At 66.6% G+C, this 57671-nt stretch carries 47 protein-coding genes and 1 pseudogene (2 of these 48 cut by a window edge); 25 read left to right on the top strand and 23 right to left on the bottom strand.

Translation table 11 applies throughout. The features are described from left to right. The 3 genes from IPG63_01485 to IPG63_01475 all read right to left on the bottom strand — a co-directional run. On the bottom strand, positions 1-848 hold the 5' portion of the coding sequence (locus tag IPG63_01485; GenBank protein MBK6725925.1) for a hypothetical protein. The gene continues 2281 nt to the left of window position 1, outside the view; only the first 848 of its 3129 coding nucleotides appear in the window; its start codon is at positions 846-848; its stop codon lies off the left edge, out of view. A gap of 87 nt (positions 849-935) precedes the next feature. Further along, positions 936-3986: a hypothetical protein gene (locus IPG63_01480; GenBank protein MBK6725924.1), complete on the bottom strand. Its 3051-nt coding sequence runs from the start codon at positions 3984-3986 to the stop codon at positions 936-938. A 61-nt stretch (positions 3987-4047) separates the two neighbouring features. After that, positions 4048-7020: a hypothetical protein gene (locus IPG63_01475; GenBank protein MBK6725923.1), complete on the bottom strand. Its 2973-nt coding sequence runs from the start codon at positions 7018-7020 to the stop codon at positions 4048-4050. Between the two features lie 164 nt (positions 7021-7184). Between IPG63_01475 and IPG63_01470 the strand changes: the two genes are divergently transcribed. Further along, positions 7185-11378, top strand: a complete 4194-nt coding sequence (locus IPG63_01470) for a proprotein convertase P-domain-containing protein (GenBank protein MBK6725922.1) — start codon at positions 7185-7187, stop codon at positions 11376-11378. Positions 11379-11418: 40 nt separating this feature from the next. On the opposite strand, the gene IPG63_01465 is transcribed toward IPG63_01470, so the two are convergent. After that, positions 11419-13017: an electron transfer flavoprotein-ubiquinone oxidoreductase gene (locus IPG63_01465; protein MBK6725921.1), complete on the bottom strand. Its 1599-nt coding sequence runs from the start codon at positions 13015-13017 to the stop codon at positions 11419-11421. A gap of 80 nt (positions 13018-13097) precedes the next feature. Between IPG63_01465 and IPG63_01460 the strand changes: the two genes are divergently transcribed. The 3 genes from IPG63_01460 to IPG63_01450 all read left to right on the top strand — a co-directional run bounded on the left by IPG63_01460 (position 13098) and on the right by IPG63_01450 (position 17208). Next, on the top strand, positions 13098-14903 hold the full coding sequence (locus tag IPG63_01460) for a hypothetical protein (protein ID MBK6725920.1): 1806 nt from the start codon (positions 13098-13100) through the stop codon (positions 14901-14903). A gap of 157 nt (positions 14904-15060) precedes the next feature. After that, a complete protein-coding gene (locus tag IPG63_01455) occupies positions 15061-15936 on the top strand; it encodes a hypothetical protein (protein ID MBK6725919.1) in 876 nt (291 codons plus the stop codon). A 39-nt stretch (positions 15937-15975) separates the two neighbouring features. Next, positions 15976-17208, top strand: a complete 1233-nt coding sequence (locus tag IPG63_01450; GenBank protein ID MBK6725918.1) for a threonine/serine exporter family protein — start codon at positions 15976-15978, stop codon at positions 17206-17208. A gap of 61 nt (positions 17209-17269) precedes the next feature. Here IPG63_01450 and IPG63_01445 read toward each other — a convergent pair whose 3' ends face one another. Continuing rightward, complete coding sequence (locus IPG63_01445; protein ID MBK6725917.1) at positions 17270-17596, bottom strand: H-NS histone family protein; 327 nt, start codon at positions 17594-17596, stop codon at positions 17270-17272. A gap of 221 nt (positions 17597-17817) precedes the next feature. Between IPG63_01445 and IPG63_01440 the strand changes: the two genes are divergently transcribed. Beyond that, positions 17818-18756 (top strand): hypothetical protein, encoded by a 939-nt coding sequence (locus IPG63_01440; GenBank protein MBK6725916.1) that lies wholly within the window; start codon positions 17818-17820, stop codon positions 18754-18756. Between the two features lie 16 nt (positions 18757-18772). On the opposite strand, the gene rimI is transcribed toward IPG63_01440, so the two are convergent. The 4 genes from rimI to IPG63_01420 are packed head-to-tail and all read right to left on the bottom strand — an operon-like array spanning position 18773 to position 21342. Then, a complete protein-coding gene (gene rimI / locus IPG63_01435) occupies positions 18773-19255 on the bottom strand; it encodes a ribosomal protein S18-alanine N-acetyltransferase (GenBank protein ID MBK6725915.1) in 483 nt (160 codons plus the stop codon). 1 nt (position 19256) lies between these two features. After that, entirely contained in the window at positions 19257-19799 is a 543-nt protein-coding gene (locus IPG63_01430) for a hypothetical protein (protein MBK6725914.1), read from the bottom strand. Next, positions 19796-20398: a membrane integrity-associated transporter subunit PqiC gene (locus tag IPG63_01425; GenBank protein MBK6725913.1), complete on the bottom strand. Its 603-nt coding sequence runs from the start codon at positions 20396-20398 to the stop codon at positions 19796-19798. Before IPG63_01425 ends, IPG63_01430 begins: the two co-directional genes overlap by 4 nt. After that, on the bottom strand, positions 20395-21342 hold the full coding sequence (locus tag IPG63_01420) for an MCE family protein (protein ID MBK6725912.1): 948 nt from the start codon (positions 21340-21342) through the stop codon (positions 20395-20397). The genes IPG63_01425 and IPG63_01420 overlap by 4 nt, the downstream gene beginning before the upstream one ends. Before the next feature lie 202 nt (positions 21343-21544). Between IPG63_01420 and IPG63_01415 the strand changes: the two genes are divergently transcribed. Continuing rightward, positions 21545-22204 (top strand): protein-L-isoaspartate O-methyltransferase, encoded by a 660-nt coding sequence (locus IPG63_01415; GenBank protein MBK6725911.1) that lies wholly within the window; start codon positions 21545-21547, stop codon positions 22202-22204. Positions 22205-22234: 30 nt separating this feature from the next. Beyond that, positions 22235-23572, top strand: a complete 1338-nt coding sequence (locus IPG63_01410) for a TolC family outer membrane protein (protein ID MBK6725910.1) — start codon at positions 22235-22237, stop codon at positions 23570-23572. A 103-nt stretch (positions 23573-23675) separates the two neighbouring features. Here the strand turns inward: IPG63_01410 and IPG63_01405 are convergent, their stop codons facing one another. After that, positions 23676-26327, bottom strand: a complete 2652-nt coding sequence (locus tag IPG63_01405; GenBank protein MBK6725909.1) for a M1 family metallopeptidase — start codon at positions 26325-26327, stop codon at positions 23676-23678. Between the two features lie 102 nt (positions 26328-26429). Next, on the bottom strand, positions 26430-27404 hold the full coding sequence (locus tag IPG63_01400) for a hydrolase (protein ID MBK6725908.1): 975 nt from the start codon (positions 27402-27404) through the stop codon (positions 26430-26432). Between the two features lie 228 nt (positions 27405-27632). On the opposite strand from IPG63_01400, the gene IPG63_01395 reads away from it, so the two are divergent. From IPG63_01395 to IPG63_01355, 9 genes are all read left to right on the top strand, one after another. Beyond that, a complete protein-coding gene (locus tag IPG63_01395) occupies positions 27633-28778 on the top strand; it encodes a glycosyltransferase family 1 protein (GenBank protein MBK6725907.1) in 1146 nt (381 codons plus the stop codon). Next, entirely contained in the window at positions 28778-29314 is a 537-nt protein-coding gene (locus IPG63_01390; GenBank protein MBK6725906.1) for a phosphatase PAP2 family protein, read from the top strand. The genes IPG63_01395 and IPG63_01390 overlap by 1 nt, the downstream gene beginning before the upstream one ends. Before the next feature lie 69 nt (positions 29315-29383). Next, a complete protein-coding gene (locus tag IPG63_01385; GenBank protein MBK6725905.1) occupies positions 29384-30217 on the top strand; it encodes a 23S rRNA (adenine(2030)-N(6))-methyltransferase RlmJ in 834 nt (277 codons plus the stop codon). Further along, the gene (locus tag IPG63_01380; protein ID MBK6725904.1) at positions 30199-30678 is read left to right on the top strand and encodes a Slp family lipoprotein; all 480 of its coding nucleotides are present in this window, start codon (positions 30199-30201) and stop codon (positions 30676-30678) included. Before IPG63_01385 ends, IPG63_01380 begins: the two co-directional genes overlap by 19 nt. Positions 30679-30688: 10 nt before the next feature. After that, complete coding sequence (locus IPG63_01375) at positions 30689-31153, top strand: SET domain-containing protein-lysine N-methyltransferase (GenBank protein ID MBK6725903.1); 465 nt, start codon at positions 30689-30691, stop codon at positions 31151-31153. 303 nt (positions 31154-31456) lie between these two features. After that, positions 31457-31852, top strand: coding sequence for a hypothetical protein (locus IPG63_01370; protein MBK6725902.1), 396 nt, complete (start codon positions 31457-31459; stop codon positions 31850-31852). Positions 31853-32135: 283 nt separating this feature from the next. Beyond that, positions 32136-32432 carry an AAA family ATPase gene (locus IPG63_01365; protein MBK6725901.1) on the top strand — a complete coding sequence of 99 codons (297 nt, stop codon included), beginning with the start codon at positions 32136-32138 and terminating at the stop codon, positions 32430-32432. Positions 32433-32537: 105 nt separating this feature from the next. Further along, positions 32538-33182, top strand: coding sequence for a hypothetical protein (locus IPG63_01360; GenBank protein MBK6725900.1), 645 nt, complete (start codon positions 32538-32540; stop codon positions 33180-33182). Next, positions 33179-34636 carry a hypothetical protein gene (locus tag IPG63_01355; protein MBK6725899.1) on the top strand — a complete coding sequence of 486 codons (1458 nt, stop codon included), beginning with the start codon at positions 33179-33181 and terminating at the stop codon, positions 34634-34636. The genes IPG63_01360 and IPG63_01355 overlap by 4 nt, the downstream gene beginning before the upstream one ends. Positions 34637-34729: 93 nt before the next feature. On the opposite strand, the gene IPG63_01350 is transcribed toward IPG63_01355, so the two are convergent. Continuing rightward, positions 34730-35638 (bottom strand): cation transporter, encoded by a 909-nt coding sequence (locus IPG63_01350; protein ID MBK6725898.1) that lies wholly within the window; start codon positions 35636-35638, stop codon positions 34730-34732. Between the two features lie 97 nt (positions 35639-35735). Here IPG63_01350 and IPG63_01345 point away from each other — a divergent pair, with 97 nt between their 5' ends. Then, entirely contained in the window at positions 35736-36320 is a 585-nt protein-coding gene (locus tag IPG63_01345; protein ID MBK6725897.1) for a GNAT family N-acetyltransferase, read from the top strand. Here the strand turns inward: IPG63_01345 and IPG63_01340 are convergent. Next, positions 36300-36665 carry an MmcQ/YjbR family DNA-binding protein gene (locus IPG63_01340; GenBank protein ID MBK6725896.1) on the bottom strand — a complete coding sequence of 122 codons (366 nt, stop codon included), beginning with the start codon at positions 36663-36665 and terminating at the stop codon, positions 36300-36302. The genes IPG63_01345 and IPG63_01340 overlap by 21 nt on opposite strands. A 69-nt stretch (positions 36666-36734) precedes the next feature. On the opposite strand from IPG63_01340, the gene IPG63_01335 reads away from it, so the two are divergent. Next, the gene (locus IPG63_01335; protein ID MBK6725895.1) at positions 36735-37424 is read left to right on the top strand and encodes a DUF1275 domain-containing protein; all 690 of its coding nucleotides are present in this window, start codon (positions 36735-36737) and stop codon (positions 37422-37424) included. A gap of 4 nt (positions 37425-37428) precedes the next feature. Here the strand turns inward: IPG63_01335 and IPG63_01330 are convergent, their stop codons facing one another. Next, complete coding sequence (locus tag IPG63_01330; GenBank protein ID MBK6725894.1) at positions 37429-37830, bottom strand: type II toxin-antitoxin system RelE/ParE family toxin; 402 nt, start codon at positions 37828-37830, stop codon at positions 37429-37431. Between the two features lie 252 nt (positions 37831-38082). Then, positions 38083-38847 carry a murein L,D-transpeptidase gene (locus IPG63_01325; protein MBK6725893.1) on the bottom strand — a complete coding sequence of 255 codons (765 nt, stop codon included), beginning with the start codon at positions 38845-38847 and terminating at the stop codon, positions 38083-38085. Positions 38848-39041: 194 nt separating this feature from the next. Between IPG63_01325 and IPG63_01320 the strand changes: the two genes are divergently transcribed. Beyond that, entirely contained in the window at positions 39042-40466 is a 1425-nt protein-coding gene (locus tag IPG63_01320; protein MBK6725892.1) for an ATP-binding protein, read from the top strand. Between the two features lie 5 nt (positions 40467-40471). Continuing rightward, positions 40472-43957, top strand: coding sequence for a transcription-repair coupling factor (gene mfd, locus IPG63_01315; GenBank protein MBK6725891.1), 3486 nt, complete (start codon positions 40472-40474; stop codon positions 43955-43957). Here the strand turns inward: mfd and IPG63_01310 are convergent. Genes IPG63_01310 through IPG63_01300 form a run of 3 tightly spaced genes read right to left on the bottom strand, consistent with a single transcriptional unit; the run spans position 43911 to position 45659 of the window. After that, positions 43911-44495 (bottom strand): YceI family protein, encoded by a 585-nt coding sequence (locus tag IPG63_01310; protein MBK6725890.1) that lies wholly within the window; start codon positions 44493-44495, stop codon positions 43911-43913. The two genes, mfd and IPG63_01310, sit on opposite strands and share 47 nt — an antisense overlap. Continuing rightward, complete coding sequence (locus IPG63_01305) at positions 44492-45085, bottom strand: cytochrome b (protein ID MBK6725889.1); 594 nt, start codon at positions 45083-45085, stop codon at positions 44492-44494. Before IPG63_01305 ends, IPG63_01310 begins: the two co-directional genes overlap by 4 nt. Continuing rightward, complete coding sequence (locus IPG63_01300) at positions 45069-45659, bottom strand: polyisoprenoid-binding protein (protein MBK6725888.1); 591 nt, start codon at positions 45657-45659, stop codon at positions 45069-45071. The genes IPG63_01305 and IPG63_01300 overlap by 17 nt, the downstream gene beginning before the upstream one ends. Positions 45660-45751: 92 nt before the next feature. Between IPG63_01300 and IPG63_01295 the strand changes: the two genes are divergently transcribed. The 5 genes from IPG63_01295 to IPG63_01275 all read left to right on the top strand — a co-directional run bounded on the left by IPG63_01295 (position 45752) and on the right by IPG63_01275 (position 54139). Further along, positions 45752-49342, top strand: a complete 3591-nt coding sequence (locus tag IPG63_01295) for a response regulator (protein ID MBK6725887.1) — start codon at positions 45752-45754, stop codon at positions 49340-49342. Between the two features lie 230 nt (positions 49343-49572). Then, a complete protein-coding gene (locus IPG63_01290; protein MBK6725886.1) occupies positions 49573-49827 on the top strand; it encodes a type II toxin-antitoxin system prevent-host-death family antitoxin in 255 nt (84 codons plus the stop codon). A 182-nt stretch (positions 49828-50009) separates the two neighbouring features. Further along, on the top strand, positions 50010-51716 hold the full coding sequence (locus IPG63_01285; protein MBK6725885.1) for a CPBP family intramembrane metalloprotease: 1707 nt from the start codon (positions 50010-50012) through the stop codon (positions 51714-51716). Positions 51717-51880: 164 nt separating this feature from the next. Continuing rightward, positions 51881-52396: a GNAT family N-acetyltransferase gene (locus IPG63_01280; protein MBK6725884.1), complete on the top strand. Its 516-nt coding sequence runs from the start codon at positions 51881-51883 to the stop codon at positions 52394-52396. Positions 52397-52540: 144 nt separating this feature from the next. After that, on the top strand, positions 52541-54139 hold the full coding sequence (locus IPG63_01275) for a diguanylate cyclase (GenBank protein ID MBK6725883.1): 1599 nt from the start codon (positions 52541-52543) through the stop codon (positions 54137-54139). A gap of 22 nt (positions 54140-54161) precedes the next feature. Here IPG63_01275 and IPG63_01270 read toward each other — a convergent pair whose 3' ends face one another. The 5 genes and pseudogenes from IPG63_01270 to IPG63_01250 form a co-directional block, all read right to left on the bottom strand. Beyond that, complete coding sequence (locus IPG63_01270) at positions 54162-55082, bottom strand: histone deacetylase family protein (protein ID MBK6725882.1); 921 nt, start codon at positions 55080-55082, stop codon at positions 54162-54164. A 6-nt stretch (positions 55083-55088) separates the two neighbouring features. Next, complete coding sequence (locus tag IPG63_01265; GenBank protein ID MBK6725881.1) at positions 55089-55646, bottom strand: cob(I)yrinic acid a,c-diamide adenosyltransferase; 558 nt, start codon at positions 55644-55646, stop codon at positions 55089-55091. Positions 55647-55650: 4 nt separating this feature from the next. Beyond that, the gene (locus tag IPG63_01260; protein ID MBK6725880.1) at positions 55651-56184 is read right to left on the bottom strand and encodes a hypothetical protein; all 534 of its coding nucleotides are present in this window, start codon (positions 56182-56184) and stop codon (positions 55651-55653) included. Between the two features lie 81 nt (positions 56185-56265). Further along, on the bottom strand, positions 56266-57228 hold the full coding sequence (locus IPG63_01255; protein ID MBK6725879.1) for a sensor domain-containing diguanylate cyclase: 963 nt from the start codon (positions 57226-57228) through the stop codon (positions 56266-56268). A gap of 154 nt (positions 57229-57382) precedes the next feature. Continuing rightward, positions 57383-57671, bottom strand: a pseudogene (locus IPG63_01250) (putative toxin-antitoxin system toxin component, PIN family) (it continues 71 nt past the right edge of the window).

Raw genomic sequence — 57671 nt, 5'->3', positions numbered from 1 at the left:
ACGGTGTCGGCGAGCGTCGGATGCGCCAATACCTGTTCAGTGCTGAACGGACTCCCGGGATTGGTTTCCGCCCAGGTGGCGCCGTTGTCGTCCGAGCGGTTCAGGAATCCGTCGATCGACGCATAGACGCGCCGGGTCGCACCACTGCCGGCGCCGAACGAAATTCCGAGGGCATAACTCGCGGCAGGCCCGGCCGGATTCCATGTGGCCCCGCCATCGATGCTGCGATACAAGCCGCTCGTCGCCACCGAGTTCCACTCGACGCTGGCGATGAGGTGGCTGGCGTTTCCGGGTTCAAACTCGATATCGAAGAACGCCAGGTTCGGGAGGCCCGTGCCCGGCACCGCGAAGCTGGCCCCGCCATCGCTGGTGCGCAACAACAGCGGACTGGCTGGCGCACCACTGCTCGCGGCGCCTAGGGTGACGTAGAAGCGTCCGACACTGCCGGGCTCGTCGGTCGCCATCCATGGGTACTGTCCGGAGGGCACGACGAAGCCGGTGGGTGTCCAGCTCAGGCCATAGTCATCGCTGTGGTAGAGGCGATTGCCGAAGTCGAAGACGTAGAGATGGCCGGGAGCCTCGGCATCGACGATCAAGGGGGTGTTGGTGACGTCGATGATGCCGTCGTTCGATCGACTCCAGGTCAATCCGCCGTCGTCGGAGCGGAAGAAGCCGCCGCCAGTGGTCGCATACATCAGGCCGGCGACATTGGGGTCGAAGCGGACCTCGTAGACCATTCCGCCGTCGGGGCCATTGCTGGTCCAGCGGCCGTTCCCGGCCGTCGCGGTGGTTGGCGCGACAAGTACAAGAATGCTCGCTGCAGCACAGAAAACCGTACGCGTGTCCATGTCTCCCTCCTGCGGCCGCGAGTGTAGTCCCGCAGCCACTTCATACGTGGCTGCGTGGACAATCTTTCGCCGCAGGGGGACGCGTCGTCAGTGGTCGCAGCTGGGCGGACCGGTATCGGGGTCGGTTTCCATGTTGTTGCGGAAGATGCGGTCGTCGTAGCAGGCCGGGCCGCCGACGAACATCACGTTGTCGCCAACCGGGCGATAGCTGCCGAACTGGTTGGCGTCCAAGGTCAGGCGCCACTTGGTCGGGGATCCGGCCACGCGTGCCGCGCGCGCAGAGATGTCGTGCCAGCCGATGCTGCCATCGGCTCCCGGCGTCGCCGGTCCGCGGAAGCGGAAGCTCCAGCCATACTCGGTGTTGAACGCGGCGTTGTGGAAAGCCACGTCGACCACGGCGCGGCTGCAGTCGAGTACCTCGAAGCGCACCAAGTCGCGCGGGTACTTGTAGTAGCGGCCGCCGGGCAGATAGTCGCGGCCGTGCTGGACCGCGTACACCGCCTGTACGTCCACAGCCTGCTTGCAGCCTTGTGCAGTGGTCGGTGTGGAGAGCTCGGTGATGACATCGCTGGTGAAGAAGCCGCCGGTGCCCGCGGGCCCGCGGAAGATGATCACGGTCGAGCCGACGTCGCGCTGTGCGGCATCGGGCAGGCCGTCACCATTGCCGTCGCCGCCTCCGGGTGCGTTGTTTTCGGTTGCATCCGAAATGCCGTCGACATCCGCATCCGGCAGTTGGGTGAGCGACCAGACACCGGTGTTGGTGCCGGCGTGCAGCAACGCCGGTACGAACGGATCGAGAGTCAGCGCAAGCGCCGAGTCGGCCGGCAGACCGACGCTGATGGAGTGCCAGTTGGCACCGCCGTCGTCGCTCTTGTAGACGGAGCCGGGGTTCGAAGGTGTGCCCGCGCCGGCGGCGTAGAGGATGTTCGGGTCGCCCGGATCGACCATCAGGTCGCGGATGTCGATGTGTGCCGCGATGCCCGCGGCCGATTCGAACCAGGAGACGCCGCCGTTGGTGGTCTTGTAGATCGATGCCGAGTTGGGTGTATCGAAGTCGATCACCGTGGCCCACAGGACGTCGTGGTTGGTCGGATGCATCTCCAGCGCCAGCACGTCGTAGACGCTATTGGTGAAACCGGCGATCCGCGGCAAGCCGGTGTTGACCGGCAGCCAGTTGACGCCACCGTTGATGGTCTTGAACACGCCGGTGTGGATGTCGGCGAAGGTGATCGCGTCGCTGGGGTCGTAGTCGGTGAATCCCTTGTAGGTGCCGACGTACATCACCTCAGGGTCGCTTGGACTGATCAGGACGTTCACCGGCGTCAGCAGCTGTCCGAGGACGCCCAGGGTATTGGTGCTTGGAGTCAGGTCGCCGCTGATGTCGGTCCAGGTCACGTCCAGGGTGCCGCGCAGCGGGTGGATTGCCGTGGTGTCGACGTTGTCTGAGCGGATGATGCGGTGGGTGAAAGTCACCACGCCACCGATCGCCGCAGACTGGTTGCCGTTGGTGGTCGCCACCATGCGCTTGAGGGTGCCGCTGGTGCAAGCGACGGGTGCGAGCGGAATCGTGCAGGAGCGCGGGTCGAGGCGGATGTCGCGCACGGTGCCGAGCTGGATGTAGTCGTTCGGCGGCGTGCCGCGGCGCGGTAGGTCGCCATCGATCTTGGCCCAGCTCAGGCCGCCGGTGATGGAGCGGTAGATGCTGCCGTTGCGTGCACGCCAGGTGGCCAGGCTGGAACGGCCGCTGGCGTACAGATAGCTTGAGGCCACTTGCACGGCGGAAGTTCCGGCACGCAGCGGGTCGATGGCCATGGCGCGGATGGTTGCCGCCTCGAGCCCATTGTTGGCGGTCGTCCAGTTGCTGCCTCCGCTGCTCGACCCGAAGATGCCCGAGGTCGAGTAGAACGCATCGCTGAAGCCTGCATACATGCGCTGGCCAGTGCCGCCCCCGCCGATCGTGGCCGGGTTGGTATGCACCAACACGGCGCGGACATTGACCGCTGCGAGGCCTTCGTTGATGCCGCTGCTGGACCAGTTCGCACCCAGATCAAGGCTGCGAAAGAGTCCGCCGCCATCGCTCGCGACCCACAGGCTCGATCCCGGTGCGGGAAAGCCGGGTGAGGCGGCCAAGCCGTTCACGTACGCTGGCAGCGGCGCCGCGGTGCCCGGATCGAGATAGCTTGGATTTGGGCTCAGGCCAGTGTTGCGCGGGGTCCAGGTCAGGCCGCCGTCGATCGACACCTGCACGCCGGTACCGCTGGCATAGACCTCGTCGGCGAAGGAGGGGTTCGCGAGCAGCCGGCTGGCATTGCCTGTCGCGGTGTTCCAGCTGCTGCCGTCGCTGTCGCTGCGCAACACGCCGACGGCGTAATCCGAGCTGCCGACATAGACGCGGCTGCCGGCGCCGAATGCGATCGTCTGCACCGCCGGGATGTAGCCAGGGTTAACTCCCGGAGCGAATGCCGGCGCGAAGTTGAGCCCGCCATCGCTGCTGCGGAACAGCACATCGGGCGACACCGCGGGTGCCGGAGTCGGGTACAGGTAATCGGTTCCGGCCAGCACGATCGACGGATTTGCCGGATCGAAGGCGATGCTGGCGAAGCCCCGGCCATTCGGGATGCCGGCAACTGCGACAAAGGTCGCCCCGGAGTCAGTGCTGCGGCGGACCATGACGTCGGCGCTTGGGAACGTTTCCTGATCGTAGGACGACAGCGCGATCATGACCTGCCCACTGACACCGGGTACGTCTTCGATGCGGCTCGGGATCAAGTTGGTCGGTACGCTGTAGCCGGTGGGCGCCCAGTTGTCGCCACTGTCGCTGCTGCGGTAGAGAATGCCGATCTGGTCGAAGGCATACAATGTGCCGGGCGCGTCGGGATCCAGCGTGAAGGGCATGCCGATGGCGGAATTGGCGATGCCGTTTTCAATGCGCGTCCAGCTGGCGCCGCCGTCGAGCGTGCGGAACAGTCCGCCGCGGGTCGATGCGTAGATGGTGAAAGCGCTGGCCGGATCAAAGCGGACCTCGTAGATCACACCGCCAAACGGGCCGTTGCTGGTCCAGTAGCCGGGGCCGGCGAGGGCCGCGCCCGAGGCGATTGCGGCGCCGAGGATGTGGAGGAGGAATCGCAGAGCTTTCATGGGCGGGTCTCGTGGGCTCGGGCGGATGCGTGCAGGGTACGTGCAAGCGCGGAAGATGTTATCAAGGCGCGCACCAGGCGACGACGGTGGGCGCATCCTCGAAGCCGTCGGTGAACAGGCGGCCATCGGTACAGGCAGGGCCGCCGACGAAACGGATGGCATCGGGTTCTGGGCGATAGCTGCCCGGGCCCTGCGCGGTCAGCGGCAAGCGCCAGGTGGAAGTCCCGATCCGCTGCGCGCCGAGCGGCTCGAACCAGCCCACTTGTTCCAGGTCCCCCGGGTCCTCCGGCCCGAACAGACGGAAGCTCCAGCCGGGCAGCTGGAAATTGGCGCCGTGGTAGGTGATGTCCACGACCGCGGTGGCGCAGTCGGTGATGTCGAACTGTCGCGCCGGCAGCGGGTGGTCGATGGTCTGGCCGGTCAGTGGATCGATGTCGATGGTGAGTTCGTCGGGCGCAATCGCGCTGACATCGACCGCTTGGCTGCAGGGGTTCGTGCCCGGGCCGGTGCCGGAGACGATGCTGCTGGTGATCGACCATGGCGTGCCTGGGCCGCGGATGATGATCACCGACGAGCCAACATCGCGCTGCGCCGAGTCCATGAACCCATCGCCATTGCCATCGCCCGGGCCGGTGATGCCGCCCGGCACATCCGGGGCCTGGTCCTCGACGCTGTCGGGCACGCCGTCGCCGTCCTGGTCGGGGACGCGGGTCATCTCGTGGACGCCGGTGTCGGTGCCGGCGTAGATCTGGTTCGAGTTGGCCGGATCGACCGCGACCGCGTAGGCGGATTCGGCGGGCAGGCCGACGCTGATCGAGAGCCAGCGCGTGGTCAGGGTGCCGGTGTCGAACACGCCGCGATAGATCGCGCCCGGGTTGGCGCCGTCACCGCCGGCGGCGGCATAGAGCGTGTTCGGGTTCTGCGGGTCGAAGGCCAGATCGCGCAGCGCCAGGCTCGGGTTGAGGCCGGCATCGGCCGCCTGCCAGGTGGCACCGGCGTCGCTGCTGCGCAGGACGGTCGAGGTGTTGGAGTGGGTGGGGTCGGTGAGCGCGATCCAGAACACGGCGGGGTTGACGGGGTCGATCAGGAAATCGACCACGTCGAGCGAGGCGTTCGGATAGGGCACGTCGCTGAGGTCGAGCTTGGCCGGCAGGTTGGTGTAGCGCGTCCAGGTCGCGCCGGCGTCGGTGGAGCGAAACAGGCCGCTGGCGCGGGTGGCATCGATCACGATGGCGTTGCCGGTGTCGAAGTCGAAGAACGAGGACTCGGTGCCGACGAACACCTCGTTCGGGTTGGCCGGATGCGGAGCGACCACGGTCGGGGTGACGCGCTGCTCGACCTCGAACACAGTCAGGGCGAAAACCTGGTTGCTGCGCGGGAACCCGGGGTTGCCATAGAGTGCGACCCAGGTTGCGCCGCGGTCGTCCGAGCGCAGCACGCGGTGCGTGGTGTCCGAGGAAATGTTGCCGTCCGGAGTGCGTCCGTGCCCGACCACGTACAGCCGATTCAGCGGCGCGCCCTGCGCCCGGCACGGTGGCGTCGTGCAGCTGTGCGGGTCGAGCGCAAGGGCGCGCACCGCGCCGATGTCGTGGCCGATGACCACTGGCAGGTTGCCCTCCAGCGCCTGCCAGGTCTGGCCACCGTTGTCGCTGCGGTAGATGCCGTGGTTGCGGAAGCCATTGCCGAAGTTTGCCGCGGCGCGACCACCGGCGTAGAGCGTGGTCCCGAGCACGCTGGCTGTGGTGGTCGGGTCGATCGCCAGTGCCTGGATGTCGGCGGCGCGAAGGCCGTTTGGCGTCGGTGTCCAGTTGTTGCCGCCATCGTTCGAGGTGTAGAGCGCGGGCGAGGACAGCGAAAAGGTCGATTGTCCGGCCCACAGTCGAGTCGGATCGGTCGGATGGAGCGCGAGGGCGCGGATTCCGGCGCCGGCCGGGCCTGCGACCACCGGGCTCCACACGCCCGGCGTCACCGTGCCGAGTGCGAACACGCCGGAGCCTTCGGTGCTGGCGAACAGTCGCGGCGGCAGTCCGCTGCGCCAGGCGAGTCGGGCCACGCCTGCGGGCACCGGCCGGAGGCCGTCGTTGTAACTGGCGTTCGGGCTCAGGCCGTTCTCGAACGGCGTGATGGTGTACGAAGGGTTGGTGTACTGGACCTGGGCCGCACCATCGGCGCCGCCGACCCAAGCGCGGCCCGCGACCTGCGGGTCCGCGACCACGGTACCGGCACCCGTGACGCCGGTGTCGCGCCAGGTGAGGCCGGCGTTGTCGCTGTGGTACACGGCGTAGCCACCCACCAGCGCCCAGATGTCGCCCGCTGGCCCGAACGCGATCTGCGTGACTTCGAGCCGATAGCCCGAACCCGGGAAGAAGTTGGTCGGCAGCGGGGCGAAGGTGAGCCCGCCGTTGGTGCTGCGCCAGATCGCGTTGCCCTCACTAGTGGTATCGCTATCCAGCCCGACCAACACGGTGTTGTCGGCGACGTCGGCGGGGTCGAAGGCGATCGCCTTGACCGCGACCTCGCTCGGCAGCCCGGCGCCGATCTGCGCGAAATCGAGGCCGCAGTTGGGCGATCCGAACAGCATCGTCCCGGTGCTGGCCTGGTCGGTGGCAGTGCCGAGCAGAACCTTGCAGGACACACCGGGCACGTCGACGATGGTGGACGGGTGCACGTTGCTCGGCAGGCTGTCGGGCAGGATCGCCCAATTCGCGCCGCGGTTGTTGCTGCGGTACACGCGACTCCAGCTGTCAAAGGTGTACAGCGTGGTCGGCTGCTCGGCGTCGAGTGCCAGCGGCAGCGGGTAGTAGCCGTCGGCAACGATGCCGTTGCGCGCCGCGACCCAGGTCGTACCGCCGTCGACGCTGCGGTAGATGCCACCCCAGGTGGTCGCGTAGGCGCGGCTCGGATCGGTCGGATCGAACAGGATCTCGTGCACGCGCCCGCCAAGCGGGCCGGTGCTGGTCCAATCGGCGTTGCCGGCGTGGGCGGCAAGCGCGCAAAGCGTCAGGATCGTGGTCACCAACCGAGTGCAGTGCATGGCGGGCTCCGTGGAACGTGGCGAATTGTAGCGCCGTGCAGATGGCGAGATTCGCCGCCTGTCGCCATTATTCACTGCCGCTTGACCGCGATTCAGCGCTCATGCCGGTTCTCCGTGACGAGTGCATGCTAGCTTCCGCACGTACGAGTTCGCGGGGGCATGCCATGTACGCCGAAACCATCTTGCATCGGCCGCGTCTTTTGCTTGGCGCGCTGCTGGCCGTCGCTGCGTTGCCGTCCGCCGCGCAGGTGATCCACACCTACGACGACGTGCCGGGTGCCGCAATTGCGATTGCCGACAACGATTGCGCCAATCCGCTGGTACGCAGCTTCGTGGTCGGCGATTCGTACCCGGTCGGAAATGTCGCGCTGGGTCTCGAAGTCACGCACCCGTGGCGCAGCGATGTCGTGGTCACGCTGACCGCGCCCGACAGTTCGGTGGTGACCCTGATCGATGGCGTCGCTAACGATGGCCAGGACAACTACCGGGTCATGCTGTCCACCAACGCCGAGGGTGCAATCAATGACGGCGACATCGATCCTGCGGCCAACGCCAATTACCGCCGCTTGGTCTCGGTGCCGGCACTCGCCGGGTTCTACACTGGGAGTTCCGCTGGCACGTGGGAACTGCGCATTTGCGACGACGCTGCGGCCGATCTTGGCAGCTACGAACGCGCGCGCCTGGTGTTGCGCGACGACACCACTACACTGACCGCCGCCTGCGGCGCCAGCCTCAGCTACGACTGGGGCGCCAACGGCAATGGAAATCCCTTCACCAGCACGTCGCTGAACGGCATCACCATCAGTCAGGGAGCCACCAGTGGCGAAGCACCGACAGACTCGGGCAGCGGGCTGCCGAGTTTCGTGACGCGCACCGGTACGCTCGGCGCGCACGCCGGGTACTACGTGCTCGGCATGGATACCAGCGGCGACACCGAGCGCTCGGCCGAGGCCACGGTGTTCACGTTTTCCGAGCCGGTGCTGGGCCTTACCTTCGACTTGCTCGATGTCGACACCGGCACCTTCGAGGACTATGTGCGGATCGATGCGCTCGATTCGGGTGGTGGTCTCGTTCCGAAGCAAGCGGCATTGCAGGGCACGCTGGCGCTCGCGGGCGACTGGACCGAGGCCGACAACAATGTCGGCGCAGCCTCGACCAACGGCAATGTCAGCTACACCTTCGATGGGCCAGTGGCGTCGATCCGCGTGCAGTACGCGCAGGGCGACCAGCCGCAGAGCAATTCGCAATTCCAAAACATCGGCATTTCCGACTTCAGCTTCTGCGCGCTTGACTACGGTGATGCGCCGGCGGGCTACGTGACCACTTTCGCCGCCGGTGGTGCCCGCCACGGGCTAGGTGATCGCAGCCTGTATCTCGGTACCCGGCCCGATGGCGAGGCCGATGGCGTGCCCGATGTCGCAGCGAACAGTGATGGTGCCGATGAAGACGCGGTGACGCTACCGACTCTGGTGTCCCTGCCGACGCCGCACTTCGAATGCGGCAGCTATGCCGCAGCGATCGATGAGTTCTGCGTGTCCGTGGCGGTGGTGAATGGGGCGGCCACGGCGGCCCAATTGGTCGGCTGGTTCGATGCCAATGGCGATGGCGACTTCAACGACGCCGACGAGCGCAGCCGGGCCGCGCTCGGCAACGGCAGCGGCGGAGCTGGCGATGCGACCTTCAGCACCGGCAACATTCCCGCCGCCAGCAGCGGCAGCGTGGTGCTGGTGTGGGGCGGCATGACCGCGATCACGCAGAACGACACCTACCTGCGCCTGCGTCTGACCAGCGACGCCGCATTTTTCAGCGACGCGCCGCCGCCGCCTTCGACCGGGCTCGTGAGCGACGGCGAAGTCGAGGATCACCGCGTCCCGGCCGGCACGTTGCCGGTGACGTTGTCGCACTTGTCCTCGCGCGTGGTCGGTGACGGCGTGCACGTGCAGTTCGAGACCGCCAGCGAAACCGGCAACGTCGGTTTCCGCCTGGTCGAGCGCGCCGGCGGCCGCGAGCTGCCATTGCACGCTGTTCCGGTCGCGAGCGAACGCGTCGACAGCGCCGAGGTCAGTCGCTACGCGCTGACGCTGACCGCGGTGCCGGCCTCGGGCAGCTTCTACGTCGTCGATCTCGAAGTGACCGGACGCCGCACAGCGCACGGCCCGTTCCAGGTCGGCCGCGACTACGGCGCACCTGCCGCGAGTGCGGGCTTCGACTGGACCGCTACCCGCGCCGCGCTGGCCGAGCTCGCACAACTTCGCCAGACAGCGGGCAGCGGCGGCACGGTGCGGCTATGGGTGCAGCAGCCGGGCTTCCAGCGGGTGACGCATGCGATGCTGATGGCAGCGGGCGTCGATCTGCGTGGCGTTGCGGTCGATCAGATCGGGCTTGCGTTTCGCGGCCAGCCGGTGCCGCGGCGCGCGCATGCAAGCGGAGCCACCTTCTCCGCCGACAGCAGCATCGACTTCCCGGTTGAACCGGCCTACTCGCTGTACACCAAGGAGTTCCCGTACCTGCTGCGCACTGATGGCGTCGGTGTCGTCGACATTCCGCAGGACACGCTGCTCGCCACTGACGCTACGGATGCGTGGTACTGGGCCGAGTCCGAGTACGCGCCGGACGCGCGTTACACATTCGCCTCGCCGACCGACGATCCTTGGTACGCCGAACGCGTGCTCGCCTATGCGAACCAGCCGGCGCAGTTTTCGCGCACGCTCTCTGTCAGTGCGCCGATCAGCGTCGATGGCGTTGGGCCCGAGCTAGAGGTCGATCTGATCGGGGCCACCAACTGGCCCGGCAGCACGCCCGATCATCGCGTCGAACTGCGCGTCGATGGCGTGGCCGTCGCGAGCAAGGAGTTCGATGGTCTGCGTGCGCAGACGCTGACGGCGAAAACGCCCGTGCCGGCATCGGGGAGCCTGCCGATCGAGCTGCGCGTGACCGGCGACACTGGTTTCGACTATGACCTCGTCTACATCGACCGCATCGCCCTGCGTTACCCGAGGCAAATGGTGGCCGAAGCTGGCGTGCTGGCCGTTTCTGCCCTGCACGCCGCTGGCGATGCCTGGGCAGAAAACGCGGGTGATGACAATGCCGGCGAGTCCTTGCTGGCATCCTCGTTCGAAGGACAGGACCAGATCCCCGGTTTCGTTTCCGCTGGGCTCGGCAGCGGCGCTTTGGGCTATGCCGATACCGGTCATGGTTGGCGTGCGCTCAGCGCCGTCAACACCGCGGGCGGCCCGATGTGGCCGGCCGCCGCGGGAGCGCACTACTGGCTTGGCGAGCCGACGGCGCTGGCGGCGCCGCGCGTCGACACCCTCGTCGAAGTGGCGCCGCTGCTGCAGGGACAGGCCGACTATCTGGTGATCACGCATGCGTTGTTCGAGCCGTACCTGGCGCCGCTGGTCGCGCGTCAACAGGCGCGTGGGCTCTCGGTGCGCGTGGTCGATGTCGCGCAGGTGTACGCGCAGTTCAACGACCATGTGCCGGAGGCGGAGGCGATCCAGCGCTTCATCGACAAGGCGGTGGCGCAATTGGGTGCGCAGTACGTGTTGCTGGTTGGCGCCGACAGCTACGACTACAAGAACTTCCTCGGCACCGGCTCGGTCAGCCTGGTGCCGACGCGCTACGGTGCGTATGGCGACATCGTGCGTTACGCCCCGGCCGACGGCCTGTACGTGGACCGCGATGAGGATGGAGCGCCCGAGGCCGCGATTGGGCGACTGCCGGTGCGCAGCGTCGTGGAACTGCAGTCGCTACTGGCGAAGTTGGTCGCCGCGGCGGCGCCGAAGCGGGCACTGCTGGTGAGTCCGGCGGATGAGTCTGATGCGCCGTTCCGGGCGGTTCACGAGGGCTTTGCCGCACGCTGGCCCGCAGGCTGGACGCTCGATCGCGCCTATGTTGATGATCTGGGCCTGGACTCGACCCGGGCCGCACTCGGCAACGCCCTGAACCAGCGCCTCGGCGTGCTGAGCTTCGTCGGCCATTCCGCGCCCACGACCTGGAGTTTCGATCCGGTGCTGAGCACCGCCGATCTGGTCGGGCGTACCGGACTCGCCGATCTGGTCGTGCAATGGGGCTGCTGGAACAGCTACTTCGTCGCACCCACCGCGAACACCTTGGCGCACGGCTTCTTGCTGACGCCAGGCTCGGGCGCGGCGGCGGTGATCGGCGTAACCAGTCTCACCGATCTGAAATCGCACGAGGCGCTCGGCAACCTGCTGCACCCGGAGCTGGCGGCAGGCGCACGCATCGGCGATGCGCTGCGTCTGGCGAAGATGCAATTGGCCGCGCAGGGCGAGCGCTACCGCGACATCCTGATCGCGGCGACCCTGCTGGGCGATCCCGCCCAGCCGGTGCCTTGATGCATCCCCGCGTCCGGCAGCGATGCCGGGCGCGACTTCGTCACAGGTTCTGGTAGTTCGGCCCGGCGCCGCCTTCCGGTGTTACCCAGGTGATGATCTGGTAGGGGTCCTTGATATCGCAGGTCTTGCAGTGCACGCAGTTGGCGGCGTTGATCTGCAGCCGCTTCCCGGCCTCGTCCTGGACCATCTCGTAGACGCCGGCGGGGCAGAATCGGGTGCAGGGATTGCCGAACTCTTCGACGCAGCGGGTGATGCAGATGTTGGTGTCGGCGACGCGCAGGTGCACCGGCTGGTCTTCATCATGTTCGGTGGCGGCGAAGTAGACCGACGCGAGACGGTCGCGTGGTGGCAGCGAGCGTTCGACCCAGTGGCGGTCGATCGCGCCAATCTCGCCCACCCGCTTCAGCTGCGCATGATCGGCATGATTGCGCAGGGTCCACGGCGAGTAGCCGGCCGTCACGGTTTCCCAGCCGGCATTGATCATGCCGAGCCACAGGCCGCCGTGGAATCCGGGCTTGATGTTGCGCACCTTCTTCAGTTCGGACATCACCGGCGACGCACGCAACGCGGCGTCGAAGCCGACCACGCTGTTGGTGCGCGCGATGTGCTCGGCCGCGAGCATGCCTCCGCGCATCGCCTGGTGCGTGCCCTTGATCTTGGGCACGTTGAGCGTGCCGGCGCCGTCGCCGATCAGGATCGCCCCCGGCATCTCCACTTGCGGCAGCGACTGGAAGCCGCCCGCCGCGATCGCGCGCGCACCGCCGGAGAGGATGCTGCCGCCCTCGAGCATGGGCTTCACCAGCGGGTGATGCTTGAGTTGCTGGAACAACTCGAATGGCATCAGCTTCGGGTCGCCGTAATCGAGACCGCAGACGTAGCCGAGCGCGATGCGGTCCTGGTCAAGGTGGTAGATGAAGCTGCCGCCATAGGTCGCGCTGTCCGCCGGCCAGCCGACGGTGTGGATGATGCGCCCCGGGGTTACCCTTCCGGCAGGCACCTGCCACAGCTCCTTGATGCCGACCGAGTAGGTCTGCGGATCGCTGTACTTGTCCAGCTCAAAGCGCTGGATCAGCTGCTTCGACAGGTGTCCGCGCACGCCTTCGGCGAGCACGGTGATCGCGGCGTGGATATCGACGCCCTGGGTGTAGCCGGACTTGTGCGATCTGTCCTTGGCCACGCCCATGTCGCCGATGCGCACGCCACACACGGCACCCTTGGCGTCGAACACCGGTTCGCTGGCGGCGAAGCCCGGGAAGATCTCGACACCGAGCGCTTCCGCTTGCGGCGCCAGCCACGCGCACAAGGCCCCGAGCGAGACGATGACGTTGCCGTGGTTGTTCATCTGCGGCGGCGTCGGCAGTCGGTATTGCTTGTTCGCGGTGAGCAGGAAGAAGTCGTCGGCGCCGGCAGCGACGCAGATCGGTGGCGGCGACTTGCGCCACTCCGGCAGCAGCGTGTCGAGCGGGCCGGTCTCGATGACGGCACCGGAGAGAATGTGCGCACCGACCGCGGAGGCCTTTTCGATCACGCAGACGCTGGTGTCGGGCTTGAGCTGCTTGAGGCGGATCGCGAACGCGAGCCCGGCCGGGCCGGCGCCGACGACGCAGACGTCGTATTGCATGATTTCGCGTTCGCTCATGGCGGTTTCCTGGAAGCCGGCCGGCATTATCCGGGTGCGGGGCATCGCGGGGCAATGAACGCCGACGCTATGCTCGGGGCATGACGGCAATTCTTGCGGTGGTGGCACTCGACGGAACCACGACCCTTCCCGCGGATGGCTTTGCGGCGGGCATCCGCTCGCTCGGTGGCTTTGCACCGTTCGGGGCGGATGAAGTCGATGGCGCGACACTGCGCCTGTGGGTGGCGCGCAGCTTCCGCGGCACCGGTCTCGCTGCTGCCGACGGGCGCGTGCTGGCGATCGACGGGCGCCTGCGCAACCGCGCCGCGTTCGCGAAACAGCACGCGCTGGCCGCCGACGTCAGCGACGCCGCGCTGGTTCTGTCCGCCTACGCCGCGCGCGGAGAGGCGCTGTTCGAGTCGCTCGATGCCGATATCGCCTTATTGCTGGTGGATGCGCCGCGACGGCGGGTGATCCTGTTCCGCGACGTGCTCGGCGAGCGCGGGCTGCGTTATGCGCTGCGCGGTGCCCAGTTGCAGGTATCGAGTCGCGGCAGTGCAATCGTGGCGATGCGCGGCGAGACGCTGGTGCCGAACAAGGTCGCGATGGCGCACTACTTCGCGCTGCGCGCGCCACCCGACGAGGTGGCCTGGATGCAGGGCGTCGAGGAACTGCCGGCCGGCGGCCTGCTGCTGTTCGAAGACGGCCGCCGCCGTTATCGCCGCTTCACGCCCGATCTCCCGACCTCGCCGCTGCGCTTTGGCTCCGACGCCGAAGCCGCGGAGGCTTGGCGCGAAGTCGTCGCCGGCGCAGTGGCGCGGGCGTGTGCGGATGCGACGCGTCCGGTGGTGCAGTTGAGCGGCGGCATCGACTCGACGCTGATCGCGAACTTCGTCGATCCTGCGCGCGCAGCGGCGGTGAGCTGGTCGCTCGCCAGTCTGCCCCAGTGCGACGAGTCCGAGCTGGCGCGTGGAACCGCAGCGATGCTGGGGCTGCGGCAGGAAATCGTCGATGGCGACCAGTTCCCGGCGCTGTCTGGGTTCGAGGCGTGGCGGGTGGAAGACGAGGCGCCGATCGCAAATCCGTATCGGCCGGTCAACCTCGCCTGTTTCGACCGCGCCCGCGCCCTCGGTGGCGATGTGCTCTTGCCCGGACATTTCGGCGACATGCTCTACACGCCGCACGCCGATTGGGGCCCGAGTTTCTTGCGCGAGCGCGGCGTTGTGGCCTGGAGCGGAGTGCTCGCGGCGATCGCCCGGAACTCCGGTCCGCGGGAGTCGCTACGTCAGTTTGCCTGGCGCGGCTGGGTGCCGTGGCAGCGTGCGGGACGACCACCGCCGTGGCTGGCGCCAGCGGCCACGGATCTGTGGACGCCGCCGCCGCCTTCGCGCAGGGCGAGGCGGTTCGAGAAGCTCTATGGGCGTTTCGAGTACGACGATGCCGAACTCGGCCGGCGCTTCGTGGTGGCGCATGGTCTGGAGCCGCGTTTCGTGTTCCGCGATCCGCGTTTGCTCGCCTTCGTCGCGGCACTGCCGGCGCACTACCTGCACTCGCCGCACGGTGTGCGCTGGCTGAGCCGCGAACTGCTGCGCGGACGGGTGCCGGAGCCAGTGCGTACGCGCGCGAAGGGCGGCAATCTGAGTGCGTGGTTTCGTATCGGTCTGTTCGGCTCGGACTGGCCGCGTCTGCGTTCGCTGCTCGAGCACCCCGATGCACTCTGGCGCCGCTATCTGCGCCACGACGCCCTCGATCGCGCCCTGGCCGGACCGGAGCGGGAGGTGTCTTTGGGAATCCTCTGGATGGCGTTGGCGGCCGAGCATTGGCGCAATGTTCACGTCTGCGGAACCCCGGGAGTGCTAGCATCCGCGCCATTGTTCTTGCACGGGGGATGCTGTGGATTCCAATGATCAGCAGGCCAGGCGGGTGTCCGCGAAGCAGGCCGCCCGAGCCCCCTACCAGACGCCGGTACTGACCGAACTGGGCGACCTGCGCGGGATGACCCTGGGTGGTTCGCCCGGCACCGGAGAGTCCGGTAGCGGGGGCACTCGCTTCAACTGATTGTGCATGGACTCCGGCCGACTCGAGCTTGCTCGCGCCCGCGCATTGCAACTCGATTGCGTGGGCGGAATCGGGCCTGAAGCGGTGGTGGCCGGTTGTGCGGTGCGCTCGGTTTTGTCGTTCGGACGCGAGGCCGGCCCGACTTCGGCGCTACACGGTCACGACCTCGCGGCGTCCAGATCGGCCACGGGGCTGCTGGTAGGCAGAGAGCGTGACGTGCAGGCGAGCTTTCAAGGCGCGGCGCTGGAGTACCGAATTCATGGGCTTGGGACTCTGCGGGCGGATCTCGACGCTCTCATCGCTATGGTCGATCCCGCGATGGAGCCGGTCGCGGCGCACGAGATCCTGTTCGGTCCCGGGCTGTTGTTGTTGCTGGCGGTGCGCGGTGTCTTTGGCATCCACGCCTCGGCCATCCGCGTCGATGGCCGCTGCTTCGTGCTGCCGGCGCCATCCGGCACGGGCAAGTCCACGTTTGCGCGACTGGCAGTCGAGGCCGGGGCCGAGGGGCTGACCGACGATATTTCGCCGCTGCTGATGCAGGAGGGCGTGTTGCGGCTGCGGCCGCGCTATCCGCAGTTGAAGTGGGAAGATCCTTGGCGCACGCCCGACCTGGACCTTCCGGTTACGGCGCTGGTATTTCTGCAACGTGGCGGGGGCACGCTGGCTTTGCAGCCGCTGGGTGCGCCCGCGGCCACGCGCCTGTTGATCCGCGACACCGTTGCCGCGCGACTGTTCCCCCCGACCCTGCTCGGCGCGCATCTCGCGACCATGGCGCGCATGGCGCAATCGGTGCCGTGCTGGCGCCTGCACTGGCCGGAAGCGCCCGCCGGCGCGCTCGCCGATCAGTGTGCCCGCGCCCTGTCACTGTTCGCCCGGTTTTGATGCTTGCGGCACCGGCAGTCATCGGGGACAGTGCCGACCATGCAATCCCGGGATTTCGATACGCGCGTTCGCTTTGTCGCCGAGTTGGCGCGGCGCCTGCATCAATACGGCACTTCGGCGCCGCGGCTGGAGAAGGCGATCGACACCGTCAGCGCGCGCCTTGGCCTGCTGCCGAGCACGCTGTCCACGCCAACCTCGATCACGCTCTCCTTTGCCGATCCCGCCGATGGCGAGGATGCCCTGCCGCGACGGACGATGGTGTTGCGCGTCAATCCGGGCGACGTCAACCTGCGCCGTCTGTGCGAAGTAGACGCGATCGCCGAGCGCGTGTTCAACAACGAACTCGACATCGAGCAAGGACTGGCCGAATTGCGCGCGCTGCGCTCGGGCATGTCGGTGCGCGCGGTCGGCATGCAGGTGCTCAGCTTCGGCATCGTCGGTGGCACCGTCGCCGCGATGATCCGCGGCTCCTGGGCCGATGTCGTGGCCGCCGCGGCGATCGGCCTGATCATCGGCTTGCTCGCGCTGGTCGCCGAACGGCGCCCGAACTTCGCGCCTTCGTTCGAGGCCGTGGCTGCCTGCGTCGCCATGCTGCTGGCCTCGCTGATCGCGGCGACGCTGGAACCGTTGAACGTGCGCTCGGTGCTGATCGCCGCGCTGATCGTGCTGATGCCGGGGCTGGCATTGACCACGGCGGTATCGGAACTCTCGACCCAGCATCTGGTTGCCGGCACGGTGCGCATGATGGGTGCTGCGGCGGTGCTGCTGAAGCTCTCGCTCGGCACCGTCGCCGGCGTGCAGCTGGCCAAGGCGTTTGGCTGGACCACGCTGCCGGGCAGTTTGCCGGCCGTGCCGGCATGGGCGGAGTGGATCGCGCTGCTTGCGGCCAGCTATTCGTTCGCGGTGCTGTTCCAGGCGGCGCGCCGCGACTATGGCCTGGTCATGCTCTCGGCCTGGCTCGGCTATCTCGCCACGCGCTTCGGCTCCGGCTGGGCCGGGCCGGAGTTCGGAGTGTTCATCGGCGGCCTGGTGGTTGGCAGTGCGGCGAATATCTATGCGCGTTGGAAACAGCGGCCAGGGGCATTGGTGCGGGTTCCCGGGATTATTCTGCTGGTACCGGGATCGGTCGGTTTTCGAAGCTTGTTCTTTGCCTTCGAGCGCGATGTCTATCTCAGCCTCGATACCGCGTTTTCGCTGCTGGCAATCCTGATTGCGCTGGTGGCGGGGCTGTTGTTCGGAAACCTGCTGGTGCCACCGCGGCGTTCCATCTGAAACACGCGAAAAAGAAGCGGGGCGGGCAATGCCGACCCCGCGATTGAAAGCGCGGACTGGATTACCCGATCAGCAGGTCCTTTTCTTTCTTGCCGGAAGCCAGCGCGTCGTTGAACCAGCGCGGGCGCTTGCCACGGCCAGCCCAGGTCTGCGACGGATCCGCCGGATTGCGGAATTTCGGTTTGACCTTGCCGCCGCGGCTCTTGCCGCGGGCGCGTTTTCCGCCGAATACCTGGTCGAAGGTGAAACCCTCGTCGGCAATCAGTTTCAGGACGCGATCGCGCAGGCGGCTCACGCTTTCGGTGGCGATTTCATCCTTGCGCCGCTCGGCACGCACGATCAGATCGTTGAGTTGAGTTTGGTTGAGCTTCTTCAGATCAATGGCCATGCATTACCCCCGGGTTGGAGTCGGAATCATCGCGAAAATCAGGAAAATGGCAAGTGTGATCGGAATCACACAATGCCCGCGTCAAATCGGGCGTAACCAAGATTCACCCGGAGCCGGGTGGCGGTGCTGCCGGTCGCCAGCGACGGCGTCGCCCCGGCGGCTTGACCGCGCGTACAATCCGCGCCACAAAGACAGCATTCAGCTCAGGAATCGGAATCGCCATGGGTCTTCTCGACGATCTTGAACAGCAGGCTCAGAAAGAGCGCGACAGCAAGGAAGAGGCGCAGAAGCTCAAGCGCGAGTTCTTCAAGAACACCACGTTGCCGCTGATGGAGAATTTCTACGACTATCTGACGCGCCTGTCCAAGTCATTGAATGTCGTGAAGTCTCCGCGCAACGGGCGCTACCCGATCAGTGGCTATGGCGAGGTCATCACACGTTGCGACAACGACATGAACGTGCAGGCGCAGATGCCGATGTACGGGCGGACCTACACGCTGACCTGCACCGGAGTCGTGGATTCCAGTCAGTCGCCGAGCATGATGATCGAAGGCGCCAGCCGCATCGACTCGATGATCGAGTTGTTCCGGCGCTATGGGTTCGAGGCGCTGGAGCGCGCCGAGAAGAGCGAGAAGGGTGAGTATACCAAGGCTTGGTTCCGCGCCATTGGCAAGGTGCCGATGACCGCTGTGTTCACGGCCGAGATGAATTCCGATTTGTTGCGGATGGAGTTCACCAATTTCGATTCTTTCGGCACGCGCAAGCAGACGGTGCGCATCGCCGAGTTGAACGACGAGTTGTTCGACACCATCGGCAAGTACATCGCGCTGCAGCAGAACTACATTCTGCGCGAGTCCATTTCCGACGAAAACCGCGAGGCCTGGCGCTCCAAGTTGCAGCAGGAACAGACCCGACGCGAGTGGGAACAGAAGATCTCCGAGGCGCAGAAGGCCGAGGAGGAGCGCTTGAAGAAGGCGCAGCAGGGAAACCGGATCACCGGCAGTTTGAAGGCCATCACTGGCGAGTTCCCGAAGCCGGGGGCCAGTCAGATCAAGACCGCACCCCAGCCAGCCGTGGTGGCCGCCGGCAGCAAGCCGTCGGAAACACCAAGCAGCCTGTTTCAGAAGCTTGGCAGCCTGTTCGGCAAGAAGGACAAATAGCGCGACCCTCGGGCGGCTAGGGTGCGAAACCCGGATCGACCAGTTCGATCGCCATCACCAGCGCGTCTTCGCGGCCGTTTTTCGCGGGGTAGTAGCGCGGGCGGCGGCCGATCTCGTTGAAGCCGAGGTCGTGGTAGAGCGCGATGGCGCGCGGGTTGCTCGGGCGTACTTCCAGGAACACGCGCTCGGCGCGATGCCAGCGCGCGAGGTCGAGCAGTCGTTTCATCAGGCGGCGGCCATAGCCGTGTCCCTGTTCGCTCGGATCGACGCAGACGTTGAGCACATGCGCCTCATTGGCCGCCACCGAGAGCACGAAGTAGCCGATGATCTCGGCCCGTGTCGCGAGCACGAAACAGCCATAGCCGGCACGCACGCAGTCCTTGAAGATGGTGAAGGTCCACGGAAACTCGTAGGCGCGACCCTCGACCTGCACGACCTCGGCGAGATCGGCTTCGGTCATCGCACGGATCTGCGCACTGAGATCGAAGGCGGCGACCATGTCAGCGTGGCCGCAGGGCGCGCACGACCGGCTTCAGCGTCCGCCACAGTTCGCGCTTGGCGTGTGCGTTGCCGAGCAGGTCGGACAGCGCGGGCGCGTGCAGGATGCGGACGCCGTCTACCGACGCGACGCGCGCAGCGAGGGCGAGGGTGAACTCCGGCCACTGCGTCGGCGGGTCGCCGGCGTCGAGCAGGCGATGCGCCGGCAGCGAACGTCGGATGGCTTCCAGCAGGGCCTTGCAGTCGGGCTGCCGCGTGCGTGGGGCCTCGACCAGCAGCAGCAGACGTGGTGCGCGCGCGGCAATGCCGGGATCATCGAGCAAGGAGGGCCGTGCCGGCGTGGATCTGGGGTGCGACGCGATCGTGCCGGAAGGCGCGCGCGTGTCGCGCGCCTCCGCAACCGCCGGCGGGGCGACTGCGGCCGGGTTCGTTGGCGGAGCCTCGGCCCGGGCCTGTGGCAAGGGGCCGCGGCGCAGGTAGCGGTCAATGCCGATCAGTCCGAGCAGACGGCGGCGCTGCGCTTCGTCGAGACGGAGGGCGGTCATGGTGCGGAGAGGCTTGTGAGGTCGTTCGCGAATTCGGCGTGGCAGGCGTCGATCGCCTGCGCGAAGGCGCGCACGCTGGACTCGATGGTGTCGCTCTTGGCCGCCACTTCCGCGGCGTAGGTCTTCAGCAACAGCGGGGCCGCTTGGGTGTCGCGCTCGACCCGCAGTTCCAGGCGCACGCGCGCGCTCCAGCCGGAGCCGCCGCGCACGCGCTCGAATTGTTCGACGCTGCCGCCGATGCGCATGGCCGGCAGTGCTGCCGGGAGCCGGTCGGTAACCAGTTCCGCCGAGCGACGCGCACGCAGCGTAGCCACCAGACGACGCTGCAGCAGCAGGCTCGGCGCCTCGTCCCAGAGCTGGTAGTGGTACGCCTTGATGCTGCCTTCGGGCTTCAGTGCGTACAGGATCGACTGGTCGTTGTAGACGCCATTGGCGCGGAACGGCTCGACCACGATCGGCAGCGTCGAGACCGGAGTCGTCCTCATCGTCGCCGCCGCAGCCACCGCCGGCATGCGGAAATACGACTGGTCCGGCACCGCCGGGGCCGCGCAGGCGCCGAGCAAGGCGAGGGCGAAAGCAAGCAGCGGGAATCGCATCATTCTTCCTCGACCTTGACCATGTCGGCCGGCGGCGTGAACAGCAGACGGTTCGGGTTCTTGCGAATCTCGCGGCTGAACTCGTTGACGTGGCGGCTGGCCGAATCGAGGTTCTGCGAGATGCTGTCGATGCGCTGCGCCAGCGAACCGGTGATCTGCGCAAGGTCGGCGATTGCGTCCTTCAGTGCCGGACGGTTCTCGCTGACCGCTGCGTTGGCCTCGACCATCAGCGTGTCGAGTTTCTGCTGGGTCAGGCGCAGTTCGGCGGACAGTTCGCGGGCGTTGTCGGCGGTGCTGGCGAGGTCTTCCAGGGTACTGGCGACATGGGCGCGGTTCGGTGCCGACAGCACTTCGTTCATCGCAGCCGAGGCCTGGTTGAGTCGCGTCAGCAAGGTCCGGGCGTCGTTGACCAGGATCGGCGTTGCGGTTTCGAGTTCGCCGCCGATCTTGTCGACGCTTCGCTGCAGCGATTCCACCATCGGCCGGATGCGTTCGCGGCTGAGCAGCGTGATTTCGCTGGCGAGTTCGTTCATCGCCGCGAACAGATCGCCCCCGCCGAGTGACTTCAGTTCGGCGCCGGGCTTGAGCATGGTTTTCGCTGTGCCCTCGCTGATCGCAATCGAGATATCGGCGAGCAGGCCGGTAGATGCCAGTTTCGCGACCGAGTCGGACGGGATCGGCCAGTCGCCGCGGATCGCCAGGTCGACGCGATAGCGGGTGCGGCCGTCCTTGCGCTCGGGCGTGATGGCGGTGACCTGGCCGATGCGGAAGCCTTCGTAAAACACCGGCGCGCCAAAGGTCAGGCCCGTCACATTGTCGTATCGCGCCAGGTAGCCGGCCTCGCCGGTGCGGGTGCCGGTGATCCGGATCAGGGTGAACAAGAGCAACGCGAAGGCCGCGAGGACCACGGCGCCGACGACGGTGTAATTGACGGTATCGCGTTTCATCCGGGCATTATGCCGGTCGCGGCGCCGTGTGACGAAGGTCATCGCGTCGCCCTGACTTCCGGCACTCAGTTCGGAGGCCCGCCGGCTGCGACGCTGACGGTCTCGAAGTGAAGCCCGCGCAAGGGTCCGGGGCCGAGGTGGCAGCGGCTGCCCGCGCCGAAACTGCTACCCTAAGCGTCTTTCCAGATCAGGATTTCCGCGGATGAACTTGGACATCGAACGCAGCCGTTTCAACATGGTCGAGCAGCAGGTGCGGCCGTGGGACGTGGTCGACCTGCGCGTGCTCGACGCGCTCGGGCGCGTACGCCGCGAGGACTTCGTGACGGAGTCGCAGCGGGCGCTGGCCTTTGCCGATGTGGCGCTGCCGATCGGGCACGGCGAGTTCATGATGAAGCCGGTGCTGGAAGGGCGGCTGTTGCAGGCGCTGGGAGTGCAAACTGGCGACAGCGTGCTCGAGATCGGCACAGGGTCCGGTTTCGTCACCGCATGCCTGGCCACCCTGGCGCGGGACGTGACCAGCATCGAAATCCACGGTGACCTCGCGCAGGCAGCGGAGCGCAAGCTCACGCGCGCCGGCATCACCAATACCCGCGTGCACGCGGCCGACGCGCTCACCGGATTCGCGCCGAACCGAAGTTTCGATGTCATCGCGGTCACCGGGGCCGTGCATCGCGAGCCGGATCTGTTGCGTACCTGGCTCGCAATCGGCGGTCGCATGTTCGTCGTGCGCGGCGATTCGCCGGCGATGGAAGCGCTACTGGTCACGCGCGTCGGTGCCTCCGAGTTCCGCGAGCAGAGCCTGTTCGAGACCGACCTGCCTTACCTGACACATGCGGCGCCGGCAAAGCGTTTCATGCTCTGAGCCAATACGACAAGGACTGAGGAATAGCCCATGGCCCAACGATTCATTCTCCGCCTGAGCGCCCTGGCGCTGGCGATCTCCGGCTCGGCGTTCGGCGCCGACCTGCTTGAGGTGTACGACAAGGCGCGTGCCGGCGACCCGCAGTTTGCGGCCGCCGAAGCGGCACGGCTGAGCGCCGAACAAGGCGTGCCGGTGGCGCGTGCCGCGCTGCTGCCGCAGCTGTCGGCAAGCTGGAGCAAGAGTCGTTCGGAGTCCGAGGGCACGATTTTTTCGGACGAACTGAATCGCGACGTCACCTTTAGCTCCACCAGCCGCAATTCCAACAAGGGCCTGCAGCTGAGCCAGTCGGTCTACGACCACGGCAGCTACATGAGCCTGCGCGCCGCCAAGGCCCAGGCCGCGCGCGGCGATTCCGACTACGACACTGCCGCCGACGCGCTGCTGGTGCGCGTGGCCGAGGCGTATTTCGGCGTGCTCACCGCGCAAACCAACCTGGCTTCGGCCGAGGCCGAGGAAAAAGCCGTTGGACGTCAGCTGGAACAGGCCGAGCAGCGCTTCGAGGTCGGCCTGACCGCGATCACCGACGTGCACGAGGCCCGCGCCCGCCACGATGGTGCCCGCGCCGCGGTGATCCTGTCGCAGAACGCGCTGGACGACGCCTTCGAGGCCTTGTCCGAACTCACCGGTGACAGCGTGGCCGCAGTGAAGGGGCTCAAGGAGGAGATCGCGCTGGTGCGTCCCGATCCGGACAGCATGGAGCGCTGGGTTGCGACCGCGCTGGACAGCAACCCGGCCCTGGCCGCGCTGCAACGGTCGGTCGATGCCTCCAACTACTCGGCCAAGGCCGCATGGTCCGACCATCTGCCTTCGCTGGGCCTCGCTGGATCCTATGGCGAGACCGATTCCGGCGGCGACATCGGGCCGTACTCGGCGCGCGATCCCAGCAGCAACTCGCTGAGCCTGAGCCTGAGCATCCCGCTCTTCTCCGGCGGCGCGACCAATGCCCGCTACAAGCAGGCGTTGTACAACCGCGATGCGGCCCAGGACCAGTTGGAGCAGCAGCGCCGAGCCATCGTGCGCCAGACCCGCGGCGCGTTCCGCGGCGTCGCCGCCGGCATCAGCGAGGTCGAGGCGCGCAAGCAGGCGCTGGTCTCGGCGAAGTCCGCGCTGGAAGCGACCGAGGCCGGGTTCGAGGTTGGCACCCGCACCATCGTCGACGTGCTGCTCAGCCAGCAGCAGCAGTTTGCCGCCGAGCGCGAGTACGCACGCGCCCGCCACGGTTACATCCTCGCCAACCTGCGCCTGAAGCAGGCCGCCGGCGTGATCGACGTGGCCGACCTGAAAACCGTGAACGGCATGTTGCAGTAGCAGGCTCGCTGCGGACGCCGTCCCCGGCCGCCCGCCCGGCGCCGACCCGAAACGCCCCGGCATGCGCCGGGGCGTTTGTTTTTGGTCGCGTCAGTGGGTCGGATCAGTGCTGCTGGTGCCGGGCGACGCGGGCGGCGCACAGTTTCACGCCTTCAACCGACTGCGATAGTGCGCGCGGGCCGCCTTCGAGATTGCGTACGCGTTCGGCGAAGAACGCCTGCAGTGCCTCGGCACCTTGCGTGCTGCACAGCGCGGACGAGCCGTAGTAGGGGATTCGGCCTTGCCAGACCGACGGTGCCTTGGCCAGCAGGGCATCGTAATGTTGCTGCACGAACGCCCAGATCGCGGCGTGGTGGCGGGGATTGTCGGCGGCGCCGAAATACATTCGCGACATTTCTCCGGCCTTGACCTGGGCGCTGATGCCGAGCGCCAGCGCGCGCTGGATCAGCGCAGCGTCGGAACTGCTGGCGAGCGCGCCCATCAGCGCGCCACGGATCACCGAGTCTTCGTTCGTGCGCAGATGCGTCTCGATCAGGTCGAAGGCCGGCTTGCCATCGCGATCGACCACGACGCGCAATGAGGTTCCGAGCAGATCGCGATGCACGGCATCGGCATTGAGCCTGGCATCGCCACCGAGGCCGATGACCTTGCGGCCGCGTGCGGCTAGCTCATCCATCAGCCATTGCGGCCGGCCGTGGTCGCTGAGCATGCCGATCAGATCCACGCGCAGTGCCTTGGTCGCCTCGCTGTCGCCGTCGCGATGGTCGATGCCGAGTTCGCGCAGGCGCGCGCCCCAGACTTCGCGCAGCATCCGATCGATGCGCTTGCTTTGGGCGCGGCTGGCGACGCGCTCCTTGATCCATTCCAGGTCGCCAAATGGCGCGGTGATCACGTCGCCCTGCTTGGCCTCGGCAAACCGCGGCGCGGCGTCAAGGTACTGCGCCACGCTCACTTCGCCGCTGCCGAAGGCGGCGCCGATGCTGTCGGCGAGCACGCGCTGCTCGAAGGCGTTGAGCTTGGTGAAGGCGGCGTTCAGTGCTTTCTGCGCCGACTCATCGAGGCGGAAGCGGTAGTAGCCGGCGCCATCCGCATTCGGATGCACGTGGTCCGGGCAGCTTTGGCCGGCGAGCGCGAAGCTGCTCCTGGGCTCGGTCAGCAGGTGACACTCGACGCTGCTGTCGGCGCCGCGGCCGACGCGCACGCACATCGGCACCAGCCAGCGCGTGTCGGTGGCGAAGCTGGCGCCGATCGGCGCGTAGCGCGACTGCGCCACGCTCAGTGTGGCCGAGCCGTCCTTGCATTCGAGGCGGGTGTCGAGCATGGGTACGCCGGCCTGGTCGGTGAAGCTGGCGAAGGCCTGGCGCAACACGTCCGGCTGCGCGCTCTGTGCCGCCAGAGAATCGGCGAGGTCGGTGCTGGTGGCATTGCCGAAGGCGAACTTGCGCATGTGCGCTCGCAGCGCGTTGCGGAAGCCGGCCTCGCCGAGATAGCGCTCCATCATCGCCAGCACCGCGCCGCCTTTCTGGTAGGTGATGCCATCGAAGGTGCTGCTGACCTCGGTCCAGTCCTCGACCGGATTGTGGATGCGGCGCGCAGTCGCGAGGCTGTCTGCGGACATCGCCCCGAGGCCGCCTCCAAGGCGGTCCATGTCGGCCTCGAGTTCGGGGTAGATGCCCTGGATGATCTTGGCCGCGACCCAGGTGGCGAACGCTTCGTTCAGCCAGATGTCGTCCCACCACGGCATCGTGACCAAATCACCGAACCACTGGTGGCCGAGTTCATGCGCATGCGTACCGAGCGCGCCGCGACGCTGCGAGGTCGCCGAGTTCAGGTCGGCGAACATCAACGAATCGCGGTAGGTGATCAGGCCCGGGTTCTCCATCGCGCCATAGGCGAAGTCGGGTGCGGCGAGCAGGTCGAGCTTGTCGTAGGGATAGGGGTAGCCGAAGTAGTCCTCGAGCGCGGTCACGATCTTCGCCGTCTCGCCGAGCATGAACTTCATGCGGCCGGACTGGCCGCGGGCAGCGACGCCGCGCAGCGGAATGGCATGGTCGCGCAAGCTGGTCTTGGGGATGGCGGCAAAGTCGATCAGCTCCCACGGCCCGACGGCGAACGCGATCAAATAGCTCGGCAGCGGTTGGGTGGTTGCATAGCGGTGCTTCTGCCAGCCGTCGTCGAGGTCCTGCACTGCGGTCTCGAGGGTGTTGAATACGGCACTGTCGCCCTTCGGCACGGTCAGCGTGAAGGTCCACGGCACCTTGAATGCGGGTTCGTCGAAGTTCGGGAACGCATTGCGCGCACCCAGCGGTTCCATCTGCGTCATCACGTAGTCGGCACCGCCGCTACGCACCTTGTAGGCGCCCTGCAGGCGCTGGTCGTAGGGCGCGTCGAAGGCGATCTGCAGTTGCCAGTGGCCGATGGCGAGCGGCTTCGGTGCATTGATTCGCACCAGGCCGCCTTCGGCGTCGACCAGTTCGCTCTTGGCATGGATGGTCGTTTTTTCGCCCTGCCGCAGATGCAGTGCCTTCAACTCGCTGCCGCGGGCGTGCAGGAAGAAGTGATCGGTGGCCGTGCGCACGTCGAGTTCGATGCGCACTTCGCCGCTGTAGCGTTCGCCGCGCGCATCCATGCGCAGATCGACTTCATAGGCGATCGGAACGACTTGCCGCGGCAGCTTGCCGCGCGGCACTTCATCCGCAGCGGCGACGATCTGGGTCGCGAGGGCGAGGACACAGCAAAGCAAGGTTCTGAACATGGCGGGCCTCCGAGGTCCGCCGATGCTAGCGATGCCGCCCCGCAGCGCGCGCGGTGCGGGACGGATCGTGGCCGGCATGCGCCTAGCCGTGCGGGGCGAGGCTCAGCCGTCGCCGAGGTAGAGTCGTTGCAGCAGGGCGTGAAAGGCGGTGCTGCGTTCGGGTTCGGTGGGCCCGAGAAAATCATGTTGTTGCAAGATGTCGATCAGCTTGTCGGGAACGGTGCGGTCGTCACCGACGATCTCGACGTGCCCGGCGCGGACCTCGCGCACCGCGATCGGCCCGCTGCGATCGACCATTGGCTGGCGTTGTTCGTCGAGGCTGAAGACGAAGTCGTCCTCGTCGCAGCCGCCATCGTCGCGCCGTCGCCGGCAGCTGTCGCGCTCATCCGTCTCGACCTTCAGATAGGCGGTGACCTGCGGCGCCAGTGCGCCGGGGCTGCGGATGAACTCGGAGGTCGCGGTGATTTCGCGCCACTTGGCCCCTGTGGCCAGGCTGCAGATCGCGTTGACCACGCCGAGGCTGGCACGGCGCAATAGCTTCGATCCGCAGTGGTCGGCGGCGGCGATGCCGGCGAAGGGCGAGGAGAGGGTCGCCAGTTGCAGACGGGCGTCGGCGGGTAGCGCCTCGGTGGCAGTCATGGCGTGCCGCGCCACCAGTCCGCCCTGGCTGTGGCCGAGCAGGCGGAACTCGCGGTTCGTGGTCTGCGCCGCGAGCGCGCGCAGCGCCGTCTGCAAGCGCGCGGCGCTGTCGCTCAGGGTCGCGCGATCGTCGTAGCTGAAGCACAGCGCCTGTCGGCCCTGGAACGCATGCACCTGCGCCAGGGCGCGGAAGCGGCCGGCAGAACTGAAACAGCCATGTACCAGCACCGTGACCGGAGCGCGCGAATCGAGATGCAGGGTGCGGTCGGAGCCGTCGTCGCAGGGGCCGAGGTCGGGAATCGCGAGCGCGACATCGGGCGCCGGCAAGCGACTACGGTCGATCGGTTCGGGTGCGGACTGGTGGACCGGTACCGGGGCGCAGCCGGCGAGCAGGCAAGTGGCGAACGCCAGCCAGCGATGGGGACGAGGACAGTTCATCGGGCGTGATCTCCTGGGGCGTGGGCAGTCGCGCAGGTGTCGGTGGAAGGGTCCAGTTTGCCGTCTGCGGTCACGACCCAAAGCGAATCCGGGTTGCTGGCGGGCACGGCCAGAAGCTCGTCCGGCGCGACGGCATGGTTCGATGGTAGCGAGTCATGCGTCCGTCATCGCGGCTTCATGCGTTCGTCAAGCGCTGGCGTGAGGATGCCCGCGAAACCGGGAAAGCGCATGCGCATTGCTGTCGTCAGCGAGACCTATCCGCCGGAAATCAACGGCGTTGCCTTGACCGTGCAGAGCTTCGTCGAGCAGTTTTCGGCGCTCGGTCACGAGGTGCTGTTGACGCGCCCGCGCCAACTTGCAGTCGATGCGCTCTTGCCGCCGCGCGGCGTGTGCGAGCAACTGGTGCGCGGTGCCAATCTGCCGCGATATCCCGGATTGCGTTTCGGGCTGCCAAGCGGTGCCGAATTGCGGCGCTTCTGGTCCGAGCATGCTCCTGAAGCGGTGTACGTCGCGACCGAGGGGCCGTTGGGTTGGTCTGCAGTGGCAGCAGCGAATGCGCTTGGCATTCCTGCGGCTACCGGCTTCCACACCCGCTTCGATGACTTCGTGGCGCACTACGGCGTCGGCTTTCTGACGCCGCTGGTGTTTGCCTGGCTGCGTCGCTTTCACAATCGCGCCGGCGCCACGCTGGTCCCGACGCGCGAGTTGCAGGAGTTTCTGATCGGCAAGGGCTTCCGCCAGGTGCGCCACCTGGCGCGTGGCGTCGACACCAGCCTGTTCGCGCCGGGCCGGCGCAGCGAGGCGCTGCGTCGCCAATGGGGGCTGAAGCCGGGGCAGATGGCGGTGATCCATGTCGGCCGCATTGCCGCCGAGAAAAACCTCGCGCTACTCGGTCGAGCCTTCCATGCGATCCAGGCGGTGCGTCCCGACGCTCGGTGCATCATCGTTGGCGATGGCCCGGCGTTGCCTGCACTGCGCACCGCGCACCCGCAGTTCGAATTCGCCGGGATGCGCAGGGGGGTCGATCTCGCCGAGCACTTCGCCAGCGGTGACTTGTTCCTGTTTCCCAGCCTGACCGAGACCTTCGGCAACGTCACCCTGGAGGCGATGGCCAGCGGCGTGGCCACGGTGGCGTTCGACTATGGCGCCGCCCGCGAGCATCTGCAGCATGGCCGCTCGGGCGCTGCGGTCGCCTTCGGCAACGAAGATGCGTTCGTGCATGCCGCGGTCGAACTGGCGGTGGACGAGAGTTTGCGTCGACGCTGCGCACTGGCGGCGCTCGATACCGTGCAGGGGCTGAGTCAACGCGGTGTGGCCGAGGCCCTGGTGCAGTTGTTGCGCGAGGCCCGCGCAGTCCATTCGAGGGCGGCATGATGCGTGCCGTGTCCCTGCTCGATCTGGCGGTGAGTGCGCCCGAGCTGCGCCTGTGCCTGGGCATGAACCGGCTCGGCACACGGCCGCGGCTGCTGCGCTTCTTCGCCGTGGTCAGTCGGCTCGGCGACGGCCTGGTCTGGTATGTGCTGATGCTCGCGCTCGCCTTGTTCGGTGGACGCGCCGGGCTGCAGGCGAGCCTGCATCTTGCCCTGGTCGGGCTGGTCGCGCTGGTGTTGTATCGCAGCCTGAAGCGCTACACGCGGCGGCCGCGTCCGTTCGTGCGTCATGGGTCGATCACCGCGCATGTGGCGCCGCTCGACGAGTTCTCGTTCCCGTCCGGGCATACCCTGCACGCGGTGAGCTTTACCCTGGTGGCGGTGCACCATTACCCGGTGCTGGGCCTGCTGCTGTGGCCGTTCGCCGTGCTGGTCGGGCTGTCGCGGGTGGCGCTCGGCCTGCACTACCCAAGCGACGTCCTGGCCGCAACCGTGATCGCCGTCACGCTTTCGCGCATCAGCATTGTGCTGGTCGGTTGAGCACGGCGCTTGCACTGTGGGCGCTTGCGTGCCGATACTCGCGGTCGCCGTGTCCATGGAACGGGGCCGATGAACTACCGCCACAGCTATCACGCAGGCAATTTCGCCGATGTGCTCAAGCACGTCGTGCTGGTGGCGTTGATCGAAGCGCTGAAGACCAAGCACACGCCAATGGCGGTGCTCGACACGCACGCCGGCGCCGGTGCCTATTCGCTGGCCTCGGAGGAGGCGCTGAAGACTGGCGAGTTCCGCGACGGCGTGTTGCGCCTGATGCACGTCGAGCGCCTGCCGACCCTGCTGCACGCCTACCTCAACATGGTCCGCGTCCACAACGGCGTGCAGACCTATCCGGGTTCGCCACTGATCGCCGCGCAGATGCTGCGCGACGACGATCGGCTGATGCTGTGTGAGGTGCAGGATGCCGAGACCGCGGCGCTGCGCCAACTTTTCGCGCGCGACACCCGCGTCGCCGTGCACCAGCGCGACGGCTACCAGGCGATGGCGGCATTGTTGCCGCCGAAAGAGAAACGCGGCCTGGTGCTGATCGACCCGCCGTTCGAGGCGCAGGAGCAGGAGTTCCGCATCATCGAGGAAGCCTTGGCGGCGGCGCACAAGCGTTTCGCCCACGGCGTCTACGCGGTCTGGTATCCGATCAAGCTGCGCCAGTCGGTGCTGCCGTTCCATCGCTGGCTGCAGCAATCCGGCATGCGCAAGGTCTTGCTGGTCGAGCTGTGCGTGCATCCGGACAACTCCGCGCTGCGCCTGAATGGCTGCGGCATGGCCATCATCAACGCGCCCTACAAGCTCGATCGCACGCTCGCCGAACTGCTGCCGGTGCTGGCCGGCGCGCTGGCGCAGAGCCGCTACGCGCAGCATCGACTCGAATGGCTGGTCGAAGACTGACGCTGGCGGCGTTCGCCGCACTGCTCACCGCCTGCGCCGCGCCGGCGCCCTTCCTGGCCGACGGCGCGCGCCTCGATCTGGCGCCGTACGCCGCTGCCGATCAGGACCCGGGGGACATCGAAGTGATCTGGGGCGGCATGATCGTGGCCTTGCGCGTCGGCGAGGAGGTCAGCGAAATCGAAGTGCTGGCGCACCCCATCGATCGCCGCCAGCGGCCATTGACCCGGGCCCCGAGCCAGGGGCGCTTCGTCATTCGCGTGCCGCAGCGGCTTGCACGCAGCGATGCCCCCGAAGGCCGCTACCTGACCGTGCGCGGTCGCGTCGTTGGTCGCGGCGAAGGCAGCATCGGGACCTCGCCGTATCGCTATCCGGTGCTGGCGCAGGCCCGTTGGGCGCTGTGGAAATCCGGTTTCCAGTACGACCAGCCGCAGTGGTCGTTCGGCGTCGGCGTGGCGCTGTGACGCGCGCCCGATGAGCACGCCACGCACGGTCGTGCGGCGATCAAGCATCCACGGCCGCGGCGTGTTCGCAAACACCGACCTGCCCGCCGCCACGCGCCTGCTCGAATACCGCGGCGAACGCATCGACAGCCGCGAAGCGCACCGTCGCTACGGCGACAACAGCGGCCTCGGCGAGACTTACCTGTTCGCCGTCAACGCCCACTGGCTGATCGACGGCAACGTCGGCGGCAGCAGCGCGCGCTTCGTCAACCACAGCTGCAACCCCAATTGCGACGCCGTGATCTGGGTCGACATCGACGGCGACGAACGCCGCGACCGCGTTTACATCGAATCGCGCCGCCGCATCCGCAAGGGCGAAGAGATCACCTTCGACTACGCCCTCGACCTCAGCCGCGCCATCACTCCCGCCGAACGCCAACGCTGGCGCTGCCACTGCGGCAGCAAGCACTGCCGCGGGACGATGCTGGCGGGGTGAGTCGGGATGGTCGTCGGTATCGACATCGAAGCGGCGGTTGGCCCGGCATGTTCGGAGCCCTGGGGGCCGCATTTTCGACCGTGGCGGCACGCCCACGCATACCGCCCCACAGGAAACGACTGTTCGACTGGTAGGATATTCCCCCTTTGTCAACGTGACGGTCAACTGCCGTGTCGAGCGATGCAAGGGGGTCGAAGCAGTCTGTAGCGGGAACGACAGGGAGAGCAACGGCAGCATGAGTACAACGGTTACAGCCCGTGTCGGCTATTTCGAATCGGCTCGAGGCACTTCCATGATGCAGGCATGCTCTTGACGAGTGCTCGCCTTGGCAATGCGGGACAGCTTTATGGGATCGCTGCCGAGTGCGGCGTCAAGGCCATCTTGGTCGCATGCGGAGTGCCCGCTGACAGTGACGGCTCGATCGACAGGCCCGGCGGCGTCAAGGGCAAGGCTTTCAAGGAGCACTTTCCCAAATTGCACGATGCGGTCCTCAACCTCGCGCATACTATTCCGGACGGAAGAACCGCGGCCACTTATCTGGCTACGATGCCGCATCTTGCCTGTTTTTTCGATTGGTCGGTCGATCATCGCTTTTGGCGCGACGCCGTGTTGCCGACGGCTTCGGTCACCAACTGGCAGGCCGCGGCAGGCGAAGTGATGACGGCGCTTGATATGGCCACGGAAAACGGGGTGCTGTGATGGGAGCGATTCGTTTTCACGATGCATTGCGGTTGGCCGCGCAGGCCGCGCAGCATTCATCACTGCCTGAGGACAAACCACTCCGCATCATTCGGGACATCTACGGTCGCCTGCGTTTTGCAGTGGACTGCGCCGAGGACGATTTTCCCGTCGAAGCGCGTCAGCACCTTGAGTCCGCACAAGCGTCGCTGGCACCTTACGCGACGGGCAGGGATTTGCTTTTCCGAGAGAGCTTCTCGTTCCCGATTCGGTATTCGGAAGTACCGACTGGCACAAGACGATCGTGTCGCTGGGAGTTGATGGCGACGGCGAGCCACTCGGTGAAGTGGACGTCATGCTGCTTGACCGGCAGGTTACGGGGCAGGACTGGCTGCGGCCTGCAACAGAAACCGACTCTCACCCGCATCGGGTGGTGTTCTTCGGTCTCAAGGGCGGCGTAGGTCGATCGACTGCGCTGTGCATGGTGGCCTGGGGACTGGCGCGGCAAGGGAAACGGGTGTTGTTGGTGGACTTTGATCTCGAATCACCAGGATTGTCCGGGCTGGTGTTGCCCGTGGAGCGCGGGCCGAATTTGGCGTGATTGACTGGCTGATAGAGGATGCGGTTGGACAAGGCGACAGTGTGCTGGGTGCAGTCGTTTCCGCCAGTCCGCTGGGGGCGATGACTCAGGGGGGTGGTGGCTGCAATGGGCCAACAGGAGTCCGACTACCTGGCAAAGCTGGCGCGTGTATATGCCGACGTACCTAGCTCGCAAGGCCCGCAGCGCATGGGGGTGCGTTTGCGCCGGATGCTCGAAGCACTCGAAGCTCGCGAGCATCCGGACGTAGTTCTAATTGACAGCCGAGCGGGTTTGCATGACCTGGCCGCTGCGGCAATCACAGGGATGGCCGACACAGCGTTGCTGTTTGCCACTGACAGCCCGCAGACTTGGCTGGGCTACCGTCAACTCTTCACTCACTGGCAACGACGGCCGGAAGTGGTTCGTCGTGTTCGCGAACGATTGGCAATCGTGCGAGCCCTTACGCCCAGGAGCGACCGGGAGGGTGGCGTGAAGCGATTTCAGGACAAGGCGTACGAGCTCTTCGCGGAAACGCTGTACGACGCAATCCCGCCCGCGACGTCCGCATCAATCGTCGACTACTTCCATCCGATTGAGACAGATCAATCTGCGCCGCACTTCCCCATTCTGGTGGATTGGGACGAACGATTTCAGGAATTTGAGCCAAGTCTGAGGCCTGAGCAAGGTGGTGCCACCGAAGCGCAAATCGATGCGGCATTCGGGACGTTGATTCGTTGGGTGATGCGCCGCGTCAACGGAGGCGAGGCATGAGATCAGCAGTCCGAGCCATCCGGGATGGCATCAGGGAAAGTGCGAAGTTCCTGGACCAGGCTAAGGCCATCTCCGAGCGGCCTACTTCGTTTACATATGTGCCACCGTCTCACGCACGTGCATTGGACCCCGATGCAACGCTGATCGAAGGGATTCGCGGATCGGGCAAGTCGTTCTGGTTTGCTCAATTGGCATCCTCGACTCACTTGGCATTCGTCCGATCCAACTTTCCCGAGGCGAGACTTCCGGCAAATGTCGAGGTCGCGCAGGGATTTGGCATGGGGCTTTCGGTATTGCAAGCACCAGATGCCGATACTCTGGCGGAGCTTGTCGGGAACTTTGGAGCACGCTTCATCTGGCGCGCCGTGGTGGCGCACCATGCGCGGGTGGGTGGCGAGTTCGAGACCCTGGCCGATTGGACGCAACGCGTTGCTTGGGTTCGGGCGAATTCGGAGACTTTTGCTCGTGAAATGGAGGCCGCAGATCAGCGCATTGCGGATCAAGGCACGACTTTGCTGGTGTTGTTCGACGCATTGGATCGCATGGCTGACAACTGGCAGCAAATGCACAAGCTTGCCAAGGGCTTGTTGCAGGTGGCGCTGGACATGCGTTCCACGCAGTCAATCCGTTGCAAGGTATACGTCCGCCCTGACCTTCTTCAGGATTCCAATGTCACCAGCTTTCCGGATTACTCGAAGCTGCTGGCCACAAGGGCCTCGCTTGTCTGGCATCGGGCTGACCTCTATGCATTGCTCTACCAATGCCTAGGAAATGCAAGCGTCAGTAGAGAGCCATTTGCGGCGCTTGTAGGAGGCGTCGTGCACGAGGCGCAGACAGTGGCTCGTGGCGATGGGTGGCTAGTGCCATCCGTCCTGCGTCAAGATGAGTCAATTCAAGAAGCGCTATTCGAACTTGTTGCCGGAACCGCGATGGGCAGCAGCACAAAGCGCGGAAAACCGTATACATGGCTCGTCAACCACCTTCAGGATGGTCTCAACCAAGTGAGCCCTCGCAGCTTCTACGCTGCACTCGGAAAGGCTGCCGCTCAGACTGCCGACAACCACGAACTTCCTCTGGACTATCGCGGCATTCAACATGGGGTGCAGGAAGCATCCCAGATTCGCGTGCAGGAGATTACAGAGGACTACCCATGGGTTGGTATCGTGATGGCGCCATTGCGCGGAAATCTCACGGTTCCTTGTGCGGTTGGAGAAATAGAGAAGATCTGGAATCAGGACGGCACGCTGAACAGGTTGGAATCACAGCTGACGCAGGGTGGAGAGGCGGTCAAGCTGCCTCCGCAGCATCTCGACCGAGGGGCCTCCGGCATACTTGCTGACCTCCAGTCGCTTGGAATGGTCGAACACCTCGAGGGTAGGCGAATCCAGATGCCTGATGTCTACCGGGTTGCTTTTGGATTTGGCAGGAGGGGGGGCGTCAAGCCTCTGAGGTGATAGAGCGCTCGGAGCGAGTACGCACGGCGTTAATCACCCGTTCGATCCTCGTTCCTGTGTGTCGATTTCACCTTCTCCTGCTTCGCGGTCAGCTCAATCCCGCGTGTCCGGCTCGACGAAACTGAAGCGGATTTCCGGGTGGGCCTGACGGATGGCGACTTCGACGCGGTTGATGGCTTCGCAGGCTTCCTGCATGCTGCCGTTGGCGGCGAGTTCGATCTTGGCGGCGAGCATGACGTCGTTGCCGAGTTGCAGCGTGATCAGGTTGAACACGCGCGCCACTTCCGGCTGGCGTTCGATCAGGGCGCGCAGTTCGCGGTTCAACGCCGGGTCGGCACTCTGGCCGATCAGCAGCGCCTTGACCTCGATCGAGATGAACAGCGCGACCACGATCAGCAGTACGCCGATGCCGAGCGTGCCGTAGGCGTCGTAGATCGGGTTGCCGGTGGCCATGGTGACCAGGATCGCGGCCAGCGCGAAGGTGAGGCCGAGCAGTGCCGCGAGGTCTTCGCCGAAGATCACGATCAGCTCGCTCTGGCGCGAGTCGCGGAACCACTGCCACAGGTTCTGCTGGCCGCGCGACTTGTTCACTTCCTTCAGGCAGCCCCACATCGAGAAGCTCTCGGCGACGATGCCGAAGCCGAGCACGCCGACCGCGAGCCAGGGCATTTGCAGTGGCTCCGGGTGCTGCAGCTTGTGCAGTCCTTCGTAGATCGAAAACATGCCGCCGACCGAGAACAACATCAGCGCGACCAGGAACGACCAGAAGTAGATCGCCTTGCCGAAGCCGAGCGGGAAGTCCGGCGTCGGTGGGCTCTTCGAGCGCTTCAGCCCCCACAGCAACAGCCCCTGGTTGCCGCAGTCGGCGAGCGAGTGCACGGCTTCGGCCATCATCGCGCCGGATTTGGTGACGCTGGCGGCGAACAGCTTGGTCAGGAAGATCGCAAAGTTCGCGCCGAGCGCGTACAGGATCGCCTTGGTCGAATCGCCCTTGCCGGCCATGCCGTTGTCCTGTGGATCGAAGCGGGCCGCGATTATGCCCGAGCGCGAACTCGTTCGAGCACGTACTCGCGGGGCGTCGGCGCATAATGCCGCGGCCATGAACCTGCCACCGAAATCCCCACTCCGGCGCGCGTCGATCCGACGCCAGCGCATCGGTGTCTGGCGCGAGCGTCTGTGGTTGCCGGATGGGCGCGAGGTGCTGTTGCGCCCGATCGAGGCGGTCGATGCCGAACCGCTGCGCCAGAGTTTCGCGCGGCTGTCGCCGGAGGAAGTGCGGTTGCGCTTCCTGCATCCGATCACCGAGCTGACGCCGGCTTTCGCGCAGCAGCTGTGCGACCTCGATCCGGCGACCGGTTTTGCGCTCGTGGTCAGTGAGCCGCTGCCCGCGGGCAGCGCCCTGATCGGCGCCGTGGCGCGACTCGCCATCGATCGCGAAGCCGGCGTTGCCGATTTCGCGCTGATCGTCGGTCGTGAAATCTCGGGGCAGGGCGTTGGCAGCCTTCTGGTTCGGCGCCTGATCGACTACGCGCGGCGACGGCGCCTGGACGAGATTCGCGGCGACGTGCTCGAAGACAACGCGCCGATGCTGGCGCTGTGCGATCGGCTGGGATTCAGTCGCAGCCACCAGCCCGAGGAGCCGGGCATGGTGCGTGTGCGCCGCTCACTGCGGCGCGGCGCCTGAGTCGAGCTCGCGCTGAACTTTTTTCGTCAGCTTGTTGCGCACCAGCTCGTAGGAATGGCGCACCAGCGCCTTCAGTTCTTCGGCCGGCATCGCCGCCGAGCTCAGCACCGAAACCCAGTGCGCGCGCGCCATGTACGGTGCCGGCACGATATGCGGGCGGTCGGTGATTTCCAGGAAGCGATCATCTTCGACCTTGAACGACACCTGGCCGCGGTACTTGCCCTGGAAACAGTAGACGCAGAACATCTTGCTGGCGACCAGGAACACCAGATCGTCGTGCCACTTGACCTCGTGGCTGACACCGGGCCAATCGTGCACCCACGATTCGATCGTCGCCTGATCCATCGCACGCTCCCGCAATTCGCCACAGTCTAGCCTGCGCCACGGCCAGCGGTTGCGCGCTAGATTCGGCGGATGATTTCGAAACTCCCGACCTGGGTCTGGATCTGGGCATGGCTGCTGGCCTTCATGGCCGGCATGATGAATGTCGTCGGCTTCCTCAGCTTCGAGCCGCAGGCGATCACCCACCTGACCGGCACCACGTCGCTGCTCGCAGTCGCGGTGGTGCAGCGCGATGGCGTCATGGCCTGGCATTGGCTGGCGATCATCGCCGCGTTCGTGTTCGGCGCCATGCTCAGCGGGCTGTTGCTGCGCCACAGCGCGCTGCGCCTCGGTCGGCGCTATGGCGTCGCGCTGGTGACCGAAGCGCTGCTGCTGGTGGTCGCGGCGCAACTGCTTGCACGGCACAACGCCGCCGGCATCTATCTCACCGGCATTGCCTGCGGCCTGCAGAATGCGATGGCGACGACCTACAGCGGCACCGTACTGCGCACCTCGCACCTGACCGGCATGTTCACCGACCTCGGCATCGCGCTCGGGCATGTGTTGCGCGGTTCCGGCTACGACCGTCGCCGCCTGCAGTTGTGCCTGATCGTGATCTCGGCGTTCTTCGCCGGCGGCATCGCCAGTGCGCTGCTGTTCCCGCGCCTGCGCTACGCAACCCTGTACCTCCCCGCCGCGATCGCGTTGTTGTTCGCCGCCGGTTACGCCGTCTATCGCATCCGCAAGCAGATCGTCGCCCAGGACCACGTCGCCGGCAGTTGAGTGTTCAGTGGTAGTCGTCCTGGCGCTGATGGCGCACGGCGATCAGGGTTACGGTCTGCGCAGCGGTGATCTTGTAGAGCGCGAGGTATCCGGCGGATCCGAAGGGGATCAGCAGCTCGCGCAGGAGTGGATCGCTCGGCGTCGCCTTGCGACAACTGAAGGGGGAATGTTCGAGCAGGCGAACCCCGGAGCGTATTGCGTCCAGCGCCCGTTCGGCGAGCGCGAAATCGCCGTCACTGCGTTTGAGGATGAAGTCGTACAGTCTCAGCAGATCCTGTTCTGTTTCAGCCGAAAAGAAGACCTGGTAGCTCTCGTGCGTGCGATTGACTTGGCCTTCGCGGCGGCGAGGCGCGCTTCCAGTTTCTTCATGACTTCGTCCGCGGGGATGAACACGTCCGTGCGGCATGCTTCTTCATAGGATGCGAGCCCGCGCGCAATGAACTCGCGCTGCGCCTGGCGTTTTTCGACGCCATGGCGAATCGCCGATTCGACAAAGCTGGAGAGGGTCTCGCCGCGCTCCAGAACCGACTCGGCTGCCTCACGCAACGCGGGATCCACGCGCAGCGAAGGGATCGTTGCCGTCTTCATCGAAACCTCCATGCGTTGCAATTGCGATGCACTATGCCGACCGATGCCCGCCAGCGCAATTCCACGCCGATCAAGGCCCGTCCGGGTTTGCGAGTGCGTAGCGATCGCGGCGCAACGTGACCGCGGGCGGCGTGTGGGTGCGCTCGAACGCGGCGTCGATCGCCGACAGATCGCGCCAGAAGTCGAGCCACGGCGAAGCCGCCTGCGCACGTTCCCAGCCGGCGTTGAAACGGAACGGCAGCGCGTGCACCTGCACGCTGCGCTGGCCGTTCGCGAGCGCAGCGGCGAGCAGCGAATAGATCTTCTCGATGCCGGCATCGGTCATGGCGTAGCAACCGATCGAGACGCAGCTGCCGTGCACCATCAGATATCCGCCGGTGCGCCGGTGCGCACGGTCGAATGCGTTCGGATAACCGAGATCGAAACTCAGGTGATAGCTGCTGAACGGATTCATCTGTCCGCGCCTGACCTGGTAGATGCCTTCCGGTGCCTGACCATCACCTTCGCGCAGCTTCGGTCCGAGCTCGCCGGAGTAGGTGCAGATCGGCCAGGTGTCGAGCAGGGCATACACGCCGGTGTCGGTGCGCGCCCACGCTTCCAGTTCGCGCTCCTGCTTGTAGATGCGCACGAACACCGGCGCGCCCCAGTCCGAGCGGATCGCACGCAGCTGCGTCGTCAGGTCGGCACGCACGCGCTGCTCGGCGACAGTGGCGCGTTGCGAGGAGGCGAGGCCGCTGGCGGCAAGCACCGAGGGTCCGGTCAGGGGCCAGAGCGACACGGCCGCCGCGACGGCTGCCGAGGCGAGGACTGCAGCCCAGTAATGCCAACGTCGCATCGCATCACTCCAGTCCCTGGCAGCCAGGTACGACGATCATCGTGGATTCGGCTACGGCGTGGACAGCGGGTGGTCCCTCTGGACGCCGGGATGATCTGGCGACCGACAAGAACCGTCGTTCGAAATCAAGCAAACTGTAATTTGCTTGTAATTGCGAAAACAAGCAAAATAGACTTATATTGATGGTCATGCCCATGCTGCAGGTCTCCGACAGCGAAATCAATCAGCGCCTTCGCGAGGAAAATCCGTGGTGGGCAGCAGGCGCGGGCATCGACGGCGGACATGCCGACTACCCGCGCCGGGCGTACCTGGGTCCCTTCTACCGCCTGATCCGTGCCGACGACCCGCAGCGCGCACTGTTGCTGCTGGGTCCGCGTCGCGTCGGAAAAACCATCATGGTTTTCCACGCCATTGATCGGCTGCTGGCCGAAGGGGTGCCCGGGCGCGACATCCTCTACGTGTCGCTCGAAACTCCGACCTATTTCAATCAGGGGCTGGACTCGCTGCTGCGTCGCTTCAGCGGCCTGTTCGAGCGCCCGGCGGGAACGCCGTTGTACGTGTTCTTCGACGAGATCCAGTACCTGAAGGGCTGGGAGGTCCACCTGAAATCGCTGGTGGACAGCCAGCGCAGCGCGCGCATTGTGGCGACTGGTTCGGCAGCGGCGGCGTTGAAGCACAAGAGCGTTGAGTCGGGTGCCGGGCGTTTCACCGAGTTCGTGCTGCCGCCGCTGACGTTCTTCGAGTACCTGCGCTTCCTCGGTGCCGAGGACGACCTGATCATCGAAGACGAGGACCGTACCGATGCGTCGCGCTTCCGTGCCCGCGACATTCATGCGCTGAACGACGCATTCGTCGCCTATGTGAACTTCGGCGGCTACCCGGAGGCGGTGTTCTCCGAAGCCGTGCGGCGCAATGCGCGCCGATATATCAAGAGCGACATCATCGACAAGGTCCTGCTGCGCGACTTGCCCAGCTTGTATGGAATCGCCGATGTGCAGGAGCTGAACTCGCTGTTCAATACCTTGGCTTACAACTCCGCGCAGGAAATCAGCGTGGAGGCGCTCGCACATTCCAGCGGCGTGAGCAAACCGACCATCGCCAAGTATCTGGAGTATCTGGAGGCTGCCTTCCTGATCAAGCGGCTGCGTCGCGTGGACGAAAATGCAGCGCGCTTCCGCAAGGCGATGACGTTCAAGGTGTACCTGACCAACCCGACGATGCGCGCGGCCCTGTTTGCGCCGCTCAAGGCCGACGATGCTGCGCTCGGTCATCTGGTCGAGACCGCCGTGTTCAGCCAATGGCTGCACAACGCGGACTACATCGATTCGCTGCACTACGCGCGGTGGAAAAAAGGCGAAGTGGACCTGGTTAGCCTGGATGCGCGCCAGAGGCCGCGTTTTGCGGTGGAGGTGAAATGGAGCGATCGTGCGGCGAGTGATGCCAAGGAGATCAGGGCGCTGCTCGATTTCGCTCGCACCAACCCGCTGCAACGCCGCCCACTGGTGACGACGCGCACCGCAAGCGCCTTGCAGGAATGGGATGGCATCAGCGTGGAGTTCACGCCCGCAGCACTGCATTGCTACACCGTCGGACGAAACACGCTGGAGCGGTCACGTTGAGCTGAATGCCGCTATCCTTCGCGCCCATTTTTAGAACGGTTGTCGACGTGGCTTCGATTTTCGATCCGGTGTTGCCGAGTGGCACGCAACTGCGTGCGTATTGGCGCGCGCCGGAAGGTTCGGCGCTGGCGCTCGCGCTTACGCAGGCGGCGCGCAAGCATGCCGGGTTGCTGGTGGCGGTCACGGCGGATACCCATGCCGCGCATGCGCTCGAGGCCGAGCTCGGCGTATTTGCAGGCGGCGAATTGCCGATCCTGCATCTCCCGGACTGGGAGACGCTGCCCTACGACGTGTTCTCGCCGCATCCGGAAATCGCTGCGTCGCGCATCAGTACGCTGTATCGGCTGCCGGCGCTGACGCGCGGCGTGCTGGTGGTGCCGGTGTCGACGCTGATGCAGCGGGTGACGCCGAAGCGCTGGCTGATGGGCCAGAGCCTGGTGCTCAAGATCGGGCAGAAGTTCGACCTGGAAGCCGAGAAGCGCATGCTCGAAGCGGCGGGGTATCGACACGTGCCGCAGGTGTTCGAACCGGGTGATTACGCGACACGCGGTGCGCTGCTCGACCTGTATCCGTCGGGTTGTGCGGCGCCGTATCGCATCGAGCTGCTCGATGACGAGATCGACTCGATCCGCAGCTTCGATCCGGAAACGCAGCGCTCGCAGGACAAGGTCACGCAGGTGTCGATGTTGCCGGCGCGCGAGTTCCCGCTCACCGAGGCTGCGACCAAGGCGTTCAAGAACGAATTGCGCGAGCGCTTCGACATCGACCCGCGGCGTTCGCCGCTGTATCTCGACCTGCGCGAAGGCGCGGCGCCGGCTGGCATCGAGTCCTACCTGCCGCTGTTCTTCGAGCAGCTCGACACTCTGTTCGACTACCTCGGTGGCACGCCGCTGTTCGCCTTGGCGCCCGGCGTGCTTGAAGCCGCCGAGCACTTCTGGGCACAGACCGCCACGCGCCACGAATCGCGTCGCCACGACATCGAGCGGCCGGTGTTGTCACCGGGTGAGTTGTTCGTGCCGCCGCAGCAGTTGCGCGAGATGCTGAACCTGCACCCGCGCATCGAGCTGCTGCCGGGGACGAGCGACAAGCCGGTGACGCGGCTCGGCACGCAGCCGGCGCCGAGCCTCCCGATCGACCGAAAGCACCAAGACCCGGCTGCAAACCTGCGCCAATTCCTGAGCAGCTACCGCGGCCGCGTTCTGATCGTCGCCGACTCGCCCGGGCGGCGCGAAGGCATCGTCGATTTGCTCGCGAGTTTCGAGCTGCGTCCGCTCACGCTCGGCTCGTGGCAGAGTTTCCTCGCCTCCGATGCGCACTTCGCCATCACCGTTGCGCCACTCGAAGACGGCCTCGCTCTTGATGACCCGCAACTGGTCGTGCTCACCGAGCGCCAGTTGTACGGCGAACGCGTACAGCAAGTGCGCCGGCGCAAGCGCGCCGGGCGCGATCCCGAAACCATCATTCGCGATCTTGGCGAACTCGCGATCGGTGCACCGGTGGTGCATGAAGACCACGGCGTCGGACGCTATCTCGGTCTGATGACGCTCGAAGTCGGCGGCCAGAGCGGCGAGTTCCTCGCCATCGAATACGCCAAAGGCGACAAGCTCTACGTACCGGTGGCGAACCTGCATCTGGTCGGGCGCTACACCGGAGCCGCGCCGGAACAGGCGCCGCTGCATTCGCTTGGCGGCGAGGCCTGGGTTCGCGCCAAGCGCCGCGCTGCCGAGAAGGTGCGCGATGCCGCCGCCGAACTGCTAGAAATCTATGCACGGCGCGCGGCCAAGCCGGGCATCGAAGTCCACCTCGACAAGCCCGCCTACGAACAGTTTGCGGCGAGTTTCCCGTTTGAGGAGACGCCCGACCAGGCGAGCGCGATCGAGGCGGTGATCGCTGATCTTGGCCGGCCTGCGCCGATGTATCGCGTGGTTTGCGGCGATGTCGGTTTCGGCAAGACCGAAGTCGCGCTGCGTGCGGCCTTCGTCGTTGCCCAGGCCGGCAAGCAGGTGGCCGTGCTGGTGCCGACCACGCTGCTGGCGCAGCAGCACTACCAGAATTTCCGCGACCGTTTTGCCGACTGGCCGATTCGCGTCGAGGTGCTGTCGCGCTTCAAGTCGGGCAAGGAGATCAACGAAGCGCTGAAGCTGCTCGCGGATGGTTCGCTCGACGTCGTGATCGGAACGCACAAGCTGCTCGCGCCGGAAGTGCGCTTCAAGGACCTTGGTCTGGTCATCGTCGATGAAGAACAGCGCTTCGGCGTGCGCCACAAGGAGATGTTCCGCAAGTTGCGCGCGGAGGTGGACCTGCTGACGCTGACCGCGACGCCGATCCCGCGCACATTGAACATGGCCATGGCCGGGCTGCGTGATCTGTCGATCATCGGCACGCCGCCGGCGCATCGCGTCGCGGTGCAGACCTTCGTCACGCCCTGGGACAACGCGCTGCTGCGCGAGGCCTTCCAGCGCGAGCTCGCGCGTGGCGGCCAGATCTACTTCCTGCACAACGAAGTCGAGAGCATCCAGAAGATGGCCGCGACCCTGGCCGAGCTGGTGCCGGAGGCACGCGTGCGCATCGCGCACGGGCAGATGGCCGAGCGCGATCTCGAGCAGGTGATGCTCGACTTCTATCGTCAGCGCTTCAACGTACTGCTATGCACGACCATCATCGAGTCCGGCATCGACGTGCCGAGCGCGAACACCATCATCATCCACCGCGCCGACAAGTTCGGCCTGTCGCAGTTGCACCAGCTGCGCGGCCGCGTCGGTCGCTCGCATCATCGCGCCTATGCCTACCTGGTGACGCCCGACCGCAAGGCGATGACCGCCGATGCCGAGAAGCGCCTGGAGGCGATCGCGTCGCTGGACGAACTCGGCGCCGGCTTCACGCTCGCCACCCACGATCTCGAAATCCGCGGTGCGGGCGAATTGCTCGGCGAGGAACAGAGCGGCCAGATCAGCGAGGTCGGCTTCACCCTGTACACCGAGATGCTCGAACGCGCGGTCGCCGCGCTCAAGGCCGGCAAGGTGCCCGATCTGGAGAATGCGCATGCCGATCGCGTCGAGGTTGAACTGCGTGTGCCGGCCCTGATACCGGACGACTACCTTGGCGATGTGCACGAGCGGCTCACGCTGTACAAGCGCATCAGCATGGCTCGTGACGACGACGGCCTGCGCGATCTTCAGGTCGAGATGATCGACCGCTTCGGCCTGCTGCCGCCGCAGGCGCAATCCCTGTTCGCGGTGGCGCGGCTGAAGCTGCACTGCGAACGCCTGGGCATCCGCAAGCTCGACGTCGATCGTGCCGGCGGCCGCATCCACTTCCGTGCGCAGCCGAATGTCGAGCCACGGATCATCATCAAGCTGATCCAGGACCTACCCAAGGTCTATGCGCTCGATGGTCAGGACAAGCTGCGTTTCCGCCAGGAATTGCCCGAGCCGCAGCAGCGCATCACATTCGTGCAGAAGCTGCTGGAGCGCTTGTCGGGGCGCGGCTGAGATCAAGTTCCACGCGCACTTCGACCTGGTGGCCGATGTCGTCTTCGCTCGCCCAGTCGCCGGCGCCGAGGCCGAATGCGAGGCGGTCGAGCGTGACCTTGGCGGTCAGGCGTGCGCCCTCGCTCGCGGGTTCGAAGGCGAATGGAAACTTGATCGCGACAGTTCGATCACGGATCGTGAGCGTGGCGTCGGCTTCGAAGTGGGTGGCGTCGATCGCGCGCATCGCTCCGGTCACGAAGCGTGCCTTCGGGAATGCTCCGATCGCGAAGAAGTCTTCGCCCTTGAGCGCTTCGTCGCGTTCCTCGTTGTCGGTGTTGGCGCTGGCGAGTTCGATCCACACGTCGAAGCGGCTGGCGGCGAGGTCGGTGGCGTCGAAGCGGATGCTCGGGCCGAAGCGCTCGAAGCGGCCTTCGAAGCGCTCGCCTTGTTGCATGCCGCTGAACCCCAGACTGCCGCTGCGCATGGTGTAGTCGCTGCCGAACGCGGCGGTGGTCATGGACAGCAGCAACACTGCAGCGATGGCAAGGCGGCGGATCATGGCAACTCCTGGTTCGGCGCAGTGGGCGCGGCGGCTGCGCGCGTCTTGGCGAAGGGCAACATGCGGCGCAGCGTATCGTCGCGGTCGATCAGATGGTGCTTGAGCGCGCCGGCAACGTGCACGATCAACAGCGCGAGGATGGTGTAGGCGAGCACTTCATGGACCTCGTGCGCGAGTTGCTTGAGCGCCTTGTCCGGCGCCACCAATGCCGGCAATTGCACCCACCCAAACCAGCGCAGCGGGAAGTTCGCCGCCGAGTTGTACACCCAGCCCGAGATCGGCATGGCGATCAGCAGCACGTAGAACAGACGGTGCACCGCGCGCGCCGCGAAAACGAGCCATGGAGAATCGGCTCCGGCATCGCGCGGACGCAGGTCGATGCCGCGCCAGGCCAGGCGCAGCAGCATCAGCGCGAGCACGGTGATGCCGACAGATTTGTGCAGCGCATACAACTGGAGCTTCTGCGGCGAGGTCTTGAGGTCGGTCATGGTCAGGCCGCCGACCAGCAGGCCGATCACCGCGATCGCCACCGTCCAGTGCAACAACTTGGCGACCGCGCCCCAGCGCGTTGCGTCACTTCTTGCGTTCACGCTTGCGGCCCTCGCGGATGCCTTCGATGTCGAGGCGGATCTCGATGTCGTCGCCGACCTCGGGGAGGAAACGGGTCATGCCGAAGTCGCTGCGCTTGAGCGTCGCGTGCGCCTCGAAGCCGGCGACCTGCTGCAGCGAATACTTGTGCACGCCAGCGCGGTTGAAGCGCAGGCGCAGCGTGACCGGGCGGGTGATGCCGCGCAGGCTCAGCTCGCCCTCGATGCGGCCCTCACGCTCGCTCTCGCGCACCACTTCCAGGCAGCGATAACGCATCTGCGGGTGGCGCTCGGCATCGAACCAGCGCTCGCCGAGCAGGGTGCGGTTCCAGGCATCGTCGTCGAGGTCGATCGAGGCGACACCGATGCGCACGTCGCAGCTCGACTTCGCCCAGTCCTCGGCGTCAAAGCGGAAGCCGCCCTCCAGGTCATGGAACTCCCCCTCGGACATCGAGAAGCCCAGGTGCGAGACGCGAAACTGCACCTGCGAATGCACCTGGTCGAACCGATAGTCGCTGGCCGCGGCGACGGGCAGGGCGGCGAACAGGGCGAGCAGCGGCAGTAGCGGACGTCTCATGGCGCCCACTTTGCCACGGACGCACCTGACCGGTAGCCCCGGGTTGCGCAATCCCTCTTGGCGAAACTGCAAACGGCTGGCATCGTCGCGGGATGATGCGCATTGCCGCCCGTTGCTGCTTCGTGTTTGTGAGTGGTGCCGCCGCGCTGGAGGTTGGTGCCGCCGAGCCGCGCTTTCGCCACTACGGCGCGGCCGATGGCCTGCCTTCGCCGGCGACGCTGGAGGTGGTGCAGGACCCGCAGGGGTATGTCTGGGTGGCGACGGGCGATGGCCTGGCGCGCTTTGATGGGCGCGAGTTCCGCGTGTTCCGCAATGATCCGGCCGATCCGGCGTCGCTGCCCTGCAATGACGTGCAGACCGTGCTCGCGACACGCGCCGGACGCATTCTGGTCGGTTGCGAGTCGAGCGGATTGGCCGTGCTCGACGATTCTGAGGGCCGCGGCTTTACCCGCCACGTCGCGGATGCAACGGGCGATGGACTGCGTGGTGGCGATGTGTTCGCGCTCGCAGAGACGTCTGCCGGGCAGGTCTATGCCGGCACCTATGCGCAGGGCGTGACGCGCTTTCGTCCGGCGACCGGGGAGATGGCGGCGCTTGATCGCATCGCCGATGTCGACGCGGCGCTGAAAACGGCAACCGTGCTCGACCTCACCGTTGACCACGATGGCGTGCTCTGGGTCGGAACGCTGGATGCCCTGTGGCGCATCGACGACGCCGACGCCGAGCATCCCGGGCCGCTGCGGCGCGTGGCCGAACTGCCGTTGGTCAACACGGTCGCGGTCACCGCCGATGGTCGGTTGTGGGTGGGCGCGCAGAACGCGCTGTTCCGTCGCGACGCCAGTGGCGACACGCTGCAGCGCATCGAGTTGCCGGCGGAGGCGGGCATCATCGAATCGGTCATCGACGGCGCGCCCGGCGAGACCTGGGTGGCAACCCGAGGCGGCGTGCTGCGCATCGGTGCCGATGGCCGGCGTGACTGGCTTCGCCACCGGCCCGCCGTGCCGGAGTCCTTGCCGGATGTGCACGTCACTGACTTGCTGCGCGATCACGAAGGCGGCTTGTGGTTCGCGTTGCAGGCGCATGGGCTCGCCTACCTGCGCCCGGACTGGGCGCGGGTGCAGCTGCTGCGCCACGACCCGCTCGATGCGAACAGCCTGTCACCGGGTCGTGCCAGCGGCATCGCGACTTGTCCCGACGGCGCGCTGTGGCTGCTCGCGACCGCAGGTGAGCTGACGCGCATCGGCGCCGATGGCAGCGTGCAGCGTTGGACCGCGTCGCGCCAGGCGGCGGAACTGCGCAAGCAGCGGCTGGCGGCGATCCACTGCGATTCCGCCGGTGCCTTGTGGCTGCCGCACCGAAACGGCGTGCTGCGCTTCGATCCGGCGCAAGACACGCTGGACCGGCTGCCGCAGGCGGGGGAGCCCTGGGCCGAGGGCGCACCCGAGTACATCGCGCAGACGCCGGACGGAACGCTGTGGATCGGCGCCCTGACTGCCGGTCTGAACCAGATGACCAGCGCCGGTCGCAATCGCGTCTGGCTGGTCGGCGAACGCGGCTTCGTCAGCGACGACATCGAGCAGATGGCGATCGGTCCCGAGGGTCGGCTGTGGCTGGCCGATGGCTCCGGCCTGCGCCATTACGATGCCGCCACGGACCGTTTCGTCGCCGCCGATGACATCACCGCCGAACGCGTGCATGCGTTCCTGTTCACCGGCGATGATCTGATCGTGCACCAATACGGCCGCCTGTCGCGTTATCGCATCGACGGCGGGTCGCGCTCGTTGCGCTGGAGGTTGACCACCGGCGATGGCCTGCCCGCGGCCGAGGCCGCGTCGCTGTTTGCCGACGTCAGTGGTCGCGTCTGGCTGAGCGGGCCGCGTGGGCTGTGGCGGGTCGATCCGGAACCGCTGCGACTGAGCGCAGTGACCGCCGCCGATGGCCTGCCGAGCGTGCAGTTCTCGCCGAAGCCGAGTGCAGTGCGGCATGCCGGGCGCATGGTCTGGTTGAGCAGCGAAGGCCTGCTCTCGATCGACGCGGATGCGCGCGTGGCGCCGGCGCCGGCCTCGCCGTTGCGCTGGAGCACGTTGCGCTATCTGCACGGCGACGATGCGCGCGCGTTCGATCCGGGCAAGGATGCGCTCGGCTTCGGCCCGGACGACCACGAACTTCAGGTCAGTGCGCGCCTGCTGTCGTTCATCGACCCGCGCTCGAATCGGTACCGCTTCCGCGTCGAGGGTTTCGATGCCGACTGGGTCGAAGGCAGCGAACTCGGCGAACGCGTGCTGGCGCGGTTGCCGGCGGGTCGCTTCCGCATGCAGGTGCGCGCCGCCAATGCCGTGGGCGTGGATGCCGCGGGCACGCTGACCGCGCGCTTGCAGGTGACACCGCCGTGGTGGGCCAGCACCGCAGCCTACGTCGGTTACGCAGGGTTGGCGGCGCTTTTGTTCGCCTTGCTCTGGCGTGGCCATCGCGCGCGGCTGGAGCGCCGTCATGCCTTCGCGCTGGCTGAGGAGCGCCGGCGTCTGGCCGAGTCCGCGAGCGCTGCCAAGAGCGAGTTCCTGGCCACCGTCGGGCACGAAATTCGCACGCCGATGACCGGTGTGATTGGCATGGCCGAACTGCTCGGGCAGACCACGCTCGATGGCACCCAGCGCCACTATCTCGATACCGTGCTGCGTTCCGGGCAGCACTTGCTGCGCATCGTCAACGACCTGCTCGACCTGTCGCGCGCCGAGTCCGGCAAGCTCAGCCTCAACCTCGCGCAGGGCGATTTGCATGCACTGCTGCGCGAGGTGCATGCGCTCGAGGCGCCCTTGATCCGTGCCCGCGGCATCGACTGCACGCTCGTGATCGCCGCCGAGGTGCCGTGCCGAGCGCGCTTCGACGCGACGCGCCTGCGCCAGATCCTGCTGAACCTGATGAACAACGCCTTCAAGTTCACCCAGCGCGGCGAGATCGCCGTGACCGCGCGGCGCGAAGGCGGCGATATCGCCATCAGCGTGCGCGACAGCGGCCCTGGTCTCAGCGCCGACGAGTGTGCGCGCCTGTTCCAGCGCTTCGAGCAGACCAGCCTCGGCGAACGTTCCGGCGGCAGCGGGCTCGGGCTCGCGATCGTGCACCAGCTCGCGCAGTTGATGGGCGGGCGGGTCGCGCTCGAGTCCACCCCAGGTGTTGGTTCGTGCTTCACTGTGTACTTGCCCTTGGCCGCGAGCGCGGAACCGGATGTCGATTCGGTGACGGAAGCGGTGGCGACGACAAGCGCGGCGACGGCGTTCGCTGCAGATTCGGAGCGTCCATTGCAGGAGCGGATCGTGCTGCTGGTCGAGGACGATGCCACCACCTGCGAAGTGGTCGCGGCGATGCTCGGCGGACTCGGCGCCAGCGTGCGCAGCGCCGACCAGGCGATGCTCGCGCTGCATCACGCCGATGCCGGCGTGGCCTTGATCGTCAGCGACCTCGACTTGCCCGCCATGAGCGGCCTGCACTTGCTGCCGTTGCTGCGTGGCCGCTGCGGTCGCCGGGTGCCGGCGATCGCCATCACCGCGCGCAGCGAAGCCAACACCGAGGTCGAGGCGCGCGCCGCCGGCTTCGATTCCTTCCTGCGCAAACCGCTCGACATCGCCGGCCTGCGCGCGGCGATACGCGCCCTCGCTGCGGTCGATGACGCAGGCAACGAGGGCTAGCGAAAACCAGCGGGCCCCGGCCTGCGGACCGCTGCCATCGCAGGAAGCGCGAACAGCCGGAGACCAACTGCGTGGGCGGCTCCGAACCGCGGAACATCACCCGCGGTGGCGTTGGGTGACTCTTGTGGTCGGCATTTTCGGCATGTGCCACCCCCCGGAGTGCGAGGTGACAGTGGCTCGTCCGCGCTAGCCGAGACATGTACGATTTGCCGTACGCTTCGAGATCGCCGATGGATGCCATCACCTGCACTGCCGCACGTGCCAAGCTGGCCGACACGATGGATCGTGTCTGCAACGACCACGATCCAGTCATCATCACCCGCAACGGCGAGCGCCAGGCGGTGGTCATGATGTCGCTTGATGACTACAACGCGCTGGAAGAGACCGCCTTCTTGCTGCGCAGCCCCCGCAATGCGCGGCGGCTGCTTGCTGCTGTCGCGGATCTTGAGTCTGGTCGCGGCAAGGTACGGAAACTGGTCGGATGAAGGCGGTTTTCTGCTGGCGGCAGAGCGACCTTGCCGACGGTACGGGGTCAACGAAAGTTCGCCATGGCGATGATGTGCCATGCGCCGCGCCTCGGCCCCGAAAGCGCTCCCACACGGGGTTGGCAAGACATGTGTTGATGGCGAGCCTGTCTTGCTGTGCGCTCATTGCGACGAGTGGGCGCGTGATCGCGTCAGCGCCGTCCGAGACGCTGAGTGTCGACAAGGCGATGGCGGCATTCGAGGCTGCGAAGGAGCGTGCTTTCCAGTCGCAGCTCGAACTGTTTCGTGCAGACGGCGAACCTGAGGCGGATGCATCTGCGGTGCTGCGTCGCTGCGAGTATCTCGGCAACTTTCGCGACGAGGAGGGCGGCGCCTGGATCGAGGAGGCCGAATCTCTGCACGCGGACTGCGTCGAGGAATTGCAGACGCAGTTCGCCGACGTACCGGAGGTTCAGGTGTTCCTGTTCGAGCAGGAATGGGGCGAAGGCGTTCGGGCACGGGGAGAAGCCTTGTTGAGCGCTGGCGCGTCCTGGGACCGTTCCCTGCGCCGCCGCGTCGCCGAGCATTTGTACTGGCAAGGCTCGGATGATCAGCGATCGGGGCATTTCGCTGTCGTCGCCGCCGAGCTTGGCAGCGGCGAGTTGGTGGATGAAGGCGCGGCATTTCTCGCCGGACAACGCAAGTACGTCGAGGCGGCAGTCCTGCTCGCCAAGGCCAAGCCCGCCGAGAGCGTCTGGGACGCGAATGCCCGGTTGCGCGCAGCACTTGCGCTACCGGACACCAACGTCGCGCGCAGCGAGCTGCGTCGACACTTCTCGCTCGCAGAGCAACTGCAGGCAACTGTGGTCGCCCGGATCGAGCTGCGGTCGGGACGCTTGGCAGCAGCGCAAGAGGCTTTGCAGCGCACCGGAGCGGCGGACGAATCCGACTTTGCTGCGATGGCTTTCGATCTGGCGATGGCCCAGCGTGATTGGCGCGTGGCTTCCGTCCATGCAGCAGTTACCGCGGACGATTTTCCTGGAGCGATGACGCGCAGCCTTCAGCTGATCAAGCGGCACCCTGCCAGCCTCGGCCAGACGGCGATCTGGCCGGCATTGGCGGCGCTGTTCGCGATCGTGCTTGTGCTGGCACTGATGCCGGCACTGGTCCTTGTGCCGGTACATTATCGTGGGCTTGTGCGCCGCGCCCGTGGCCATCGGTCGACGCCGCTGTTTCCCCGCATTGGCCTGTGGCAGGCATGGTTCGGCTGCTCCGTGCTGTTCTGTGTGCCGTTGCTGACGATGATGTTGATCGCGACCGATGACCTCGTATTCCTCTTCGAGGGCGAGATCGATGTGCATTCCGGGCAGATATTTCCAGCGATGCTCTGGGGCACGCTCGCGGCACTGCTGGTTCTGCTTCCGACGCTTTCCAAGTTTGGGCCGCGCCACTTGCTGTGGGGCAGCGCGCCGATGATCGGTTTGTGGCGCATCCCGGTGGCACTGCTACTGGTTTGGGCGGTGGGCTACGGGCTGGCGCTCGCGCAACAGGGACGGCCCATCGAGACCTTTCAGACGCGCGTAATCACCGCCCTGATCGCCGATGGCACGAGCAGCCACGGGTTGCCAGTGGCCCTGATGCTGCTTGCGCTGCTCGTGCCCGTGCTGGAAGAACTGGTGTTCCGCGGCTTGTTGCTCGGCGGCCTGACCCAGCATATCCGTTTTGGCTGGGCCAACCTGACCCAGGGACTGGCGTTCGCACTGATGCACGATGACCCGCCGCGATTCGTCTACTACCTCGCGCTGGGCCTGGCTGCCGGGTGGCTGGTGCGCTGGAGCGGCGCGCTGCTACCAGCGATTCTGCTGCATGCGATGAACAATGCCGTGGCGTTCTGGTTGCAGTCGAGTTGAGCGCACGGTCTCCTGGCCTGATCCATGCAATCTAGACTCCGCGCGCAACGCCTTGATCGCCCTACTGCGCAGCGCCTTGCGCATTTCCTGCGGCGTCGTTCGCAGCAGGCAATTCGGCGCCGGCTTTCCTGTGCAGTCCGCGAGCCACTTCTGGGGAGTCGCCAATGTTGATCCGCAATGCAGTTCATAGCGACGCCGCACGGCTCGCACGGTTCGCCGAGCAGACGTTTCGGGAGACCTTTGCTGCCCTGAACCGCGCCGAGGACATGGACCTGCACTGCAGCCGGAGCTACGGCGAGTCATTGCAGGCCGCCGAGATTTCCGATCCGCGCAGGACCACGCTGCTCGCGGAGCACACGGGCGACCTGATCGGCTACGCGCAGCTGCGCTGGGGCGAGGCGCCGGCGTGCGTGGTCGCGCTGCGGCCCGGCGAGATCCAGCGGCTGTACGTGCTCGCTGATTGGCACGGGCACGGCGTCGCGCAGGAACTGATGACCGCCAGTATCGCCGAGGCGCGACACCGCCGCGCGGACGCGATCTGGCTCGGTGTCTGGGAGCGCAATCCCAGGGCGCTCGCGTTCTATCGTCGTTGCGGTTTCGTCGAAGTCGGCGACCACGTCTTCCCGCTCGGCAACGACTCGCAGCGGGATCTGGTGATGGCGTTGTCCCTGGCGCATTGACCTAATCGGCGCGGCACGCGCAACCGAGCCGCCTCCGCCACGCGCTTGCAGCGCACGCGGCCGAAGACGGATGATCCGGTGATGGGGAACCTGCGACTTCTGCACGCGTTGCTGCTGGCTCTGGTTGTGGGCTGGAGTGCTTGCGTGCGTGCGCAAGCGGATCTGAGCGTGTCGCGCCTTGCGGGCGAGCCGGGGTCGGTGCCGGCCATGCTTGCCGGGGACCTGGACGATCGTTTCATCGCAGTCGAAGATGCGGTGCTGCGTCCGCAGCCCACCGCATCGGGCTGGTATCGGGTGGAAAGCAGTCGCGACTGGCCGGCGGATCGGCAACCGATGCTGGTGCTGCGCACCTGGACCGCGAGCCGCATGACGCTGTGGCGGTCGGGGCACGCTCAGTCGCTGCAGCGCGAGACGATGGGGTCACATGCCGACCTCGGTTTCTCCGCCAGTCTGCTGACCTTGCCGCTGCGGGGCGGGCTGCGTGCCGGTGAGCCGCTGTATCTGCAGGTTTCGATTCCGGATTTCGCCGCGCATGTGCTCGCGATCGAGCCGGAGCAGGAGTTGCGCGTCCGCGACCAGCGCTGGGTGCGCGGCCAATCGCTGGTGAATGGCGCGCTGCTGGCGCTGGCGCTGGCGGGTCTGGGCATGGGCGTGGCGTTGCGCGAGCGCAGCCTGCTGTTGCTCGCCGGTGCGCTGGGCTTTTCGCTGCTGTATGTGCTGGCGGGCAGCGGCGAGTTCTACCGCTGGCCGCTGTTGTCTTCGCTGGCCGCCGACCTGCGCAGCCCGCTGGTGTTCGCCGCCAACGGCGCCAGCCTGATGATCGCGCTGTTCGTGCGTCACCTGCTCGACATGCCGCGCAATACGCCGCGGCTGGCGCGCCTGCAATGGCCGGTATTGCTGGTGTTTGCGCTGGGCATGGCGAACACGCTGCTGTTCGGGGTCGGCGCCAGCGCGCGTATGTGGGCGCAGATCGGCAACCTCAACATCGTCGCGAGCAGCTTGCTCCTGCTCGCCGCCTGTGTCCTGCGCGTGCGCGCCGGTGACCGTTCCATCCGCCTGCTGCTGTGGTCGCTGCTGCCGTTGATGGTGCTCGCGCTCTGGCGCGTGGGCGAGGTGCTGGCCGGGCGTGCGCTCAATCCGACCATGAGCATGCTGTTCACGCTCAGCTTCCTGTTCCTGGGCACGATCCTGTTCATCGGTCTGGTCGAGCGCATGCTGCAGTACAAGCGCGAGCGGGATGCCGCCGACTCACTGGCACGACACGATCCGCTGACTGCGGCCTACAACCGCCGCGCGCTGGACGAGCGACTGCAGGCGGCGGAGCTGGAATCGCGGCGGGTCGACCGCCCGCTGGCCCTGCTGTTCGCCGACATCGACCACTTCAAGCGCGTCAACGACGAGCACGGCCACGATGCCGGGGATGAGTGCCTGCGCGAGGTCGCGCGGCGCATTCACTCGTCGCTGCGCATCGGCGACTTCTTCGGTCGTTATGGCGGCGAGGAGTTCGTGGTCGGGCTGCCGGGCATGAGCGTGGAGGAAGCGCGCGGCGTTGGCGAACGCATTCGCCAGAACGTCGCCGCCGAACCGGTGCGATTCGCTGGCCGCGCGCTGCCACTGACCATCAGCATCGGCGTCGCGGGGTTGCAGCGCGAGGGCGAGTCGATCGACGCGGCGCTGAAGCGTGCGGATCAGGCGCTCTACGCCAGCAAGCAGCAAGGTCGGGATCGGGTCAGCGTGCTCTGAGTCGAGCGCGCAGCGTCTTGGCTCAGCGCGCGAACAGTTCGCGGCAGTGAGCGCTGCTGGCTTCGGCGAGCGCGGTGAGGCTGTAGCCGCCTTCAAGCGAGGAGACGACACGGCCCTGCGCGTGGCGCTCGGCGATGGCGACGATCTCGCGGGTGAGCCAGGCGTAGTCGGCGGTGTCGAGGTCGAGGCCGCCGAGTGGGTCGAGCCGATGCGCGTCGAATCCGGCCGAGACCAGCAGCAGTTGCGGGCGAAAGGCGTCGATTGCGGGCAGCAGCTGCTGCGACCAGGCCGCGCGGAATTCGGTCGAACCGGCGCCGGCAGCGAGGTGCGCGTTGAACACGTTGCCGATCCCGGTCTCGTGCAGCGCGCCGGTGCCCGGGTACAGCGGCCACTGGTGCGAGGAGGCGAAGCAGACGCGCGCCTCGTCGGCGAAGCAGTCCTGGGTGCCGTTGCCGTGGTGCACGTCGAAATCGAGGATGGCGATGCGCTCCACGCCGCGATCGAGCGCGTGACGGGCGCCGAGCGCGATGTTGTTGAACACGCAGAAGCCCATGGCGCGTGTGGGTGTGGCGTGATGTCCGGGCGGGCGCACCGCGCAGAACGCGCGGCGGGCGCGGCCGTCGAGCACGGCATCGACCGCGTCGACCACGGCGCCGGCGGCATGCAGCGCCGCAGCGAGCGAATCCGCTGCCGGGTGCAGCACGGTGTCGGCATCGAGCAGCAGGCGCTCGACGTGCGGTGCGTGCGCGAAGATCTGGGTGAACTCGATTCCATGATGGACGCGCTCGACCAGCGTCCGCGCCACGGCCGAGGACTCGACGCGCGCGATGCCGGCGAACTCGGCCGCGGCGAGCGCGCGCAACACCGCGTGCAGGCGCTGCGGGCATTCGGGATGACCCGGTCCGGGATCGTGCCGCAGGCAGGCCGGATGGGTCAGGATCATGCGCGTTCAGCCGCGCTTGCGGCGCTCATGCTTCCACAGCGTTTCGCCGTGCCCAGCCGAGCGCGCCAGCACGCGCGCGAGCACGAACAGCAGGTCGGACAGGCGATTGAGGTAGCGCACCGCTTCCGCGCGCACGGCGTCGTGGTGCGACAGCGTGACCACCTCGCGTTCGGCGCGGCGCGCCACGGTGCGCGCGACGTGGCACTGCGCAGCGGCCATGCCGCCGCCCGGCAGGATGAACTCCTTGAGCGCGGGCAGGTCGGCGTTGAGCCCGTCCAGGCGTTGCTCCAGGCGCGCGATGTCGGCGTCGTGGATCATTGCGCTGCCCGGGATGCACAGTTCGCCGCCGAGGTCGAACAGCTCGTGCTGGATCTCGGTGAGCATGTCCTCGATCGGTGCTGGCGGGCCGCAGGCGATGACCACGCCGAGCGCGCTGTTCAACTCGTCCACGGTGCCGTAGGCGGTGACGCGCGCGCTGTCCTTGGACACGCGCGTGCCGTCGCCGAGGCCGGTGCTGCCGTCATCGCCGGTGCGCGTGTAGATCTTGCTCAGGCGGTTGCCCATGGCCTCAGGCCGCGGCGGTGGCGACCGCGCGGCGCTGCAGCAGCGCGTGCGCGCCGAACAGGATCGTCGAGTACACCAGCACGCCGGCGATCTGGTTGCGGAAGAACGGGATCGCGGCGACGTAGCATTCGACCAGACCGGCAGAGGTCAGCGGGTACATGCCCGAGCCGGTCCAGACCACGAAGTTGGTGACGACGAAGAAGAACAGCGCAGCACCGAAACCGTAGCCGGCCACGCGCAGCGCGCTGATGCGGGCGCCGAGGCGGGTGCCGGCGAGCGCGATCACGGCCATGCAGCCATAGACCACCCACATGCCCGAGTGGAATCCGAGTACCGCGTCCGAAATCAGCATCGCCGCCAACGGCACCAGCACCGCAACGTAGCGACTCGCGAACACCGCACCGGCGAACAGCGCCATCGCCTCGATCGGCGAGAAGTTCGGCGGCCGCCCCGGCAGCAGGCGCGTCAGCGCGGCGGCCACGACGAGGGCGATCAGCAGCACCAGGCGGGCGCGGTCGGAACGGAAGGCTTGCGGCATGTCGAACTCCGGGGGATTGCGGGATGGGGCATTCTAGTGGAGGCCGGCGACGGGCGGGTGGGGCCGCGGCCGGGCAGGCGGTCAGCGGCGCATGCGGCGGGCGGCCTTGTCGGCGTACATGGCCGCGTCTGCCCGCGCGATGGCGTCGGCAAGGCCTCGGTGCGGCTTGCGCTCGGCGCATCCGAGCGAAGCGTCGATGCCGGATGCGGCGAGTGCGCCGCCGAGCACGCCCGCGAGCCGCTCGACCGCGGCCAGTCCGTGGCCCGGCAGCAGCACCGCGAACTCGTCGCCGCCGATCCGGCTCAGGTGCGCCGTCGTCGGCACGCTGGCCGTGAGCACCGCACCGGCGCGGCGCAGCAACGCATCGCCGGCGGCGTGTCCCTGGGTGTCGTTGACCGGCTTCAGCCCATCGAGATCGATGACCAATACGCCCAGGCGCTGGCCGATGTCCCGACAGCGCTGCTCTTCGCGTTCGCCGAGCAGGTCGAAGGCACGGCGGTTGCCAAGCCCGGTGAGCGCGTCGGTCATCGCCGCGGCTTCGTGCTGCAGCGCCGTGCGCCAGGCCGACTCGCGCTCGAGGTCGAATTGCAGGATGGTCGAAAGCTGCCGCGACAGCAGTTCGATCAACGGCTGCTGATCGACCAGGCTCGGCGACTGCGCCTGCGGGTCGAAGCCGCACAGGGTCCCGAACAGCGCGCCGTCGGCGCGTTGCAGCGGGAAGCTCAGGTAACTGCCGATCGGCACGTGGCGACGCGCGGGCGCATCGCGGTATCCAGCCACCGCCTCGACATCGGGCGCGATGTGCGGCGCCCGCCCCGCGACCATGGCCGCGCACAGCGTGTCGGCAAAACGCATCGAATCCCCCGGCTTCAGTCCGTAGCCGTTGTCGGCGCTCGGCTGCAGCACCAGCATCGTCTCGCCCTCGGCCCGGTTCACGCTCCACACCGCCAGCGGCACCTCCGCATTCAGAAACCCCACCACCGCCCGCGATGCACTGGCGAAGTCGGGAAACGGCGGCAGGGGCAGCGCAGCTCGAACGTTCATGCCGCCAGCCTAGCGACCGGTGGGTGGTGTGGTTGTGAGGGTGGGGAGGCGCCTTGGGCCCAGTCTCTCGAGGTGCGTCAGTCGCGGGCCGAGGTGGCGGTCCCAAGGAACTCGATCGCCTGCGCTGCAGTAAGGATGGCGATGCGGTTCCAGGAGACCCCAATCCGAGCAAGTGGCGATCGCCGGACACCAGCGCATCGGCGCGGGCGGCCAGCGCACAGGCGATAACGTGATCGTCGTCGGGGTCGGCCAGAACGACTCTGGGGACAGAGCGCGGCGTGATGCTGATCGCGAGCTCGCCGTAAAGCGCTATGGCTCTTTCTACCGAGGAAATCTCTTTTGCCAGGCGAGAAGCGAGATGCTCGCGGGCAAGCACATCGCGCAGTTCGTCCAGCAACTCCGGCGAGGTGTATAGCAGGACATCGCCCGTCGCCGCTGCTTGT

Source organism: Lysobacterales bacterium (genome assembly GCA_016703225.1).
In the GTDB taxonomy this organism is placed as follows: Bacteria; Pseudomonadota; Gammaproteobacteria; order Xanthomonadales; family Ahniellaceae; genus JADKHK01.
This window is presented reverse-complemented; position numbering and strand designations above follow the sequence as displayed.

What these genes read in the sequence shown, in the direction of transcription:
- IPG63_01480 (MBK6725924.1), bottom strand. Translation starts at nt 3,986, where the DNA reads ATGAAAGCTCTGCGATTCCTCCTCCACATCCTCGGCGCCGCAATCGCC.
- IPG63_01475 (MBK6725923.1), bottom strand. Translation starts at nt 7,020, where the DNA reads ATGCACTGCACTCGGTTGGTGACCACGATCCTGACGCTTTGCGCGCTT.
- IPG63_01470 (MBK6725922.1), top strand. Translation starts at nt 7,185, where the DNA reads ATGTACGCCGAAACCATCTTGCATCGGCCGCGTCTTTTGCTTGGCGCG.
- IPG63_01465 (MBK6725921.1), bottom strand. Translation starts at nt 13,017, where the DNA reads ATGAGCGAACGCGAAATCATGCAATACGACGTCTGCGTCGTCGGCGCC.
- IPG63_01460 (MBK6725920.1), top strand. Translation starts at nt 13,098, where the DNA reads ATGACGGCAATTCTTGCGGTGGTGGCACTCGACGGAACCACGACCCTT.
- IPG63_01455 (MBK6725919.1), top strand. Translation starts at nt 15,061, where the DNA reads ATGGACTCCGGCCGACTCGAGCTTGCTCGCGCCCGCGCATTGCAACTC.
- IPG63_01450 (MBK6725918.1), top strand. Translation starts at nt 15,976, where the DNA reads ATGCAATCCCGGGATTTCGATACGCGCGTTCGCTTTGTCGCCGAGTTG.
- IPG63_01445 (MBK6725917.1), bottom strand. Translation starts at nt 17,596, where the DNA reads ATGGCCATTGATCTGAAGAAGCTCAACCAAACTCAACTCAACGATCTG.
- IPG63_01440 (MBK6725916.1), top strand. Translation starts at nt 17,818, where the DNA reads ATGGGTCTTCTCGACGATCTTGAACAGCAGGCTCAGAAAGAGCGCGAC.
- rimI (MBK6725915.1), bottom strand. Translation starts at nt 19,255, where the DNA reads ATGGTCGCCGCCTTCGATCTCAGTGCGCAGATCCGTGCGATGACCGAA.
- IPG63_01430 (MBK6725914.1), bottom strand. Translation starts at nt 19,799, where the DNA reads ATGACCGCCCTCCGTCTCGACGAAGCGCAGCGCCGCCGTCTGCTCGGA.
- IPG63_01425 (MBK6725913.1), bottom strand. Translation starts at nt 20,398, where the DNA reads ATGATGCGATTCCCGCTGCTTGCTTTCGCCCTCGCCTTGCTCGGCGCC.
- IPG63_01420 (MBK6725912.1), bottom strand. Translation starts at nt 21,342, where the DNA reads ATGAAACGCGATACCGTCAATTACACCGTCGTCGGCGCCGTGGTCCTC.
- IPG63_01415 (MBK6725911.1), top strand. Translation starts at nt 21,545, where the DNA reads ATGAACTTGGACATCGAACGCAGCCGTTTCAACATGGTCGAGCAGCAG.
- IPG63_01410 (MBK6725910.1), top strand. Translation starts at nt 22,235, where the DNA reads ATGGCCCAACGATTCATTCTCCGCCTGAGCGCCCTGGCGCTGGCGATC.
- IPG63_01405 (MBK6725909.1), bottom strand. Translation starts at nt 26,327, where the DNA reads ATGTTCAGAACCTTGCTTTGCTGTGTCCTCGCCCTCGCGACCCAGATC.
- IPG63_01400 (MBK6725908.1), bottom strand. Translation starts at nt 27,404, where the DNA reads ATGAACTGTCCTCGTCCCCATCGCTGGCTGGCGTTCGCCACTTGCCTG.
- IPG63_01395 (MBK6725907.1), top strand. Translation starts at nt 27,633, where the DNA reads ATGCGCATTGCTGTCGTCAGCGAGACCTATCCGCCGGAAATCAACGGC.
- IPG63_01390 (MBK6725906.1), top strand. Translation starts at nt 28,778, where the DNA reads ATGCGTGCCGTGTCCCTGCTCGATCTGGCGGTGAGTGCGCCCGAGCTG.
- IPG63_01385 (MBK6725905.1), top strand. Translation starts at nt 29,384, where the DNA reads ATGAACTACCGCCACAGCTATCACGCAGGCAATTTCGCCGATGTGCTC.
- IPG63_01380 (MBK6725904.1), top strand. Translation starts at nt 30,199, where the DNA reads ATGGCTGGTCGAAGACTGACGCTGGCGGCGTTCGCCGCACTGCTCACC.
- IPG63_01375 (MBK6725903.1), top strand. Translation starts at nt 30,689, where the DNA reads ATGAGCACGCCACGCACGGTCGTGCGGCGATCAAGCATCCACGGCCGC.
- IPG63_01370 (MBK6725902.1), top strand. Translation starts at nt 31,457, where the DNA reads ATGCTCTTGACGAGTGCTCGCCTTGGCAATGCGGGACAGCTTTATGGG.
- IPG63_01360 (MBK6725900.1), top strand. Translation starts at nt 32,538, where the DNA reads ATGGGCCAACAGGAGTCCGACTACCTGGCAAAGCTGGCGCGTGTATAT.
- IPG63_01355 (MBK6725899.1), top strand. Translation starts at nt 33,179, where the DNA reads ATGAGATCAGCAGTCCGAGCCATCCGGGATGGCATCAGGGAAAGTGCG.
- IPG63_01350 (MBK6725898.1), bottom strand. Translation starts at nt 35,638, where the DNA reads ATGGCCGGCAAGGGCGATTCGACCAAGGCGATCCTGTACGCGCTCGGC.
- IPG63_01345 (MBK6725897.1), top strand. Translation starts at nt 35,736, where the DNA reads ATGAACCTGCCACCGAAATCCCCACTCCGGCGCGCGTCGATCCGACGC.
- IPG63_01340 (MBK6725896.1), bottom strand. Translation starts at nt 36,665, where the DNA reads ATGGATCAGGCGACGATCGAATCGTGGGTGCACGATTGGCCCGGTGTC.
- IPG63_01335 (MBK6725895.1), top strand. Translation starts at nt 36,735, where the DNA reads ATGATTTCGAAACTCCCGACCTGGGTCTGGATCTGGGCATGGCTGCTG.
- IPG63_01330 (MBK6725894.1), bottom strand. Translation starts at nt 37,830, where the DNA reads ATGCCGCACGGACGTGTTCATCCCCGCGGACGAAGTCATGAAGAAACT.
- IPG63_01325 (MBK6725893.1), bottom strand. Translation starts at nt 38,847, where the DNA reads ATGCGACGTTGGCATTACTGGGCTGCAGTCCTCGCCTCGGCAGCCGTC.
- IPG63_01320 (MBK6725892.1), top strand. Translation starts at nt 39,042, where the DNA reads ATGCTGCAGGTCTCCGACAGCGAAATCAATCAGCGCCTTCGCGAGGAA.
- mfd (MBK6725891.1), top strand. Translation starts at nt 40,472, where the DNA reads ATGCCGCTATCCTTCGCGCCCATTTTTAGAACGGTTGTCGACGTGGCT.
- IPG63_01310 (MBK6725890.1), bottom strand. Translation starts at nt 44,495, where the DNA reads ATGATCCGCCGCCTTGCCATCGCTGCAGTGTTGCTGCTGTCCATGACC.
- IPG63_01300 (MBK6725888.1), bottom strand. Translation starts at nt 45,659, where the DNA reads ATGAGACGTCCGCTACTGCCGCTGCTCGCCCTGTTCGCCGCCCTGCCC.
- IPG63_01295 (MBK6725887.1), top strand. Translation starts at nt 45,752, where the DNA reads ATGATGCGCATTGCCGCCCGTTGCTGCTTCGTGTTTGTGAGTGGTGCC.
- IPG63_01290 (MBK6725886.1), top strand. Translation starts at nt 49,573, where the DNA reads ATGGATGCCATCACCTGCACTGCCGCACGTGCCAAGCTGGCCGACACG.
- IPG63_01280 (MBK6725884.1), top strand. Translation starts at nt 51,881, where the DNA reads ATGTTGATCCGCAATGCAGTTCATAGCGACGCCGCACGGCTCGCACGG.
- IPG63_01270 (MBK6725882.1), bottom strand. Translation starts at nt 55,082, where the DNA reads ATGATCCTGACCCATCCGGCCTGCCTGCGGCACGATCCCGGACCGGGT.
- IPG63_01265 (MBK6725881.1), bottom strand. Translation starts at nt 55,646, where the DNA reads ATGGGCAACCGCCTGAGCAAGATCTACACGCGCACCGGCGATGACGGC.
- IPG63_01260 (MBK6725880.1), bottom strand. Translation starts at nt 56,184, where the DNA reads ATGCCGCAAGCCTTCCGTTCCGACCGCGCCCGCCTGGTGCTGCTGATC.
- IPG63_01255 (MBK6725879.1), bottom strand. Translation starts at nt 57,228, where the DNA reads ATGAACGTTCGAGCTGCGCTGCCCCTGCCGCCGTTTCCCGACTTCGCC.